The sequence below is a fragment of the Priestia sp. P1_B12_1 genome (genome assembly GCF_056406695.1).
On the sequence record NZ_JBFTZR010000003.1, the window covers coordinates 230,686 to 288,356 of the forward strand.

Here is a 57,671-nt window from a genome sequence, read left to right on the forward strand (position 1 = left end):
CGCCTCCAAAGGCGTTTCCGCTTATATAAATCCCCATCGCTTTTCCTAAACTCCCTGGTTCAATTTCTTCTCCTAAGTAAGCCATGGCTACAGAAGGAAGCCCTGCTAACACGATTCCTTGAATAACGCGAAAAACTAGCAGCGTTTCAAAGTTAGAGCTAAATGCTGTCATGATGCATAGCAATGACGCAAAAATTAACGATAGGCCCATCAGTTTCTTTCGTCCCCACACTTCGGATAAAGAACCTAAAAAAAGCATGCTAACGGCTAGAGTGATGGTTGTTAACGAAAGAGATAAGCTGGCAAACGCCGGAGATATCCCGAATTCTCTAGAAAATTCGGGTAAAATGGCCTGTGTACAATATAAAATCGAAAATGTGTTAAAGCCTGCTGCAAAAAGCGCAACATTTGTTTTGCGAAAAGCTGATGTTCCAATTACGGTATAACTCACAGTTGGTCACTTCCTTTTTTCTCTAAAAAAAGCATATCACGGTTTTTTTATTCTGTATAATTCATTATGTAAATCGTTTTCATACATTTCAGTAATGAGTGAAATTAAAATAGGAATGGACAACAGCCGGAGTATTTTCAACCGACTGTATGCAAGACTGTTATGCTTTCTCGTTTTACGTACACATAAAAAAAGTCGAGCCAGTTTTTCATGGCTCAACTTTTTTAATCTAATACATAAGATGCTAATACTTTTTGCACGTCGTAAATGCTTTTATCTTTACGAAATTCTTTTGAAATCGGCGCGCTAGAACCCGATACCCAAATATTTAATTCCGCATCTAAATCGAACGTTCCAGCCGTTTCTACGCTAAAATGGGTAATCGTCTTATAAGGAATGGAATGATAATCTGTTTTCTTTCCCGTCACTCCTTGCTTATCAACGATAATTAAGCGTTTCGTCGTAAACACCATTAAATCGCGAATGACTTTATATGCTTGTTCCACTCGCTCGTTGGCAATTAAAATATTTTGTAAGTCTTTTTCAGTTCCTCTTATATCTGCTTCTGATGCATTTCCTAATAGTCCATCTAATATACCCATACTGATCACTCCTTTATATCTACACTACCGCATTTTGTTCTGTCTGGAAACCCAAAACGTTTTTTTAATGAATTAATTTACTTTCACGCGCTTTTTTTGTTAATTTTGCGCTCGTTTTACTAAGAGGTTTATGAAGAAAAATACCAACCAGCAGCACGCCAAGCCAAATGCAAAGTAGAACGGTAACGTCTTTTCTTACAATATCCGCTAACATGCCTCCTACAACTTCTCTCATCATGCTTATTGCATACGTAAATGGCAAAAACGGATTGAGTGCTTGGAAAAAAGCAGGCACAACTTGAATCGGAAATGTACCGCCTGCAGCGGAAAGCTGAAGCACAAGTAAAACAATCGCCATCGCTTTTCCTGCATTGCCAAATATCGCAACAAGCGTATAAACAATCGTCATAAATACGAAGCTGCACAGCAAGCCTAAAAAGATAAAAGGCACTTTATCTACGACATACGTGTTAATTAAAAATAAATCCCCTAGCGTCACAATAAAAGCTTGCACAAGAGCAATAGACAAAAATGTTAAAAGTCTTCCAAGATAGACTTCATAGCTTTTAAACCGCTCTTCATCCGCTACTTCTACGCTTAAAATCGAAACTAACAGCAAAGCTCCGACCCACAAGCAAAGCGTTGTATAAAACGGCGACATAGCCGAACCGTAGTTCGGAATCGGGTAAAGTCTTTCTTCTTTTAAAAGAACCGGCTTAGCAAAAAAGTCGCTTTCTTTTTGTACGTCGTTTTTTAGCAAATTAATAATATCTTCAATATTTTCTTTTTGCTGAAATTCTCGTATTTTATCCGCTATATTGTGCACATTTTGTTCAATTCGCGGAAAGTCTTTTGCTATTTTCCCAAGCTCCTGCTGTCCAAGCAAGATGCCACTCGCTGTTTTAGACAGGACGTTAGAAACATCCGGTATGCTTTTGTTAGCTTCATCAAGCAGTGAGTTTGCGCTTGCCGTTTTATCTTTCGCTTCTTTAATTGCTTGTTCAACAGCAGGCACAATCGTAGAAGAATATGAATTCGTTAACGCATTTAATCTAGAAACGGCTTGATCGGTGCGGGAGCTGAACTTATCAAGTACGCTTTGATTTGGAACATCTCCATTCTTTGTTTGCTGCTGAAGACTGTTTACATCCGAAAGCTGCTGCTGTAAAAGCGTATTTACATCTTTTACGTCATTAATAACCGGTGAAAGAACTTTTTGTTGAGATAACGCATTTAAATCTGTAAGAAGTGTAAGAAACTCTCCTGTGTCAGCAATTTGTTTTGTTAACTGCCCTTTTAGCTGTTCTGCTGCTGCGCTGACTTCAGCCGGTGCTATATCTTTTTCCATCAGCTGATTCTTCAATTCTTGAACTCGGAGAGCTCGTTGCTGAACTCGATGCAGCGTTTCGTTGATTGTTGGTTCAGCGTTTTTTAAAACTTCATCGCTTTTAGTTAAAAAAGTGTTTAGCTGCTGAGTCATCTGTGCGCCGTCAGCTGTTAGTCTCTCTACTTCAGGAAGAGCAGCCTGAGCTTTTGATACAATTGCTCCAGCTTTTTGAGTGGTGTCATTCGCTTCATTAATTACTTTTTTAATTTCAGGAAGACGATTTTCAAGTTCAAAAATCCGTTGTTCAACTTGTTGAATGGTCGGCAAATCCCGCTGCAGTGTAATACCTAGTTCGTTAAACACTGAAAAAATAGCTCCATTCGCTGTTTTGACGAATTTTTCACTGATCTGTTGTGTTAAGCTGCTGGCTCCTTTACTTGTAATTTTAGGCGCCACTGCGTTTATTTTTTCGTTCACTTTATAAATAATGACCGGTTTTTCCAAACGATCTTGAAGAACGGTACCAAGCTTTTGTGAAAAATCTTTTGGAATAACAATACTTGCATAATAGTCACCGTGCTTTACTCCGTGATCAGCTTTTTCTTTGGAGACAAACGTCCATCCAAGCGTTTTATTTTTCTTTAACGTTGCAATAATATCTTTACCCACATTTACGTGCTGACCTCTTATCGTAGAACCTTCATCTTCGCTTGTTACTGCAATGGCAATACCTTCAGTCCGACCGTATGGATCCCAAGATGCTTTTATATTAAACCATGCGTAAAAAGACGGCAGAATCATAAGCGTCAGTACAATGATAATCATCGCCCAATTGGTGAAAATTCTTTTTAAATCCCTCGTATAAATATAAACAGTATTTTTCATATGTCCCACCCAGTTTTATTGTTACAAGTTAGCTTATCCATGTTCGAAGAAACATATTTCTGATACTATAGAAAAAGTTAGATATGGTTTTACTAGAAAGGATGATGAATATGACAGAAAGACTTTATTATAGCAATCCCTACACAAAAACATGGGAAACTGAAGTGATAGAGACGCGTGCTCTTTCAAATGGCTACGCATTAACGTTGAAACAAACCGCTTTTTATCCAGAAGGAGGCGGACAGCCTTCTGACTACGGTAATATTGCCGGAATGGACGTGAAAGATGTGTATGAAGAAAATGGAGAAGTATATCATATCGTCGATACACTCCCTGAACAAACGAACGTCACGTGTGAAATTGACTGGCAACGCCGCTTTGATCATATGCAGCAGCACAGCGGACAGCACTTACTTTCAGCTCTATTAATCGATACATATGATATTCACACCGTTAGCTTTCACTTAGGAAGCGAAGCAGTCTCTATCGATCTGAATGTACCTCAGTTATCTCATGAGCAGTTATTACACATTGAAAAAGTTGTAAATGACGCTATTTACAGCAACCGTCACATTAAAACGCACGAAGTGAAAAAAGAAGATTTACATACTCTTGCGCTTCGCAAAGTGCCAGAGTTAGAAGACGAAATTGTACGCATTGTGGAAATTGACGGCATTGATGTTTCTGCCTGCTGCGGTACGCATGTGAACCAAATTGGAGAGCTTGGCCTTATTAAACTTACGAAAACAGAAAAGCAGCGCGGCAATACACGCCTCTTTTTCAAATGTGGCATGCGTGCATTAGCTGATTATCAGCAGTCTCAAGAAATCGTAGCAGAAATTAGCAATAAATTCAGTACAAGCCGTGAATTAGTTGTAGAACGCATTAAAAAATTGGAGACTGAACAAAAAGAGCTGCAAAAACAACTAGAAGAATTAAAAAATGAAAATGCAGCTTATTTAGCAAGTGAATTAGAAGCCAAAAAAGAAGGTTCATTTCTGTACCATCACTTTGAAAACCGCACATTAAAAGATGTGCAAGCTTTGACAAAGCAGCTGCTTCAAACACCTGATACGACGCTTCTTTTTGCTTTTTCAAGTGATCAAAAAGTCTTACTGGCTCACAGCGGAAGTGAAGTAAAATGCGGAGAACTTTATAAAGAGCTGCTCCCGCTTTACGATGGAAAAGGCGGCGGCGGACCAAAACAAGCTCAAGCCAGCTTTTCATCTTCTGAAAATATGAACGCATTTATTAGCGCGGTAACAGAAAAAATAACTGGAGCATAACAAAAAGCCTGTCTTTAAAAAGACAGGCTTTTTCCACTCAATCAGCTTACTAAATAGCCAATTAATAATCCAATTGATAAAGTAAACCCAAAAAACGTATTGGTTTGCGCAGTTGCTTTCATTGCAATAAGCTCTCCGCGTACAAATGCCTGTACGGCTTGAATTGGCTTAGGTGCACTAAGAAACACTAAGAAAATCCAAGGGCTAATATCGAAGAATACAACTAATGCAACTGTCCAAATATACGCAATGCCAAACAAAGCAGCTAAAAATCTAATCGCATTTTTAGAACCTAATAAAATGGCTAGCGTACGACGTCCGCCTTTTGTATCTTCTTCTATATCACGAATGTTGTTAGACAAATTAATCGCACCTACTAAAATCGCAATCGGAAGTGATACAAAGATGCTTTCAGACGTTACGGTATTCGTCTGAATAAAAAATGAAATCAACACGAACATCGCGCCCATACAAAGACCTGAAAATAATTCTCCAAACGGCGTATACGCAATCGGAAGCGGTCCGCCTGTATACAGATAACCGATCGCCATACCTACTAATCCAACTAAAGCAAGCCACCAGCTGCTGTTTGCACATATATATACACCTAAAATAAGAGCAATTCCATAAGAAATCAGTGCTAAATTTAATACCGTTTTCGGTTTCATGCCGTGTCTGACGATGGCTCCTCCGATACCTACGGAGTCTTCTGTGTCTAACCCGCGTTTAAAATCATAGTACTCGTTAAATAAGTTCGTCGCAATTTGAATCCACAAACATGAAAAAAGCATCGCAAGAAACATCCAAACATTCACATGGCCATAAAACATGGCTAGAACTGTTCCAATTAAAACCGGTACAAACGATGCTGTTAGCGTATGAGGACGGGTTAATTGCCACAAAATCTTCCCTTTACTGTACTGCTCGACTGCAGCTTTGTTTTCTTTGTTATGACTTGTCATCATCCTCTTCCCTTCTATTACGAACCGTATCTCTATTTAAAAGTGCTGCTTTTAACATAACGAATGATAGCAAACTTACTCTAATACAATACACGTCCGCCCAACAAAAAAATCACGGAACTCTTTAAAATATAAGTTCCACTCTATATCATAATAATTTATTGCTCTTTTTACAAGATGACCGCTTATACATTTCCGATTTTTTCTACAAAAATCTGCTTTGACGCAGAAATTCATAGGAAAAAGATAAAAAACCTTTATGAAAAATCAGATTGAGACATAACTACATCAATCCCATCTAAAGAAGCACAAATGGAATACACGAGCTGAACTACTTGTTACACCGCAGTTGATTTCCGTGCAAGGCTTCGCTTTCCGCGGGCGGCCGGTGAGTCTTCGCCTTGCTCTCCAATCAACAGCTGGAAGCAACGAAACACATGAAACCTATGTTCACCATCAGAATAAAAAGATCCGAACGCTTTATCATTCGGATCTTTCTTCAACTAACATAATTTTGTACAAGCCTCTTTTTTATCACTACATCTTAGTAATTAAAATCGTCGTCTCCGTGTCTTCTGCGGAATCTTTTATGAAAACACGAATCGCATATGGCGTGATCATGATTCCAAGGAAGGTCTTTAGAACACGCACTGCACGTTCTTTTAAATTTTTTCATATCTTTTCTTAATACGTTATGGATTTTATCTGTAAGCTCTTCTCGGACACGCTCCCAGTAAATAGCCTCTGGCCTTCTGTCCATTCGATATAAAAATAAAAGATGCAGGCCAATCGCTTTATAAGACAGCTCTAATTTTTCCAGTGAGCCTTCTATCATCCGTGGTTCAGGTAACTCTTCTCTATTAACAATCGCATTCATGCTGGCAACCCACTGCTTTTTCAAAGAGCTTTCTTTTGCTGAAAAAGGCAGCTGCAAGTAGCCGTATAAATCAACAATGGGCATTTTCGCTTCAATCAGCGTGTCTTTTACTTCCTCATAAAGCTCACGTTCTTGTGCCAAATTTGATTTTTGTGTACCCTTTGGATTTTGAAATTTAGCCCACATGTCAAAAAAAGTTCCGAGGTCATGATGATATTCTTTAAATCTTCTTAGCATATCTGAAGTAGGAGCAATTGAAAATTTGCTGATTTGCTCGTCTGTTGAAAATAACAGTTCTCTCATTTGCTTTGCATCTTTAGCGAATGCAACTTCTCCAACATTGTAGAGGCCCTTCCTTCCAGCACGGCCTGCAATCTGCTTTAACTCTTGAGAAGTCAGCAATCTCCTCTTTTGCCCGTCAAATTTCATGTTTTCTAAAAGGACAATTCGTCTAATTGGAAGATTTAATCCCATTCCAATCGCATCTGTAGACACAATGACAGTTGTTTCTCTATTAATGAACTGCTCAATTTGTTTTCTTCTCGTTTCAGGCGGCATACTTCCATAAATCACGCTCACTTTGTGACCATCTTTTTCTAGCTTAGCCGCTGTCTGCAGCACTTTCTTACGCGAGAAAACAATTAAAGCATCTGCGGGTTTCACTTGTTCAATTTTGAACTTTCGAAGATCTACTTTTAAAGGTATATCTCTTTCGTACTCATGAATTTCTGAGATCACACCGTCTAACATCTCTTCTAACATACTTCGAATGCTTAAACTCCCGATCACATGAACTTGTTTGGCATTAGCTCGAGTGATGGCTTTATACCATGAAAACCCCCGATCTCGGTCTTGAATCATCTGTGCTTCATCAATTACGGTTACATCGCCATGTTCTAATTCGCTAAACATTTCTACGGTGCCGGCCATATGCTGAGCGTCTTCAACAATCTTTTCTTCTTCACCTGTTTTTAACGAACAAGCAACTCCGTCTTTGTTCAGCTTTTCAAAAACTTCTAAAGCTAACAAGCGAAGCGGCGCTAAATAACTACCCGAAGCAGCTTTTTTTAATGACTTTAATGCCGTATACGTTTTTCCTGTGTTTGTATCACCGAGATGAAGAATATATTCCGTTTCTTTTCTTGGGTCCATTTCGTATTCTGCACCAAAAATATAATTTAACTGTCGCTGTTCTTCTTCAATCAGCTTTTTCTTTTCTTCACGTTCACGTTCTTGTTGTAATCGTCTTTCTTCCAGCTGCTGTGCATATCGCTCTTTATGCTCTTCAATCATTAAGTTGTGATCTGAAACTTCTAGTACATCAGAAAGCTTTTCTTCTACGAGCATTTTTTTATATTCATAGACCAAATCCGATAAATCACTTCTAAGTGCCTTTATAATATCCATTCTTGTTACTGAAGCATTTGTATAAGATTTATATTCTTCTTTAAATGAAGCAGGAAGATTATCCATGATCATAGTCGGAATGATTTCATAAATCTTATCGGTGATAAATACCTCGTATACATCTTCATACGTTTCAAACAAGATAATCGTTGAATATCTGTCTAATTCTGAGCTTACGCCGCCGGTGAGCTCTTGAAAAAAGTCATGAACCGTTTCATAATCATGACGTGTTAAATCACCGTTTGTTATTAATTCATCTTCAAGTTCAGTATGGGGCGCATAATTTTCAATATACTTTGAGTTTGTTTTAATGTCTTTTGACAGCTGATGGGAAAGCTGTTCTCTTATATGTAGGTAATACAGCTCTTTGTTTACTTCCAAAATAGGAGCTGCTTCTAAATTTAACTGTAATTGATATCTGGCTTTTCGATCATTAATACTTTGCTGTCTTTCTTTCTCTTTTCTTTCTTCTTCTTTTTCGGCAAATTCAGCCCTTGCTTCTCCGTATAGTGATAGCCATTCCGCTTTATTGCCCTCTCCGTAGTGCTTTTCTAACCAAGAAAAAGCATCAAACTCTATACCTTTTCTCGTTTCTTTAGCAAATAACTTATCTATAGCTTGGGGTTTATACCCTTTCACCTCAAAGCCTTTCTCTGTTAAATATGACTTTCTGCTTTTTTTAGATACAGAAGAAACAACTGCTTTTCTCCACGTAGTTCCCCATGCCTTTTTAATAAAAGAGTGCCTGTCTGTTAAATAAGTCTCAAAATCCGGACATTCGTCTTGTTCGCCTAATACGCTTTTTATATCCTGTAGTAATGTATGTTTAGTTTTTTCAATGGCTCTGCTTTGAATAGCCTCTAATTCGAGCATAAAATTCTCCTTTGGAAAGTTTTCCTACATTTATTATAGGAAAGACCCTGGAGAGAATCAAATACATGTTATTACTTTATTTGAGGCTGGATTAATAAGCTCTCTTCTTCCTGCTTTTACTTATTTCTCGTCTATTTTATCTGCTTGCTTTTTTACCCTCTATTCAACACAAAAAGCTCCTATTTAAAGGAGCTTTCCGACACTTATTTTTTAGATAATTCAGTCTATTTTAAGTATACGTCAAGCATTTTTGTCGATTCCCTTTGAATAAGGGATTGAAAGCTGTGAAAGTTTAGTTAGCGATACATGCAAAACACCTGTAAATAAAAAAGCTAAGATCGTTGCGCCTGTGGCTAGCGGGTGAACGTACGTAAAATAGTAGGCAAATACAGCCCCCACTATGTAAGAGACATACACATGAAGGTTAAAGCCTTTTGTATACCAGTACAGTTTATTTTGTTTTTCTAAAATAGCTGAAACGTCATAGTGTTTTCGGCGAATGATATAATAATCAACAAGAACAATCGCAATAATAGGAATAAATAAGACACCGATCATAAGCAAAAAGCTTTGAAAATTTGTCATCAGCCACTCTTTTAATAAAGAACCTAGGACTGTGACAACTCCCATGGTTAGTGCCGGTATCCAGAACCTCTGCTTTGAAAAAATAGATAAATAAGACATTGTCGCGCTATACAATACCATTACGTTGGTTGACAGGACCGATAAAAAAATTACGATGGCAGCTACTAACCCTAACAGCGGGCTATATGCGCCAATTAAATTTACTGGGTCATACGTTTGCGTCATATTTCCGAGAATTGAAAAACCAGAAACCGTTGCGCCTAATCCCATCGCAATCAAAGTCGCAACGTTATAGCCTAAATAAGTTCCCGCAATTCCCGTTTTTTCAGATTTACAGTTTCGGTTATAGTCGCAAACAATAGGAATCCACGTAAAAGCTGTAGCTACTACAATATCAAAAGCTAACATTCCTGTAATACCAGGATTTTCGCTTGCTTTCATTTGAATTAATTTTGCTGCATCAAATTCGATAAACAAATAGCTAAACACAACGGTTGCTAAAATAACCATAAGCGTAGCTACTAATTTTTCCGTTGCTTCAATACCTTTATGCCCGTATATAGAAATAGCTACTACCAACACTTGAGTAAGAATTGTAAATAGATTGATATTGCTGTAACCGGTCAAAAAAGTAACGGCATGATTTAAACTTAGCCCTGCCATGTAGGCTTGAATCCATGCCCAGCCGATTAACGTAATAAGATTAACAGCAGCAGGAAGCATAGCACCTCTTTGTCCAAAAGCTGGTCTCATCAAAACCATGGTTGGAAGACCGGTGCAAGTTCCGATATTCCCCATCAACACGAGCGGTATGGCGCCAACTAAAGAGCCAAGCACAATAATAAATAATGCCTTTAAAAAGGTCATATCGGGTACAAACAGCATTCCGGTAAAAACGGTCGTTACCACCACATTGGCTCCTATCCACATGGAAAATGTAGAGAAGAAGCCCATACTTCTTTTATTCATTGCAATCGGCTGCACATCATCATGGGCGAGACCACTTTTTGTTGTCATTCCTATTCCACCTTTCACTTTTATTGATACCAATTGGCTCGAGCTAGCTTGGAATTTGTATTTACATGTTTTGTTTCAGTAAAAGCAGCTAATCCTGATGGACCTAACTCCCGGCCAATGCCGCTTTCTTTAAAACCGCCCCACGCCGTTTCAATATGAGGCGTATGGTAGCCGTTGATCCAAATCGTTCCCGCTTGAAGATGTTCAGCAACTCGCTCTGCTTTCATTACATCATTCGTTAAAATTCCTGCAGCTAAACCAAATCTCGTGCCGTTGGCAAGTGCTATGGCTTCTTCTTCACTTGAAAAAGATTGAACGGTAATAACGGGAGCAAATATTTCTTCTTGTACAACTTTCATATGCTGCTCCACATCGACGAGCACAGCTGGCTTTATATAGTTTCCACCTTCGCAGTCAATTAACGTTCCTCCTGTTAATAAATTCGCGCCTTCTTCTTGACCTAGCTTGATAAAACCCTGTATTTTGTTCAGATGCTCCTTGCTAATAACCGGACCCATTTCCGTTTCTTCTCTTAAGGGGTTGCCAATTTTTATAGCAGCAACAGTCTCCGTAAGAGCAGAAAGAAACGCCTTATAAATAGATTCATGTACGAGTATACGCGATGAAGCTACACACACTTGTCCTTGGTTAAAAAATGAACCAAACATTGTCCAGTCTACTGCAATATCAATTTCACTGTCTTCAAAAATAAGAAGCGGAGATTTCCCTCCCAGTTCAAGCGAAACTCTTTTCATCTCTTTTGCGCACTGCTGATAAATACGTTTGCCTGTTTCTGATCCTCCTGTAAAAGAGACTTTGGCTACATCTTTGTGTTCAACAAGGGCACTTCCCACTTTACCGTCTCCCGTAAGTAAATTAAACACGCCTTTTGGTATACCAGCTTTTTCACATAGTGAAGCTAACTTTAAAAAAGAAAGCGGCGTTAATTCTGACGGCTTAAACACTACCGTATTTCCAGCTGCTAAGGCAGGAGCCAGCTTCCACATACCAAGTAACAAAGGGAAATTCCAAGGAACAATCAGCGCGCATACGCCGATAGGTTCTTGAATGATTTTACTGTTTGTATCGTCGAACATGTTCTTTGTCCACGGCTGATTTTCTTCTATTAAATTTGCGTAATATCTTAAACAATTAATCGTATCTTCAATATCTAACTGCGCTTCTTTTATCGGTTTGCCAGTATTTAATGTTTCTGTTTCAGCGAATATACTCGCTTCATTTTCTAATAAATTTGCTAGTTTCTTAAGTACCTCTACACGCAGTGATTTATTTTTTTTCCATTCACTCTGTTCAAAAGCCTGCTTTGCTTTACCTACCGCTTCCTCTACTTGTTGAAGCGACGAATCAAATACTTTCGCTATGATCTTATTGGTCGCTGGGTTGAGTATTTCTCTTTTATATGGTTTTGCTTGCTTCTTATCTACTGTTACATTTACTTGCTCGTTCATAGTCCAACACTCCCTATAGAGAACTCTTATATAAAAGTGGGAAGATAACAGTACCTTCCCACTTTTTCCGTCTTGCTTATATTCAGTCGCGTGCTTTCACTAACAGCGCTTCTTCTTCTTTTGCTTTTTTTCTTAACGCGATAAGCGTGATAAATTCATAAACAATGTTCGAGGCCGCTGCTGCTGTAATTTGGCCATGGTCATAAGCTGGCAGTACTTCTACTAAATCAAAACCGACAAAATCAATATTTGTTAAGCCACGAACGAATTGAAGCGCATCGTCAATACTTGCACCCGATACTTCAGGCGTTCCTGTTCCCGGCGCGTATACTGGATCTAAAAAGTCAATGTCAAACGATAAAAACACAGGTCCTTCTCCTACACGCTCATGAATAATGTCTAGCATTCTTTCAACGCCCAGTTTTTTATATTCATTTGTCGTATACAGAGCTAGACCTAAGTTCTTTGCATCTTCTAAATCTTCAATACCGTACAGACCGCCTCGCATACCAATTTGAATCGAACGCGACACGTCGATTAACCCTTCTTCAATTGCTCGTCTGAACACGGTACCGTGATTGTATTTTTGCTCAAAATAGCTATCCCACGTATCAGAATGAGCATCAAACTGTAAAAGCGCTACCGGTCCGTGTTTTTTCGCGATGGCACGAAGTTCACCGAGCGTCATCGAATGATCACCGCCTAGTGAAATCGGAATAATTCCTTCATTCACAACCGGTGTTAACCCTTCTTCAATTTTTTTATATGTTTCTAAAATATATCCCGGAACCACTGCCAAATCGCCGTAGTCCACGCCTGAAATGTAGTCAAAAATATTAATCTTTTGTTCTGGGTTATACGGGCGAAGCAAAATGGAGAAATCTCGAATAGCTTCCGGCCCAAAACGTGCTCCTGTGCGAAAAGATTGCCCTGAATCAAATGGAATACCCGTCACAATAAAATCCATATCTGCATTTACTTGTTCTACATACGGAAGTCTCATAAACGTTCGAGGTCCGCAAAAACGCGGAGATTCAAATGAATTTTTCGGCTGATATTTTGGCATGATTTATTCCTCCTAATGGGTTTCATTCATTAGCGCCGTGTCATCATTTTAGAGACTGACGCCTTTTATTTAGATACTTTTTATTAATGCAAAATGCATGCCAATTTTTATCACCCTATTTCGTGCAATTATGGACGATTTTTAATTCATAATAGAATCAAAACAAAAAAACTGATTCAGTACTGAATCAGTTAATTCATTTTGAATTAAATTCTTCTTATTTAATATTGTACTTTCGTAAACGTCTTACAACCGTAGGCTGGCTGATTCCTAATGCATTTGCCATTTCATACGTTGTTTGACACTGACGATAAGCACGGATCAGCCAGTTTTTCTCCACTTCTACAAGTGCTTGCTGAAGCGTCATTCCCTGAGAGGTTAACGTATCAAGAGTCTCCCATTCTTCTTTTTCACTTCTGATTTTTTCTGCATGAAACGGCAGGTCTTGAGGCGAGATGCTGTTTTCATCCGTTGTTAACACGAGGCGTTCAATTGTATTTTCAAGCTCGCGCACATTTCCGGGCCAATGATATTCAACTAATTGATTTAGTGCTTCTGCATGAAAAAATTTCTTCATTTTATATTTTTCATTTTGTTTATGCAACACGTGATAAAGCAGTGCCGCGATGTCTTCTTTTCGCTCGCGAAGCGGAGGAATTGTAATCGGAATAACGTGTAACCGATAAAATAAATCTTCGCGAAATGTTCCTTTTTCGACCATTTCCTCAAGCGGCTGATTTGTTGCTACAATCAGCCTGAAGTTTACGTGGTTGGCTCGTTCACTTCCAATTTTAGTGACTGTTTTTTCTTGCAGCACTTTTAAAAGCTTCACTTGCATATCAAGAGGCAGCTCTCCTATTTCATCTAAAAAAAGCGTACCGTTATGAGCTAATTCAAACTTTCCTATTTTTCCTTTTGTACTTGCACCTGTAAAAGAGCCTGCTTCGTATCCAAACATTTCAGATTCAAACAAACTAGACGGAATGGCTCCGCAGTTGATTTCAATAAACGGCTCTTCTTTTCGTTCACTTCCATAGTGTAAAGCACGAGCAAAAGCCGTTTTACCAACACCCGATTCACCTAGCAGCACAACCGTTGCATCGCTGTCTGCCACGCGATTAATAATGGACCATACCTTTTTCATCGATTCACTTCGTATGACCATATCATTTGACTGCTGTTCCCGAAGCTCTTCCACTTCTAGCTGATATGTTTTCATTTTCACTTCGAGCTGCTGATAATCTTCTTTTAAGCGCTGAAGCTCTGTTAAATCATGTGAAAAGCTGATTACTCTTTTCATACACCGATGTTCATCATACACGGGAATACCGGTTGCCATTACAACTTTGCCCGTTTCTGTTTTTTGCATCAGCTGTACTTCTTTCTTTTTCTTTAACACTTCAATCGTAACGGAAGGTGAAAAGATCCCGCGGTCTTGCAATTCGTATACGGTTTGTCCGACTAAATCTGACACGTCATATCCGTATATATCACGGCAGTTTTGACTAGCTCGTAAAATACACCCTTTTTCATCAGTGATGACGATATTGTCGTTAGAAGCATGCAAAATAGCTTCAAGCTCTCGTTCAATCATCTCAGTGCAGTACTCCTTTTTATTTAATCTGATTTTTCAAATATTTATACCTTCTATTTTATCAGTAAACTCGCTTATTCAACACAAAAAGCTCCTTTAATAGGAGCTTTTTGTTTAAGATAGCTGCTTCATTTTTTGTTTGAATAACGCTACTTTAATCATAAAATAAGTAATGTTTTCAGGTAATTCTTCTTTGATTGGTTTTAACTTTTCATCGCCTACTGAGGAAGCAGCTTCTAAAATAAGCTGTTCGTCCTCCTCTGAAAGAAAAGGTGACCAGTCAATTTCTTTTTCTTCTTCTGCGCATTTAAACAAATGATTTTCAATGGTAATGCGGCTCAATTCACGTTCAGCAGCAATTTCATCTAACGATTTTCCTTGTTTAAATAGCTCATACGTCATTAAGTGAGAACCTTCTTTTGATGAAGCTCTTGCTTTTTTCGGAGCAGGTGCTGAAACTTCTCGCTTTCGGTCTGGATTTTCTTCACAAAACTGTTTGATTTCAGTCGTGAATCGTTCTCCGTATCGCTCTTGTTTTTGTTCTCCGACTCCTTTTACAGTGGTGAACTGTTCAAGGGTTACCGGAAGTTTTGAACACATATCATGAAGAGTATCGTCTGAAAAAATAACAAAAGGAGGCACGCCCGCTTCGTCTGCCAACTGCTTTCGAACGGAACGCAAATGAGCAAACAGCTCGTCGTCTTGGACAATTTGCTTCACTTCCATTTGTTCTTTTCTCATCACTTTTTCCGTCCCAAGAAGCACGCCTTTTCCTTTGGCCGCTACGGATAAAGTAGGAAATGACCCTTGTCCTACTAAAATAAACTGCTCTGAAATCAAATACTCAATAAAATCGCTCACTTCTTTAGCCGACCGGTCACTCATGACGCCGTACGTTTTCAGTTTATCAAAACCAAAATCAACTACTTTTTTATTTCGAGAACCCGTTAATACTTGAGCAATCATCATTTTACCGAAACGTTCGCCCATACGAATCATACAAGATAATACTTTTTGCGTATCGACCGTTACGTCTATTTCCACACGATCATCCGTACAGTTGCTGCAGCGACCGCACTCATGCGCTTCACTTTCTCCAAAATAATGAAGAATATACGCTTGCAAGCAGCCTTCTGTATGACAGTAGTTCACCATACTTTGCAGCTTTTCAAGATCTTGAATCTGCTTTTTAGGATTCGACGTTGACTGTTCAATTAAAAAGCGCTGCACGCGAATATCTTGAGGTGAATAAAGCACGATACACTCACTTGGCAGTCCGTCACGACCAGCACGTCCCGCTTCTTGATAATAGCTTTCCATATTTTTCGGAAGCTGATAGTGAAGAACAAAGCGAATATTCGATTTATCGATCCCCATTCCGAAGGCAGAGGTAGCCACCATCACCTGCACATCATCTTGCAGAAAGCGGTTTTGCTCTTCATCACGACTGTTCCCATTCATACCCGCATGGTATTTTGATACGTTAACTCCTGACTTTTGCAATCTAGCATGAAGCTCTTCAACATCTTTACGCGTAGCGGCATAGATGATTCCTGCTTCTTGGTCATTTTTACGGATATACTGCTCGATATAGCTGATTCGATCCTGACCTTTCACGACAGCAAACGATAAATTTTCACGTTCAAACCCCGTCATCACCGTGTACTCTTCGTTAATATGAAGAGCTCGGCAAATATCTTCACGCACTTGAGGCGTCGCCGTAGCCGTCAGCCCCATCACAATCGGAGCGTTAGACAGCTTGCTGATGAGTTCATTGATGCGCAAATAACTCGGTCTAAAATCGTGGCCCCACTGTGAAATACAGTGCGCTTCATCTACCGCTACAAGCGGGATAGGAAGCATTTGAAGCTGCTCTAAAAACTGCGGAGACTCCAGTCGTTCAGGTGCCACGTAAAGCAGCTTATATTCGCCAAGCGCTACTTCTTCTAAGCGCTGCTGCACCTCCGTGTGCGTCAGCGAGCTGTTAATATACGTGGCTGGAATACCAGCTGCGTTCAGCGTGTCTACTTGGTCTTTCATCAAGGAAATCAACGGAGAAATAACCAGTGTCGTGCCTTCTAGTAATAATGAAGGAATTTGATAACAAAGCGATTTCCCTCCTCCTGTTGGCATAATACAAGCAGTATTGTGCCCTTCTAAAACATAACGAATAGATTCTTCCTGTCCTTTTCGAAACGAATCATAGCCAAAATAGGACTGTAAATGTGTTAAAGCTTGTTCAAACTGCAAAATTGCGTCCTCCTTTAAAATAAGTAGAAATAGTAGTTGAGGGATTAAGTTAGAAGAAATTGAGGCGTAGGGTTTTATTTTATCAAATCTTAAAGAAAGTTGCACAGAATTCGTTGATTTAAGGTTATAGCAAAAATGATAAGCGAAAAGCCCTCAATTTATAACTCTCTTTCCTATTACAAACAGTCTTTTTATGTATGTCAGGACTCCTTTCCTAAAAATCTTTCCCCATTCCATTCTTTTTTCCTGTATACTTAAGAATAGGAAAGAGGTGCTTATCACGAGACATCCTGTAGAAACGATTTATTATTTAGAAAATCCACAGCGTAATATTTCAACATATGCTTCCACAACTCAGCTAACGGTTGAGTCTGTTGTGAAAGATGTGTTTGGTGTTGCTTGCGTAGCAGATATTAAAATTATGCTCCAATATAATAAAGAATTCCGCAAAAGTATTAGTCAATTACACAATGCAATGGACGATGATCTTACGTTAGAAATGGTTTTTCGAGTTGCTTCAAAAGAGGATTTGCTTCGCTTTAAAAAAAGTTTACTTGAAAGTAGTTTAGATGACGCAGAAACGTCAATAGACTGTCCATTCAGCGCAACCATTCAATTACAAGATGGTCGATATACATGGAACGAGTCTACTTCTGTTTATGAAAAACAAAAAGAACGTCTTTCATCTTAAATTTCTCTATTTTTATGTATGCAAAAAGCCTGGATCTTAGCTATTTAAGATCCAGGCTTTTTGCAGTTTGTACTGTACCTTAAAAGATCAAAAAAACGATGCAGGAAAAAGGCTAACTAAAGCTTCTTCCCGCTTATCCTTCACAGGATCCTCCTCAAAAATAACAGCGCTGCTTTCCCTCCTCCTATGTTAAGCTTTTTAACCCAATTTCATGAAATAGGTTTTATCTCTTCCAATAACGTGTATACACAAAACAAGGAGATAAGTTACTTAAGCTTCTCTTCATTACTCAACGTATTCGAGAAAGTTGTCTATCATACAAGGAGGTTTTTGGAAATGGTAAATGTAAAAGTAGTTGAAAATGGCGTACAGGCAAAAGATACAATTGAACAATTTTTACGTGAAGGATTTACAAAAGACGAAGTTTATTTACTTGCACACCATCAAGATCGCTCCGAGGATTTAACAGCTGCAACAAATACAAACAACATCGGTCTTTCTGAACAAGGTGTTTTTGATGCGATTGCGAATGTATTTCGTTCTCGAGGAGACGAGCTTCGTGCCAAAATGCGTTCATTAGGATTATCACAGCCGGAAGCTGAACGCTATGAAGAAGAATTAGACCACGGTAAAGTAATTGTCGTTGCATCAAAAGTTGCTTAATAAAAAAGCCCTACAACAGGGCTTTTTTATTTTGTCTTCCTCCCTTCTTACCTTTTCATTAAAGCAGTCATTCAGACATATGATTATGAAGATAAGAGTTACTGTGAGGAGTGATATATTTGATTATAGGAATTGAGTACACAAAACGTGTAAAAAATGGATTAGTTGTTAAAAATATTCCTTACAAGATACACGATAAACCTTGTGATGAAGGCTGCTGTAAAAATGATAAAACGATAGGCATCAGAGACAAATTAAGGGTTAATTGGCTGTTGAATGTTTTTATGCCTAGCAAAAATATAACGGTATTTGATTATAAATATTGGTCAGAGGAATTAACTTCTTTATGGAGAGAGCATAGGAGAAAAACGATATAATACACCTGCTAAAAAAACTCCTTGATAAGCAAGGAGTTTTTTTCTATTTACTTCATTTTCTAGAACCAGCATATTTATTACGCATTGCCGCAATTTTTATAACTTTAAATTTGGTGATAGTAAATGTACTGTCATCATTATAAGTTACTGCGTGAGAGGCTTTTTCTTCCCCTTATTATAATCAATTTTATATGTAACATTTCTTAGCTGTGTTTATCCTTTTCTGCTGAAGGCAATAATGAAGATGCATAAACTATATAAAGGGTGAAAAGTTATGATTAACGTCATTGAGACACTACTTGATTATATAAAAAACTCTTCTACAGATGATTCGCCCCCTCCCCCACATATTGGTGAGGCTATGGGATGCTGGTTATATTTCACTGCTTTAGCGGAAGAAATACCTGCCTTAGAAACCTGTCTTAATACAACAACCAACAGCGAACTGCTTAAGCTTACTCAAGACTCAAAAAACCTGGCTGAATCTCAGATTGATACACTCAAAAAATTAATGATTAAAGAAGGAATTATGCTTCCTGAAATACCGGCTACCAAGCCGAAATCCGACCCTAACAGCATTCCATTAGGAGCAAAAGCAACGGATTCTGAAATTGCTAACTTAATATCTGTAAAAATTGCTTCTAATATCGTCATGTGCAGCACGAATATGGGACAGTCTATTAGAACCGATATTGGATTGATGTGGCTAAAATTCCACACTGAAAAGGTTATATTAGGATCAAAAGTGAAAAGTCTGATGCAGCAAAAAGGCTGGCTTAAAATTCCTCCTTACTACTATTCACCTGGAGCACCTCATAACTAATTGAAGTGTTTTAAGGTAAGCAGCATAGATAACCTTACATCTAACACATTTAACGAGGTGCTTGAATATGGATTTCCCTACAATTCATACAAATTTTTGGGACGCAGTCATTGGTGTTCCTGTCGTATTAATCGTGACACAACTGATCAAATGGCTTTTTCATCCTAAAAAGCAGTATGTTCCGACTATTGCTTTAGCTGTCGGCGTGCTTTTTTCAGTATTTATCAGTCACCCTCATCATATTATTGCCGGATTGTTTATGGGATATTTTTATGGATACGCCGCAATTGGCAGCTACGCCGGTCTTAAAACAACGTGGAGAACGATTAGAAAAGATACGTCACCTTATTCATCAGACTAAAAAACCAGCGACATATTCGCTGGTTTTTTAGTCTTCACTACTTATTTCTTCTGCTCCTAGCTCTTTGGCTAAGTGAACAACCGATTGATTGATTTTCCATACGTAATAAATGTTATGCAGCAGCTGAAGATGCTGTAAATTTCTTGATTGAACGGACGTGTCAAAATAATCTAAAGATTGTTCAATCTTTTGTCTTACATCTTCAAGCGTGTATACATACGTTCCTCGCTCTCCTCGCAACGCTTTTTCAAGCTGAGTGAAGTTGCTTGCTACTTTCTCTTCCACTTCCTTTACTACACCATGAAATTCTGCTTCCTTGTAAAAAGCCTCGTTTCTAGTAGAAGAAGCTACTAAATGCTTGGCGTAATAATTAATGGCGGTAAAAACGGTCAAAAATTGCTGAAGACGTGAACGGCCAACGAAACCTTTGATAATAGGATCTGAATCTACATGAAGCTGTTTTAGCTTTTTTTCTAATTCCATTCCTTTATCAGCTAAATTGGCAAACACATACTGCTTCGTAAAACGATGCAAATAAGTGTGAACAAATTCTTTTAAAGCCGCTACGTATTCTACTGAGGTGTCGGTTATTTTATCTCTTGTTCTTTTAGGGAACACAAGAGCAGATACGGCTAAACCAATTCCAACTCCTACAACTGTATCTAATACGCGAGCTAGTAACAAACTCTCTGAAATCCCCCCAAGAAGCATGTCATACATAAAGGCTAGCATCATCGTAATCCAAAAGCTCATAAACGAATACGTAATAGGAAAGAAATAAAAAGCCATAAACACGCAGATAAAAAGCAGCGTTATTTCAAGTATCCCGGGTGAGACAAAGCTTGCGACAACAAAGCCAACAGCTGCCCCTAAAAGCGTTCCTACGCTTCGCTGAACGGCTTTTACAAACGTACTTCCTATCGTTTCTGTACCAAGAAGCACTAAATAGCCTGCTAACAGCGCCCAATATTGATGCGATGGAGATAAAAAAGAGCCAAATATTAATGTCGCAACAGCAGTGATGACCGCTTGAATAGACTTTTTCGTAGATGGCTTTAATCCTTTTTCCTCATCATTATCCTCTTCGTCTTCTTTTTCTTCCGCTTCTTTTTGAGGCTGTTTTTCTTGTTTCACAATTGCCTGCTGCAGCTCATAGGCTTCATCAATCACGTGATTTGATATCGTTTCGATACGGCGGATTAAGTAAAGCCACTCTTTATACCTTTTATCTTGAGGTTCGAGTTCACTTAATTTTTGGCGCAGCTCTTGCAGATGCTGAGCTGCATCCGTTAAGGAATGAGTAGGATTTTCATTTAATACCTCTGCTTCGCGAATCGATTCCACTAGTTTTAACAGCAGCTGCTGAATATCAAAATGATTAAATGCCTTTAGTTCACTGAGCTTTCGAATCGCCGGGGAATATGTCTGGAGCAGCATAACTGTATCAAATACATAAAGGCGCATCTGTTCAGCTGTTACGCCAGGCCAAATGTCGTGGGGATCTGTATTTCCAAGCTCTTCTGATGCTACACGGGCATACTCCGCTAGTTTTTTAATATTACGGTTATATTGTTTGATTTGAGCCGGTTCAATTTGTTTCTTTTGAATTAACTCAATAATTAAATCAAGCACCAAATTCACTTGAATATGAAATGATTTCATTGAAGACCTCAGCACGTTGGCAGGCCGGTCTTTAAAGATAACAAAATTATAAATAAATGCACAGCATGCTCCTACTATAACGCCAGCTAACAGCCACGGCAGCTGAGAAAATGTGACGTGTAAAATAGAAGCAAAATAAAACGACATAAAGGCCACCATCGACAGGGAAAAATAGCGAATACCAAATCTCTGTAAATAAAAAGACAAAAACACCAACAGAACAAGAAAAATATTTTCTGCTTGTCCATATCGTGATAAAAACGAGCCAATTCCGAGAGAAACGGCGCTAGAAAGCGCTACTAAGCCTGTTGTCACTTTTTTTGCTTTTGTTGTTTCATCATTCACGACCAATATACCCATCAGGCCGATTACGCCTGCTAAAATAGCAGCGGTAATTTGTGAGCTTCCCGCTGCTTTTAATACGATCAGCATAATAACGACCGCTGTAATGACGCTAATCGTAGCTTTGGAAGCCGTTTTGAATCTTTTTCGTCCAGGGTCTGCAGCAACTAAGCGGCTGAACCAATATGAAAAAATAAACACCCTCTCCTTTCGTGCTGTAGAGTTCTTTGCAGAAAGAGTAATATTATTACTTATACCCTTTTTTATTCTTTTCTATCGTATGTAAGCACGTTTTTACACTATAACATTGCGAAGGACTAAAGTGCTAAACAAATGCTTAAAAACACATCTGTTTTCTGTCAGATGTGTTTTTAAGCATTAATCAGTACTTACAATGTAAGTGAAGAAATTTCCCACCCGTTTGTTAACGGATTTCTCTTTAAAGTAAAAACCATCGTGGTCTTTTGAGCCCCTTTACCTTCGTAATAAATAAGGCAATCTACGGCGATTTTCTCTTTTGTTTTATACTTTTTTGCATGAAATACGTCCGTTTTATAATAAATAGTGGAGATACTATGCAGTTTTGCCCATAGCTTATGCTCTTGCTTCACGCGCAAAATCGGCTGCATCAAAGCATCATCATCTTGCTTTAATCCTGTTAAAAACATATTTACGACTTCTGCCGGCTCAGCTTTTAATGCATATTCATCAAGCTTTCCTCCTGCTTTTAATACCATTAACTGATGACCTGGATCCACATTTTGAGACTTGTGAGTCGTACTTCCTGCAAAATGAATGCAAAAATGACCGGGGAATCCATTGTCAAGCGCACCGGCTCCGTGAGGCATTCCGTTCATGGAAGCGGCAAGCATTTGACCTTTAGACGGAATGAGAACAGCTCTTCGGTTCCAGCTCCATTTCCCATTATATAAGTGCTTCATTACTTTCGTATCTTGGCGTGTAAGCGGCTGAGCATCTGCATGGTGTGAGCCTGCTCTTCGCTGCACGTAAAAGTAAAAGCCGGTTTCTACATCGATCACTTTAAACTTTTTCCCCTTCGGCAGTAAGCTTTCTACACGTTTCCACTTTAATACTTTTCCTGTGTCACTTACCGGAAAGTACGTAAGGTTTTCTTCTGCTTTCATCTTTTGGGGATGCACAAAAAAACTAATAAGCATAAAGACTAAAATCATTAATTTTGTCATTGTCTACCCTCATTACCTTGTAGTTTCTCTATGTAATATGCGAAAGTACACATACAATTATAAATAGAAATTTTTACACGCTCGCCTCATGGAAAATAATACAAAAAAGAGCTTGTGAATCCTATACATTAAACGGTTCATTTTATTCATACTAACAGGTGAAAGCGAGGTATATGATATGAATTTCACTTGGATGGTTGGACTTTTAATGCTCATTCAACCTCTTTCTACACAAGACCACCTATCTATTACTCATGACGGTAAACCAATTGAACGGATTGAACGGGACAAAGTGGCCGTGCCTCTTCTTCCTGTCCCTATGGTTGATCATGACGGATACAATCTTCTTCTAAAAGAATTGGATAAAAAAACATATAGAGAGCCCATAAATGCCCGCATTGATAAAAGCGGACAAATTGTTCCTGAGCAAGCGGGTGTCAAACTATATCATAAAGATTTTGCGGAGAAATTTTATACTTATTTTTTTAGCGGCGGTACGTCAACATTAGAAATCCCGACGCTTCCTGTTCCGCCTCGCGTAGATAAAGAGCTGCTTGCAACGATTCGAATTAAGCAAATCGGTCATTATCATACGGTATTTAACCCTCATAATAAAAATCGTTCTCACAATATTTCTCTTGCAGCTGAATCACTAGACAGCAGCGTTATATTTCCTGGGGAAGTTTTCTCTTTTAATCAAACCGTCGGAAAAAGAACGGCAGCAAAAGGGTATATGCGTGCGCCAATCATTGTAAAAGGAGAGTATTCTGAAGGAGTTGGAGGAGGAATTTGCCAAGTTTCTTCTACTTTATTTAACGCCGTCGATAACGCTGGCGTAACGATTACACAGCGTTACTCACACAGTCGCAGTGTTTCCTACGTACCTCCTGGACGAGACGCTACCGTCAGCTGGTATGGACCTGACTTTCATTTTAAAAATACGTATAGTGATCCTTTGTTGATTCGAGCGCAGGTACAAGGGGGAGTCATAAGTGTGGCCGTGTATTCTACTGATGCGATTGAATATAAGCCTCGCCGAGTCCCTTGGGCTTCTGATGACCGATTGTTGAAAGAGAAAAAAATTGAATCACATGTTGATACTGAGCCTACCGATTAATCATCTTTTCCAGCATTTTATTTTTCCAGCATTTTATAATGAACACAAAAAAAGCCTAAAGGGTATCCTTTAGGCTATTCAGTGATATAATTAGCAGCCGTAGCCGCCACCGTAACCACCGCTATAACAACTACATCCGATAATTACTAATAGAATAAATAATACAACTAATAAAGCGAAACCAGAACCAAATCCACATCCAGCATTAGACATACAAGCACTCCCTTTCAACGTAATTTTCTGTTGCTAAAACAAAGAAGGTTCAAACATGGGGTGTTTCTCATGGATAGCTTATTGTATGTCTGCCTAGACGTTTTGGTTTGCTTTTCTGCTCATTTTTTAAAAATTGGGCTTGTTTTCGTCTTTACAACTCGGAAAACGTAATTCCGCAAAAGTAAAGCTCATTTCCACTCTTCCTTTAAAATTGCATAATAATATTCATCCCACCATCCTTTTTCAGTTGGAATACATTTTTTAAAATACCCTTCTCTTCTCATCCCGATCTTCTCCATAACACGATAAGAAGACGTATTCTCAGGTTGACAAGTAGCAATAATCCGATGCAGGTTCATTGTATTAAAGGCGTAGTCCACGATTGCTTTTGCCGCTTCTGACGCATATCCTTTCTGATGATAGAGAGAATTAAATACCCAGCCAATTTCATAAGTATGGTCCCCAAAATAGTTAAAAAAGACGATATGACCAATTAGGATTTTTTCGTTTTTTAATACAACTGGAAAATTTTTAACGTTTTCTTTCATATTTTCATTTACAAATTTCTTCGCATCATCCTTACTAAAAACACCTTCTGGTATGTATTTCATGACATCAGCATCAGATGTATATGCGTAGACATCTTGCCAATCTTCATATGTGAATTTGCGTATTAGTAATCTGTCAGTCTCAATGTTCATGTCATTCTCCCCTATCTCAAAGCTACCTTCTATACGCTTGTTTCGATAGCGAAGAGATAAAAACCTCTTTGCAACAAATTACTGTTGTTTTTGCTGACGCTTCTTTAAAACAAGATAAAGTGACTCTGCAAAAAAGAAAAATAGAAGAGAAAAAAGGACAAATAATTCGGCTACTTCCATTACACGAAACGGGCTTAACGCATTGTATAGTGCCTGCAGTATGTTCGTTCCTTGAAAAAGATCAATTCCTACAGAAAGAGCGACCACAGATCCAAATAGCAGCAGGCTAACTCCAATAATTTTCATATGTCTACTCCTCACCTAATCATTACTTACCTCATAGGTTCGTCATTTTCATTTACCATCATGCAAAAGATATTTTGTTAAAAATTACATAATTATACGGTTTTTGGTCAAATTAATAAAAACTACAGTAAGGGTGCTTTCATTTATGCCTTCGTTCTTTAAAAATCAAAAATCTAAAAATAAGCTTCAACCTCAGGCAAATCAAACAAGCAGCGAACAAGCAGCTTCTTCTCTTAAGAATCTGCTGTCTGAGAACCTTACCCTCATTAAAGAGAAAACTGGAAACAGCTCAGATATTGTGATTCGTCATTTTAAACTAGGCGTCAATAACAGCTTGGCTGCTGCTATCGTCTATATAGAAGGGATTGTAGATAATCAGGCTATTCAAGATTACTTACTGCAGTCTCTTATGAAAGATAATCAAAAAAATGACCTAAACGATCAAAATGCATTAGAGTTAATCTCCGAAGACATCGTCACAATCGGCAACGTATCGTTTGCAGACAACTGGGATGATTTACTGTCTTCTTTGATGTCAGGAGACAGCCTTCTTATTTTCGATGGCATAAACCGCGTACTCAGCGTGAGTACACAAGGCGGTGAAAAGCGTGCCATTGCAGAATCTACTACAGAAATGGTAGTTCGGGGACCAAAAGGTGCCTTTACTGAGTCTATCGGCACAAACTTAGCCATGGTGCGCCGAATTATTAAAACACCTGACTTATGGCTAGAGTCGATGAAGATTGGCCGAGTAACTAAAACGGATGTCACTGTTATGTATATTCATGGCATCGCAAACGATAAAGTTGTAAAAGAAATTCGAAAGCGATTAAAAAACATTGATATTGATAGTATTTTGGAATCAGGTTATGTTGAGCAGCTAATTGAAGATCAAACGGTCACTCCTTTTCCAACTATTTATAATACAGAAAGACCCGACGTGGTGGCAGGTAACCTTTTGGAAGGAAGAATTGCTATTTTTGTGGACGGAACTCCTTTTGTCCTTATTGCTCCCGCGTTGTTCATTCAATTTTTCCAATCGGCTGAAGATTACTACGCACGCTTTGATATTGCGACGTCCATTCGTCTTTTGCGGGTGTTTATGTTTATGATTTCACTTATCGCTCCTGCTACGTATGTGGCGGTTACGACATTTCATCAAGAGATGGTACCCACAACGCTTATTGTAGCTCTTGCTGCACAGCGAGAATCCGTTCCATTTCCCGCGTTTGTGGAAGCTTTTTTTATGGAAGTCACCTTTGAAATTTTACGTGAAGCGGGGATTCGTTTACCAAAAGCTATCGGATCTGCTGTATCAATCGTTGGAGCTCTTGTTATTGGGCAAGCAGCGGTTCAAGCGGGGATCGTCTCACCAGCTATGGTTATTATTGTATCGATTACAGCCATTGCTAGCTTTGCAACGCCGTCTTTCGATATGGCTATTTCAGCGCGTTTAATTCGTTTTTTATTTATATTAGGAGCGGCTACATTCGGTTTCTATGGTATTATTCTTATTCTTTTAATGGGAGTTGGACATCTGTGCAGCTTACGTTCATTTGGTGTTCCTTATATGACGCCATTAGCACCGTTTATTCCTGCAAGCAATGAAGATACTTTGATACGGTTGCCATGGTGGACGATGAGAAGAAGACCTAAATTAATTAGTGATAACAAAGTTCGTCAAAGCAAACATCAAAAGCCTGAGCCTCCTTCTTCAAGAGGTATGATTAATCAGGAAATGGAAGAAGATGATCAAAATGAAACGTAAAAGTTTATTTTTACTGGTAATGACCATAATGATGGTATTGCTTACTAGCTGCTGGAGTAAAAAAGAGTTAACGGATCTTGCATTTGTATCGGCAATGGGCATTGATAAAACGAAAGATGGGCGGTATGAGCTTATCTTTCAAATTATTAACCCGGGAAATGTAGCTGGCTTACAAGGGGGCGGCGGTACCCAAAGTCCGCCTGTTACGATCTATGCTGCTTCCGGTGATAATTTAGTTGAAGCAAGCAGACGCGCTTCAGCTAGAATTTCCCGAAGACTTTATTATGCCCATACCAACTTAGTCGTGATCGGAGAAAAATTAGCGCGTGAAGAAGGAATTAACATTCTCATTGATTCTATTGATCGCGATCCTGAGTTTCGAATTACGACTTCCTTAGTAATCGCCAACCAGTCAAGTGCTGCTGATTTGGTAAAAGCACTAACGCCTGTCGATAAAATTCCAGCAAACAAAATTATGAAAACGCTGGAGTTCACTCAAAGAAAATGGGGAGAAAATCTAAAGGTTTCCTTTCAAGAAGTGATGAGATCTCTCGAATCTCCTGGAGGAGAAGCACTAGTCTCGGGTTTTCGTTTAGTTGGAAATCCTCAACAAGCAGAAAAATTAGATAACCTCCAGCAAAGCGCACCAGAAGCTACCCTTCGTGCTTCTGGCATTGCTGTTTTTAAAAATGGAAAGTTAATCGACTGGCTGTACAATAGTCCAGCCAGAGGCAGCGTTTGGATTCTTGATAAAATACAAGGAACCGACATTAATGTAGACTGGAAAGGAAAAAAAGAAGCGCTTGCCTATCAAACAGTTCGTCAAAAAACGGATGTATCTGTAAAAATGGTAAAAGGAAAACCTTATGCGTCCGTTCACACTCGCGTAGAAGGCGATCTTGGAGAAGTGGAGGTCCCTGTTGATACACGTCAACCTGCTGTAATCAAAAAAATGGAAAAAGCTGCAGGTAAAGAAATAAAAAAAGAATTACAAACAGCTATTAAACAAGCTCAGACAGACAAAGTTGACATCTTTGGATTTGGAGAAGCACTAGCACGCACGCGGCCTAATCAGTGGGAAAAACTCAAATCAGAATGGGATGACGTTTATTTTCCAAAATTAGATGTAGACGTTAAAGTAGAAGCTTACATTCGCCGAACAGGTCTGCGCAATAAATCGTTTCTCTCTAGCGTAAAAGAAAAACAACAATGAGGTAAGGAGGTTCTGGCTATATGGAAAAAGCAAAAATTAGCGCCACTCAGTTATTTATTCTCATGGTTTTATTCGAGCTGGGAAGTGCTTTATTAGTTCCTCTTGCAATGAGAGCAAAGCAAGATGCATGGCTAGCTATTTTAATTGGAATGCTGTGCAGTTTTTTCTTCTTTTTAGTTTATCACAAGCTCTATTCCTACTATCCGGACCTCCTGCCCACAGAATATATGCAGAAAATTTTAGGTAAGGCACTGGGAACGCTTCTTGCATTCGTATATATCGTTTATTTTTTATACGATGCATCACGAGTTCTAAGAGATTTCGGAGAGATGCTTCTTACTTTTGCTTATCCCGATACGCCTTTATTTATTGCCAATGCCTTATTAATGCTGGTCATTATCTATATTACCCGAAAAGGAATTGAAGCGATAGCCCGGTCAGGAGAGCTTCTGTTTATTTTTATGTACTTTCTGGCTGTGGCAGGCTTCATCTTAATTATTAGCTCAGGACTAATTGATTTTAAGAACTTACAGCCGGTATTAAAAGAAGGAGTACTGCCCGTTGCAAAAGTTGCTTTAACCGAAACGCTGTATTTTCCTTTCACGGAAGCTATTGTATTTACCATGCTTCTTCCTTATTTGAGCAATCCCAAAAAAGCGAGTGTCACCATGATATGCGCAACGGGATTAAGCGGAATTAACCTAATTATTACGATGATCATTAACATTAGCGTGCTTGGAGTTGATTTGACGACAAGATCACAGTTCCCTCTTCTGAGTACTGTCCAAACGATCCAAGTAGCTGATTTTTTAGAGCGTCTAGATGTATTTTTTATGTTCGCTATGGTTATTGGGATTTATTTTAAAGTTAGCATCTTGTTTTATGCTTCTATAATAAGTACAGCTACTTTATTTAAAATTAAATCGCCTTCCCGTCTAGCGTATCCTTTAGGCATCATTGTGTTATTTCTGTCGATTACAATCGCTAGTAATTTTCAAGAACACCTTTATGAAGGGCTGCACGTAGCGAGATTTCTTTTACATATGCCGCTATTTTCTATCATACCTATACTGCTTTTGATTATCGCCTTTTTGAAAAATAGGAAGAAGCAGCACAGATAGTATATATCTCTAATAATATAGAAAAATGGCATTAAAATTATCGAGGTGATGTTCGTGTATATATGGTTTTATGATCATTTTGTTAATACAATCTTATTTCCGCTTACTTGTATCATGCTAGTGTGCCTATCACTAGGGCTGTATGCATACGTTAAGCTAAAAAAAATGAAAAGTGAAGAATAGATAGCTACTCCCTCATTTAAAACAAGAAAGATACAACAAGATAGAAAGCAACTGTTATTCCCGCTGCAATTAAAGCTGGCTTTAATTTATATTTGGCATATTCAATAACAGATAAATCTAATATTTTGGCGATGGTATTCGTATCGTCGCTTAAAGGTGAAGAAAATGCTCCAAAGGAACCGCTCGCAAACACCGCACCGATAATTAATGGCAAAGAAAGATCTGCAGAACTTGCAAGCGATACGCCAAGCGGCATTAAAATCCCCCATGTCCCCCAAGCAGACCCGATAAAGTAAGAAATAGCAGCTCCAAACACAAACATAAAAGGAGTGACAAACATTTGAGGAATCCACTTAGAATGTGCCGTCACAAAATTTGAAAAACCTAAGTCTTCTGTAACAGCGGATAATCCCCATACTACCGATAACAGCAGAATAACGGACATTAAGTCATTGCCTCCTGTGATAAAACCATTAAGCAAATTCTGTAATGTAAAGCGCTGAAACAAGAAAAAAATGAGGGTAATTAACGTAGTGATAATTAAAGCTACTACCATCGCTTCTAGCACGTCTGCTTTAATAAATGCTTCAAAAAAGCTGTGGCTCTTATGATGCCCGCTCCACCATGTTAAAAGTAAAGTAAGTGAAATCACAACAAGTAAAGGTACTAACAGATTCCAAGGCTTAGAAGGCAAATCCTTCGACACGCAAGGATGACAATCATGCCAATCTTTTTCGTCTTCTTCCTCTAGCTTCATAGGAGCCGTAGATGTTGAATGATGAAAAAAACTGAAATAAATCCCTACTAGAATAATCACAATCGAAAAGAAGTTATAAGGAATGCTTTGAATGAACAAAGAATAAGCGTCTTGTTTTATGCCTTGATGATCAATTGCCATTTGAATGATTGAGACCATATACCCTACAAATGCCGTTGCCACAGGAATTAAGACGATAACAGGAGTAGCAGTTGTTTCAATAACAAACCCTAGCTCTGCTGTCGTCATTTTCACTTTTTTCAGCAGCGCTCTCATGATGGGTGCGATCGTCACAAAACGAAATGTGGGAGCACTGAATGTTCCAATGGTTGAAACATAGGTTAAAATAAGGGCTTTTTTTCTTGTATCAATTCTTTCTGCAGCTGTTTCCACAAACCCCTTAACTCCTCCAGCCATCTTAATCATTCCGATAAGCCCTGAAAACGCGTATAAAAAGACGACGATTTCTATATTACTTTTATTTCTAAGAGCTTGTACAACATAGTGAAGTAGCTTTTCAACACCTCCGATAATCGAATGATCAATTAAATAAGCACCTACTAATAAGCCTAAAAACAACCCTGGCAGCACTTGTTTCGTGAAAATAGCTATGGGAATAACAATTAAAAACGGTATAATCGAAAACCAACTAGATTCCATAGGACTCTCCCCTATCTTAAAAACCATATTAGATGTCTTCACGTATCGTTCATTAGCTTTTAATGTAACCCCAATATTATGTGTATATTCACGAAAGCAACACGTATAAGCAGTACTGCTTTAATAAAATATTTCTGATTACAAACAGCATAATAAAACTCTTTATTTCTACAACAAAAAAGCAGTTTGCACATGCAAACTGCTTTTGAAAAGAAGCGGAAGACGAGGTTCGAACTCGCGACCCCCACCTTGGCAAGGTGGTGTTCTACCACTGAACTACTTCCGCGCGTATATGAAAGTAAAGATGCGGGTGAAGGGACTTGAACCCCCACGTCATAAGACACTAGATCCTAAGTCTAGCGCGTCTGCCAATTCCGCCACACCCGCGTGTGAATTAAAAGATAACTCCAAAATGGCAGGGGCAGTAGGAATTGAACCCACACTGACGGTTTTGGAGACCGTAGTTCTACCTTTAAACTATGCCCCTAGAAATGACCTCTTCAAAAGAACCTCGTTTATTAACGACGCTACATCATAATAAAACATATATGGAATTTCGTCAATAGATCTTTTGATGAATCATAACTAGTACTAGCGGTTTTCAAAAAACTGTGAGGCATATCACAGCTTTTTACACATTCCCTTCACCAGCTGCAGTCCTCTTTAATCTCCGCTATTTGTTTTTAGAGACTCTGCTGTAACAAAGTACTATACAAAATGTCTCCAAAATCGTGTAAAGACCGAAAGAATATGTAGGAGTGCAGATTTTACAGGAGGCACGTTTTTTTGAGAATCCGTATTAACATCCACAGGTTCTCCCTCATCTCCCACAAGCATACTGTGAGAAATTTTAGCTTCAATAGCTCCTGTTAACTGGGCTGCAAATTCTTCACTATCTATCATAACCATGGATTCAGTATTTAAAAATGCAGAGCGCGAATCTAAGTTAAAAGAACCAACTGCACTTAAACGCTGATCGTAAACAACAGATTTCCCGTGAATTGAATAAGGCTTTTGATATTCATAAAGCTTCGAACCAGCTTTTATGACGCGATTCTTTACTCCCAAGTATGCAGAAAAAGCCATAGCATTTGGAGTGGATGTAATAGAATTAGTTAAAATAATTCTTTGCACTTTTGGTTTTACTCGCTTATCTATATACTGTTCCATCTCTTTTGTTGGTACGATATAAGGGCTTTGAACAACAATGGATTTTTCAGCTTGCTGGGAAAGCTTAATAAACGTTTTCCATATAAAAGGGCTTTTATTTATTCGTTGAATAGGATTTGTAATAAAAGAAATCTTTCTTGTAGGGATCGTTGCTTCTCTCCATACAATATAAGGATGGACAAAAGGTTCGTTTGCTTTTTTGGCCTCTTCGTATTGATCTATCAACAATTTCTTTCCTGAAAGACCGCGAAATTGTTTAGTTTTCTTGAGCTTTGGAAAAGCTTTTCGTGTATACGGATGATTCCATAATTTCTCTACATACTTCTCCATTGAGAGAATGACACTATGACTTTCTTGCTTTGTGTTATAAATCAGCACATCACGGTCATAGACAAAATTTTTATTTGGTTGACTGGCCAAGTATTTATCTCCAATGTTTCGTCCTCCAATAATACCTAATTGACCATCGACTACTATTATTTTATCGTGAAGACGATTATGCCATGTCCAAGGTTTAAAAATAGTGAAGGGCTCATAGTACTTTAATTCTATATTATTGTGGAAAGCTAGAGCATAAAGAACATTTTTCCTCTTGCCTTTTAGCCCATGAGAGATCCCGTCTAACAGCACGCGAATACGTATACCTCGATCCGCAGCTTCGAATAAAGCGCCCATAAGTAAATCCGAAGAACGACCTTTACCGATGGAAAAGTACGCAATATCAATTGTATGCCTCGCTTCTTGAATCATCTGCATTCGAACAAGCCCTGAAAAATAACCGTTTTCCAAAAGCATAACTCGGTCTGTAGATTCTTTCTTCCCGTAAAAATTCTCAGTATTCATTACTTTTAAGTCTTTTCCCTTGTGTAAAGGGACATAAAACAGTACCACTGCAGTTACGAATACATATATGAAGTACAATACGACAATCATTATTAGTATGTTTATTAGCATATTTCCTGTCACAATCCCTTTCCATTCTTATCGTTCTGTTTTTATTAGGATTCTTACTTTTTTAACTTCTATACCTTTTAAAATAAGAATGGAATGATGGATTATTTGTTACACCACTGTTGATTTCCGTGCCAGTCTTCGCCTTTCCCTCCAAACAACAGCTAGAAGCAATTATATACACGAAACCTACGTTTACACTACCAATAAAAAAAGCAGAAGTTCATTATCTTCTGCTTTTACAATTTATACTCTCTATTGTGAACCTGCCTAAGTAAAACAGCGGCTCTTTTACTGATTAAGGTCGTTCTCCATATCTTCTATATCTTGCTGAAACTCTGCTAAACGCTGACGCTGTGTTTCAGAAGCATTTTCAAGCGCATTCTCAATTTGCTGAGAGGCTTCATTCACTTCACCTATCGCTTGCTTCGCTTCATGTCCGTACGATGCATCATTTTTAGCTTCATTTGCCTGTTCATATGCATCTACTGCTTCTTTATGCCCCTGCTGTGCTGCTTGAAACGATTGTTGTTTATCTTTATTGTATGGGAATTTTTTCATCATAGTGCTCCTTTCCATTTGTTCACTCTTTAGTGTGGCATTTTTCTACTTATTCATACGACGCTTCAATAGGTTAAAGCTAAGTGAATATTCCTCATAACAAATCCCTCAATCATTTAAGAGCCCTAGAAAATATCTTCTATCTCCTGAAATGCTTTCTATATTTTACAAAAATGTATAATCACTTTCTTTAGCGGACATCATACGAATAGCTTATCTGAACGAAAAAATGTATTGGGGTTGACTGCATGCACTTGTTTCTTTCCTTTTTGATCATTTGTGCAGGGATTATATGGATGGAAATAAAAAGATTACCTCAACACTCTCATAAAAAGGAACGGAACATTTTTATTGTGTTCATGACAATCAGCATCATAATCGCTCTTGCAAAAATCTTTCGGCTGCCTCTACCCAACCCTTCTGATTGGGTAGAAGTAATGTTTCAACCTTTAAGTCACTTATTATTCCGTTGGATCACTTAATTAGTGTATATGGCAAAAGGATGTGCTCATTTTGCTTAATGAAATCAATATTTCAGCTGCGCAGTTTCGCAAATTAGTAACTTTGTATAGCATCGGAAGCACAATTATTGTTGTACCTGCCGCTATTACAGCTGATGCTCATCAAGATGCCTGGATTGCCGCACTCTTTGGTGTAGCATTAGGAATTGGCTTAGTTTTGCTTTTTACCTCACTAGGAAAAATGTTTCCAACGCTTACGCTGATGGAAATGAACGAAAAAATTTTAGGCAAACTATTTGGAAAGATCGTTTCTGCTGTTTTTGTGTTATCCAATTTATTTATCAGCAGTCAAGTTCTTTACTATGTAGGAAATTTTCTCACTACACAAATTCTTCCCTACACGCCGCTTACAGCCATCCACATTGCATTTATGGGTGTGGTCATCGTAGGAGTACGCCTAGGAATAGAAGTTATTGCACGAAGTGCCGAGATTTTATTCCCTTGGTTTGTCGGATTATTCGGACTTCTTATTTTGTCTATGATCCCTCAAATTAAAATAGAGCATATTCAGCCGGTGTTCGAAATCCATCCAAAAGCTTTTATTCGTGCTGTTTTAACGTTTTTAAGCATGAGTTCTTTGACTTATACCATTCTGCTTATGATTTTTCCTTCTCATACACCAGACACAAAAAAGGCAACTCAATCCTTTTATATAGGTAATATAGCCGGTGGACTAGTGATGGTTACGTTAATCTTACTCGGAATTCTAGTACTTGGACCTTATTACTCCCAAATCACCATGTTTCCAAGCTATGAATTAGGAAGAAGAATTGATGTAGGAAACTTTCTTCAAGGAATTGAAGTAGTCATTGCTATTTTGTGGTTTATTACTCTCTTTTTTAAACTTTGCATTTACTTTTACGCTACTCTTTTGGGGTTTGCCAATGTATTTCATATAAAGGACTACAAACTATTTTCTTTTCCAGTCGCACTCATCATGATTACCCTTTCCCTTATTGTGTATCCAAGCGTTTCTTATCAAAAGGATTGGGATACAAAAACGTGGATTCCCTACAGCTTACTTGTAGGCATCTTATATCCACTTTTCCTTTTAATTGCAGGGTTTATTCAAAACAAAAAGCGGCGTTCTAGCAATGGATAGAAACTGACAAACCTTTAGTAAAGAATGCACCTTCAGTATAAGTAATTATTTTTCAGGAAAATATAACACTAATTATTCATGTATAGGAGCTAGTGTATGCTAGGGGTATTGGGGTTACTTATTGTTTGCACGCTCGTCATTTGGTTTGAAGTACCTAAACTACGGCAAAAAAAGGCGAAGAAAGAACTTTGGCTATTCTATACAGTTCTTGCAATCGGAATGGTCGTAAGCATCTGTAAAGCACTTGGTTTAAATGTTCCAAATCCTTCTGATTTATCAGCTGCTATCTTCAAGCCAATCAGCATATTTTTACTTCATTTATTATCTTAAGACGTTAAGACGAGGAAGTGAATACAGTGAAACCTGTAGTTAAAATTTCAACGATTCAATTTCGCATGCTCGTTATGCTTTATACAATTGGAAGCACAATTGTTATTGCTCCAGCAGCTATGACTGTAGATTCTAAACAAACCGCTTGGATTCCAGCTATCCTTGGAGTAGTATGCGGATTTGTATTAGTGAAAGTATATATAGCTCTCGGACTGTTATTTAAAGATAAAAATCTGATAGAAATCAATGAAGCAGTGTTTGGAAAATATCTAGGAAAAGGTGTATCTTGTTTATTTGTCACGTCTACTGTCATAACATGCAGCCGCATTGTATACTACGTGGGGAGTTTTTTAAATACACATATTATGATGGAAACTCCGCTGATTGCTATTCACATTATTTTTATGCTTGTGGTTGTGTTCGGAGCAAGACTCGGACTAGAAACCATCGCACGCTGCTGTGAAATATTTTTCCCTTGGTTTATTAGCCTTCTCGGAATTTTCATCTTCTCACTGACTCCTCAAATGAAAGTCGAAAACCTTATGCCTTTATTAGATATTCACTTAAAGCCGCTTACTCATTCGGTTTTTACCTTTCTTAGCATCACTTATTTTACTTTTGCTCCTTTAATGATGGTATTTCCTATTCATTTAAGAAAACCTGAAAAAGGTGCTAAAGCTTTAATGAGCGGAAGTCTGTTAGGTGGATTTATTATGGTAGCGATCATTCTCTTTTGTATAATGGTGATTGGCTCTTATCATTCTTCAACTACCATGTTTCCTGTATAAGAAATGGCTAAGCGAATTGAGCTGGGAAATTTTCTGCAAGGAATTGAAGTAATTATTGCTATTATATGGTTTCTTACTCTTTTCTTTAAAGTTTCTCTTTATTTTCATGCTTCTATCGCTGGGCTTTGCCACATTTTTAACGTCAATGAAACTCGATTTCTAACGCTACCGATCGGGTTAATCGTTACAACTTTTTCTATTATCGTTTATCCAACCATTATCTATCAAAAAACATGGTTAGCCGAAACGTGGATTCCCTATAGTTTTTTCGTAGGGGCTTTTTATCCTTTTATTCTTCTTGTTATAGGCTGGATCCGCTTTAAACCTGCTAAAATAAAAAAGATAATAAAATCTACATAAAAAAAAGCAGGTAGTCACCTGCTTTTTTATGCTTGAAGCGCTTGAAGTCCTGCTTGGTTTAAGAAATGCCAAGGCTTATTAAAGTGCGGTTGAAAGAAAAAGTCCATAAAGCCAAGCTCATCGATCGTCATTTCCTGCTGTACACAGACAGACAATGTATTGATTGCTTGAGTAGCATCAATTTTAGAAATAACCTGTGCGCCTACAATTCGTCTTGTTTCTTCTTCATATACTACTTTCAACGTAATATTTTCGTACGTTGGCATGAATTCAGGTCGGTTATTCTCTGATATTGTGATACTTTTCACATTCATATCAAAAAGAGAAGCTGCTGTTTCAGTTATGCCGGTAGATGCAACATTGTAATCATAAATATGCAAGCCTGATGTTCCTTGTGTTCCCATATACTTAATCGTTGGCTTAACAAGGTTTTGAGCTACTAATGTTCCCATTCTAACTGCATTGGTAGCAAGCGGAATATAGGCATGTTTCTTAATTGGATTGTAATAAATGGCACAGCTATCTCCGGCTGCAAATACATCTTTTTTGCTTGTTTGCATATATTCATCAACTACAATTGCGCCGTTTGGAAGCATGTCTACTTGTCCTTTTACTAAGTCTGTATTTGGACGGAAGCCAACACACAGAATAACAAGATCCGCTTCGTATTCGCCTTCAGTTGTCACTACTTTTTCAACAGATCCCTCCCTGCCTACAAATTTAGTAACCGCTTGGTTTAATGCTAACTTAACTCCTCGATTTTCAAACTCAGTTTCCATTAGATTCGTAAATTCTGGATCAAGATATTTATTTAAAATGCGATCAGCACTATCAATAAACGTCACTTCTTTTCCATACACTTCGAATGCTTCTACTAATTCCGCACCAATATAGCCCGCACCAATTACGGCGATTTTCTTCGCTTGCTTCGCTTTTTCAATAATGTGATTAGCATGCTGATAGTTTTTACAAAGCACAACATTATTTAAGTCGATGCCTTCAAGGTTTGGAATAATCGGCCATGATCCAGTTGTCATCACTAGTTTATCAAATGTATCTTCAAATTCTTCGTTAGTTTCTAAATTTCGTACAGCTATTTTTTTACCATCTGTATCAATATTCGTAACTTCATGTCTCATTTTCATATTTACACCCATCTCTTGCAATTCAGACGGTGAAGAGTAAAATAAGCCATTTGCATCTTTTACGACCCCGCCTACATAGAGCGCAATTCCACAAGACAAAAATGAAACATTATCATTTCGCTCATAAACTGTAATTTTAGCTTCTGGATAAAGTTCTGCCATATTTTTTACTGCTGCCGTTCCTGCATGTGTACACCCTACTACTGCAATTTTCATAGATGATATCCCCCTTAGGATTATAGAAAATATGATATTGTGAAGTTTTTCACATATATTGTGAAATGTTTCACATATCTTTTACAATTCTTATTATACAAACATGTTTGTCCTTTTTCAAGAGATATGTGAAAAAAATCACATACTTTTTAAAAAAAATATGTTACAGGGTTCTTTAAAGCTTGATATGATACGCTTTTCTTGCCGATGCGCTGCTGATGAAAAACTTCATCAGCTTGGTTTTTTACGTAGAAACTCACTATCCAGCGCACTCTCCATCAAAAAAACAAGACCGATAAAAGAGTCATCGCTAAAATGATTAGTACCATCACTCCTACTATAAAGAACGAGATTAAACGATCATTCCCCTGCTTTTTCTTTTCATTGTTCCACTCCACCTTGCTTACTCATCACTTAATCCATATTAAAGGAAAAAAGTGCGATACCGTGGTATCGCACTTTTCTACATTATTTATCTTTTTTATCTTGAAGAGCTTGTTTTAAAGCATCACCCAAGCTTGAACCAAATGCTCCATCATCATTGTATTTGTTAAGAAGCTTTCGTTCTTCTCGTTTTGAAATCTTTTTCTTTTTGTCCTCAGCTTTCTCCACTACTTGACATGAACGGCATTGGAAGTACGTACCCGCTTTTCCTGAGTGAATTTCCATTCGCTTGTGACACTGCGGACAGCGTCGATTCGATAGTTTAGGGTCTTTTGCGCGTCTATAGCTGCACTCAAGGCTTGAACAAACGAGCACTCTTCCTTGCTTTGTTTTCTTTTCTTTCAAGAAAGAACCGCATTCCGGACATTTAGAGCCCGTTAAATTATGAGGTTTGTACGTTTGATTACTCGTTTTTACTTGCTTAACTAGTTTTTCTGTTTGTTCGCGAATATTTGTTAAGAACTCTTTTGCATTTCCTTTTCCTTTAGCAATTGCTTCTAAGTCACGTTCCCACTTAGCCGTAAGCTCAGGCGACTTTAACTCATCTGCTACTAGGTCAATCAGCTGCTTCCCTTTTTTGGTTGCGTGCAGACGATTATTTTGGCGATCAATGGATTCATTTTGCAGAAGTTTTTCAATAATATCTGCACGTGTTGCCGGGGTACCTAAATTATGCTTTTCCATTTGTCCAAGAAGATCCGCTTCTGTATAGCGCTGCGGCGGCTCTGTAAATGCACTTTTCATCGTTACATCTTGAATGGACAGCTTGCTGCCTTCTTCCATATCAGGCAGCTTCACCGTTGCTTCTAAGTCTCCACCAGAAACTTTTTTGAAGCCTGCATTCACGACTTGCTTTCCGCTTGCTACTAACTGTTCCCCATTTACTTCAAGCTCTGCTTTAACCACTTCATACTCATATGCAGGATAAAATAATGAAATAAATCGCTTTGCAATTAAGTCATACAGCTTTCGTTCATCAGCTGATAAGTCCTGGAGAAATACAGGCTGATCCGTTACGATAATAGCGTGGTGATCACTTACTTTTTCGTTATTAACCACTCGCTTTGGCAACTGTGCATTTCTTAAAATTGGACGAACTTCTTCTTTATATACAGTAGAGATGCTTTCCAAGCGCTCTTTCATAGTAGAAACCATATCTGTTGTTAAATAACGAGAATCTGTACGTGGATACGTGACTAACTTATGCTGTTCATATAACTTTTGAAGTACATTCAATGTCTTCTTAGCAGAGAAGTTAAAGCGTTTGTTAGCATCTCGCTGCAGTTCGTTTAAGTCATAAGGAAGCGGCTGCGCTTCTTTATGCATTTTGCGTTTAATTGTTTTTACAACTGCCTCACCTGATAATTTTGAGTGCAGCTCTTTTGCGCGTTTTTCATCAAAAATACGCTTTTCATTGCCCTTTTGCCAAGCGGCTTCAAAAGATGAAAACTGAGCTGTAAGCGTCCAATATTCACTAGGTTTAAATGTATTGATTACTTGTTCACGCTCAATTATCATCGCAAGCGTCGGTGTTTGTACCCTTCCTGCCGACAATGGTTCTTCGTATTTAGTCGTTAACGCTCTCGTTACGTTTAAACCGATAAGCCAATCGGCTTCTGAACGGCAAACGGCTGAATCATACAAGCGATTAAACTCTTTTCCTGGTTTTAACTGTTTAAATCCGTCACGAATTGCTTTATCCGTTTGAGACGAAATCCAAAGGCGTTTAAACGGCTTGTTCCAGCGTACCTTTTCCATAATCCAGCGTGCTACAAGCTCTCCTTCGCGCCCTGCATCAGTCGCAATAATTAACTCACCAATATCCTTTCTTTTTGCTAGATCGGATACTGTACGAAACTGCGAGCTCACTTTACGAATTACTTTTAATTTCATTTTCTCAGGCATGATTGGCAGATCTTCTAAGCGCCATGTTTTATATTGGTTATCATAATCCTCTGGTGTTTGTAATTCAACTAAATGACCGAGTGCCCATGTTACGACATACTTTGGTCCTTCAATATACCCTTTTTTTGTTTGTGTGCTGCCAAGTACGCGCGCAAGATCACGTGCTACACTTGGCTTTTCTGCTAATACAAGTGATTTCATTTTATGTATACCTCCAATTCACTTGTTCCATTATACATGATTGTATACCTTTTGTACGACTTCAAGATCAAGTTTACATAATCATATTATAATAAATAAAGCTGAAGAATTTCTCTTCAGCTTCGAGCTACTTCTTTTTATAAAATAGTCGCGAGATAATTAAACCGATAGCTCCTAAGACGATAAATAACAAGGCCCGTATAGCCATTGGGATAAAAGGTAAATCGTATAAAATGAGTTTAAAAAGTGTTAAGAACAAAATGCCCACGCCGATATACGTTGCTGTTTTAAACGTTTTAAGTGATCCTATTACAAATGCTGCAATGGACATCCCTAACCAAACGGCCGTCATAATAAGCGTTTGCGGATTAGTGGAAAGATGATTGGTGCCAGCGACCGTCACTTCTGTAGCAAAAATTAAAGAAAGAATAGAAAAAACAATACTTCCTCCAATTTTGAATATATCGTGCTCATCCCGTTCTGTTTTTTGAATGCTGATCCATATAAATACTGGAATAGAAGCTAACACAACAATCCAATTTAATGTCGGAAGAGACAGCACTCGTTCGATTGGTGTAACTAAGATATACGTTGCACTCAGTATATAAATCGTATAAGAAAATAGTTGATGAAGTAGATTTTTATACGTCATGGCGATATAGTAAACAGCAAGTCCTTGAATCACATATAAAATAACTCCTTCTCTTAAATCGACGAGCTGATGAATAAAAAACGCTACTGCAACAATTAAATAGGTAATAAAAAATTCAAATTTCTCTTTAGAACTTCTTACTGCGTAAACACCTAATGCGTAAATAATAACTAGCGCAAGCAGCACCATTGTGGTCGTGCCATCGTCAAAAACGGCGAGCAGCCAGCCGTACGTAACTGCTAAATTCGATAAAAGGGTAAACGCATATACTTGGAGTACGGATTGTGATAGAAAAAAACTTGAAATTAAGCATAAATGCTGAATAAGAATCGCCATACCTAATAACTCTTTTACACCATTATCACCGACAAACGAGTAATAAATGAGTAGCGTAAGATTTAATAGTACCGCGGAAAGAACATATAAAATTGAATATTTTTGTTTGATTGCCACATATAAAAAGGCAATATACAGAAGCGTTTCATAGCCAATGAAAACGAGCGCATTAGGCGAATTACTTTCAATAAGAAAAGGAACTAGTACGCCTCCAACCGCGCTAATAATACCTAATGCCTGTGAACGATAAAAGACTGTCGCGATAATCCCTAGGATAATCCAGCTCGCATTTAGTATAAAAGCAAGCATTGGTCCCGCTAAATGATACAGACTATGCATCGCAAACGTCGTTAACATGAGGATAGGAATAGCTCCTCCTACAAGTACTTGCCCGAGCACCAACCTGCCCTTTTTAATTTGGAAATGACCTGTCACAGCAAAACCTATTGAAACAGCGAAACCGAGAACAACTTTTGCTTTTTCATTCATTAACCCATAGTCAGAGGCTGCTTTAAATCCCCATAGTACGCCAATAATAAATACAAAAATAAAAATTCTCGGCAGCCATGTTTGAAAAAGGACTTTTTCCCAATCAACGGGTTCTTCTATTGCCTGTGAGCTTTTAGCTGCTGTTTGAGCAGGACGTTTAGTCGTCTCCTCACGCTGCTTGGGAGGAGCGTGAACTGTTTTTGGTCTTGGAGAATTTGTTTTATATACGAGCGACTTTAGCCTGGCTACGTCTTCTTCTAAACTGCTTATTTTTCGTTCAAGTTCTTCTATTCTTTCTTTTTCCATATTTCCTCACCCTTTCTCTTTAAAGTATTTGTGATTTTTATATGTATACCTTACAACACTTAACTATTATACCATTAAAAGGAATATCCCTTAGAAACATTCCATTTTAAGCAAAAAAAAATACAGCGCCCTTTTCAAAAGAAAAGTTCGTTGTATAGGATGTGCTGCATTTTTTATGTCACTTTCTCGCTGTATGTACTATGAAATCCCGCTTCGATGTGGGCTACTTGAAAGCTATGGTGACCAATTAAATATTTAACAATATCCACACGGTCAATTTTACCGGGCTTATTATTCATTGCTTCTCGCACCATAGATTGAAATGTTTCTTTGCAAAACTTCTTTTCATGAAGCAGAATCGTTTCACAATACTCTTCATGGTCTCCCTCTGAAATACGATAATAATGCATTTCTTTCACCCCTTTTTAATGTTATACCTATTACATACCCCAAATATTGCTATTTTAACAAATTAATTTTATTATTCTTTCTTTTTCCATATATATGGTTTATAGGGCAACGTTTCGAAACTCGTCGTTATAAATGCTAATTTGAAGCCGCTGAGAAAAACGTTCTTGTTCGATATATGTTTCAGGCATTAATCCAACAGGATATACCTTAGGGTTTTCGCCACTTCCTAATATGTATACATACATCTTTCCTTCGCTTGTATATCGAACTTTCGTCGAAATACCCCCTTGCCCTTGAAGAGGCGCATAAACAGCTCTTACATTATCTCTTATTTCTTGTACAAACCCATGCAGTTCAACATCAGAATCATAATAATGGTTTGCTTCATACAAGCCGTAAATACGAGACTTATCGATATCACATAATATATTCCAAAATTCAGATAAATCTTCTTGGAACAACACTTGAATAAAATTCCGTGCAGCTTCTTGCTGTTCGTTTGTTAATTCTTTTGTTAGCGCAAACTCTTCATTTTTTAACATCTCAGTCACCTCCCTTTTGTATGTAATACGACAACAGATAAAAATAACCTCTTTTTTTCAACTTATTAGCAAGCAATTTATTTTTTTACATTAAAAATTGAAAAGTTATTTTGACTAAGGCGTCAGAATAACTTTTCAATTACTGTAGAATAATTACGTAAAATATTCGATTTTTGCATTCGGAAAATACTGATCAATGTAATACTCTAATGTTTCTCTTAATTCTTGTTCTTCATCTTTTGCGTATACATACTTTCCAATTCCGTAACGCCCCCATTTGTAGCGGCGCTCCTCTTCATTCATCTCAAGCTTTGTTTTCGGATAATTTTTCTCGATTACCCGTTTGGCCGGCTTGGTAAAACGATGCTGAATCATTTCAAACGTAATATCATCTCTTGACTCCTCAGGTATAGAGGCGTCAAGCTTTTCAAACAGCTGACGGTATCCCTCTTGCCAACCTTCATGAATGTAAATAGGCGCCACAATAAAGCCAAGTGGATATCCGGCTTTTGCAACTTTATTAGCAGCTTCAATCCGGTAATCAAGAGGAGATGTACCAGGTTCAAAGTTTTTTATAACATAATCTGCATTTATGCTAAAGCGGAAGCGCGTGCGACCATTATGTTTAGCATCCAATAAATGATCCACGTGATGAAATTTAGTCACAAAGCGCAGTTGACCTAGTTCACTTTCCCCAAAATATTCAATCGCGCGCTTTAATGAATGTGTTAAATGGTCAATTCCTACGATATCAGATGTACAAGCCGCTTCAAATCGCGTTATTTGAGGGGCTCTTTCCTGCATATATTGCTCTGCTTGACCTAATATTTCTTCAACATTCACGTACGTGCGAATATATGGTTTGCTTCCCATTGTTGTCTGCAAATAACAATAGTGACAGTGCCCCATACACCCTGTTGCAAATGGTATTGCATATTCAGCTGACGGTTTAGATGTATCAAATTTCAATGTTTTACGCACGCCAACTACTAAAGTCGACTTGGCATTGCGGTATTTTTGCAAATCATTTTTTCCCGGTATATTACGCACTTGATTATGGGAAGTTGTTTGACGAATCTCAATTCCCATCTTCTCAAATTTTTCTTTTAATTGAACACCAAGCGGGTACTCCATTGCTCCTGGCTCAATATATACTAATTGAGGTACAAAAGGTTTTATCATCATGCACACTTCCTTTTTTCTAATACTAATAGCGTTTGAAAAATAAAAAGACTCTATCCTTGGTAATTAATTATTTTTCACACAAAAAGAGATGGAAACATAATGAAATGAATCCAATCTAAAAACGAACAATAGGGATAAATGAGCCGAACTGCTTGTTCCACCGCTATTGATTTCCGTGCAAGGCTTCGCTTTCCGCGGGCGGCTGATGAGCCTCCTCGTCGCTTACGCTCCTGCGGGGTCTCATCTATCCCGCTTATCCCGCAGGAGTCTCCGCCTTGCTCTCCAATCAACTACTAGAAACACCTACATACATGAAATTTGCGTTCACCATGATCATAAAAAAACACGAACTATTCATCCATTTTTGATAGATAGTTCGTGTTTACCTTTAACTACACTATTTTTGTCTTAGCCTCTGCATCAGTCATATTGTTCATAATCAAATATCTTATTATACATTTTTTCAGCTTCTTCATACGTTGAATACACAGCATCATCTTCAGCTAACAAATGGTAAGACTCATGTAAAAACAGCGCCTTTTCACCTTTGTTTTCCGGATGTTCAACAATTTCAGCTTGATTAATATTCGCAACGTTTGCCGTATGAGGATTTCGGTAAATAACAAATACTTGATCTCCCACTTGATATTCTTTTTTCTCCACGATCATCATCCTTTTCTTCTTTCTTTACTCGTATGATGTCCGCTTTTGCTCATTTTATCCGGTAAAAACACCTCATGGCATCATCAAAAATTCATACGCTTTTACGCTCAATAAACCGAAAAGGGAGCTCAATTTTCTGAGGAGTCTTACTTCCAACTAATGTAAAAAGCGTTTCTCCCATTTCCTTAAGAGGAAGTTCGATCGTTGTTATTTGTAAATAAGAAGAAAGCGGATGATTATCAAAACCAATGATAGCTAACTCACCAGGAACTGAAATACCCGCTTGTTCGCACTGAGCTTTTATTCCGATAGCTACTTGATCGTTTGTTACTAAAAGCGCCTGAGGCCGATTTTTCATCTGCACTAATTTTCCCACCACTTTTTCACCATCTGTCACGTTCAAACAGCCTTGAAAAACCCATTCCGGATGATAAGGCTGATTTATTCTTTTTACATATTCTTTGTATGCTTGTTGCCGCTGTTGACTATTCGTACCCGTCATTCTTCCAATACAGTAGCCAATATCCGTATATCCTTTTTCTTTTAAATACATAAGCGCCTGTTTAAAAGCTGCATAATGATCAACGTATACGGAGCGAATAGAACGATTCTGTACGTTTTCGCACACGGCTATCGGTCCGTACTGCTGATAATATTCAATCGTGCTCCAGCTGCTTGCTCTAGAACAAATAATCACTCCATCAACTTGCTTTGTTTTCAGCATATGAAGCGCTTCTTCTTCTTTTTTTACATCATAGTTCGTTTGACAAATAACAAGCTGATACTGCTTTTCTAACGCTTGAGATGCCACTCCTTCTAAAAGCAGACTAAAATACGGATGATTAATAAAAGGCAAGACGACGGCAATCATATTTGTTTTCCCTTTTGATAAGTGAACGGCATTAATGTTTTGTTCATAATTAAGTTCGTGAATAACCTGCTCTACCAGCCGGCGTTTTTCTTCTTTTACATACGGATGATGATTTAGCACCCGGGATACAGTCGAAACAGATACACCAGCTTTTTTTGCGATATCTCGGATATTTGTCATGTTTTCACCTTTTTCTCTTGCGCTGAAACGCGTTTCATACTTTATTCTCATTATAAAGTGAAACAGCAAGAAGCTAAACCCGTTACCATCGTGTTTTTATTCATTTACGTAAGGAGGTCATTTCATGGGTATTTTATTATTCATTTTATTATGCGGGATTGAAATTGGAGGAGCGGCTTATGCACTTAAACAGAACGAGACGCTTTGGAAGGAGTTAGATGATGAAAAGCCGACTGATTTTTTTAAACAGTAAAAAACCCTTAAAAAGAACATTCTTTTTAAGGGTTTGATATTACGCAGCTTCTTTAGATGACTTTGACTTTTTATTTAAACGAGGAAATCCAATTACAATTGCAATGACCCCGCAAACCGCTGTTAACATTGGGTAGAATGTAAATGGAATAATCTCAATCGGTGAAACTTTAGCAAATCCTGCTGCGAGAAGCATTTGTGCGCCGTAAGGGATAAGCCCTTGAACGCTGCAGGAAAACAAGTCAAGTAGACTGGCTGATTTACGATTATCAATTGAATATTTATCAGAGATTTCTTTTGCTAACGGACCTGCTGTAATAATTGAAATCGTGTTATTAGCCGTCGCTAAATTAGTTAAACTTACTAGTCCAGCGATGCTGAATTCGCCGCCTTTTTTTGTTTGAATACGTCGTGTTAATAAATTCAATAAGAACTGAATACCGCCGTTATAGCGAATAAGCTCAACCATTCCGCCGATTAGCAGAGATAAAATAATTAACTCTGACATTCCGCCAATACCTTCTGTCACAGTTTTAGCAAGAGAAGAAAGCGTGTAGCTTCCGTCAGCTAATCCAATCACGCCGGCTAGCACAATTCCTCCGGTTAAAATACTTAATACGTTTGCACCAAATATGGCAGCAACCAGTACGCCGACATAAGGCAAGATTTTAAACCAGCTAAAATCTTTAATTTCTACTGATGACGTATTGCCTAGCGTCATTACAAGCAATAAAATTACCGTAACAATCGCTGCAGGAAGGACAATAAAAAAGTTTACTTTTAATTTATCTGACATATTTGTTTTTTGCGTACGAACTGCTGCAATGGTCGTATCAGAGATTACGGATAAATTATCTCCAAACATTGCACCACCAACAACGGCAGCAATTGCTAATGTAATGGATACATGCGCTTGCTCACTGATTCCTACAGCGATAGGCCCTAGCGCAGCGATTGTTCCCATTGACGTTCCCATCGAAATTGAAATGAATGCGCCAATAACAAAGATTCCGACTACCACTAAGCTTTGCGGAAGCACAGACAGAGCTAAGTTTACCGTTGAATCAACAGCTCCCATGCCTTTAGCAACTTGAGAAAAAGCACCTGCTAAAATAAAAATAAGCACCATAATAATGATATCAGGATGCCCTGCTCCTTTAGCAAAACGCTCCACTTTTACATTAAGTGAATCTTTACGATTCATAGCCAGCGCCACAATGGCTGCAATAATAATGGCTACTAATACAGGAAGCTTATAAAAATCTCCCGTTATAATTCCTGATCCGACAAACAGGACTAAAAAGACGCCCAGCGGTAACAGCGCCCAGCCGTTTCCTTTTTGTTGTTCCATTCTTAACACCTCTTGTTTACGTAATAAAAAAAGACCTCTTCTTATTGATAAGAAGAGGTCTCTTATTTGTATCATAAGATTACCCTTCTCATCTTCCAAACGAAACATCGTCTGCTGGATTTGGCACCGCACTGCGTACAGCCAGTTGCCGAGACATCATAGGGCCAGTCCCTCCGTCTCTCTTGATAAGAAGTTTATAGTTGTTTTAAAAATAGTCTTTCACTACTGTAATCTCTTTTTATTTAATTGTCAAATGCTATTTTAGAAAAATATATAGTGCAAAAATTCTCACATCAATTAGCTACGTCTCGTTTTAAAAACGCTGCCCAAGCTACGCCCATAAAGAAGACAAAATGGGCAACTAAGATGAAAATGGAAAATGGAATCGTCATGCCGTCAAACAGCGGCTTCATTCCGTCCATATACTGCACAAAGTTCGTGTTGGCAAATAATAAAAATTTCCCCCACCATAAACCTAGCTCTGATACCAGTCCTGTTACAGCTTTCGCGCCGATACTTACGACAATAGCTAGACTGGAAGCAAGCGCGCTGTTTCTAAATAAAGACGACAGCATGAATGCGAACGTCATCATCATAAACGTTTCCATATACGCACTGTCATACGTAAGCGTAATGTTTTTAAGCAGCTGTGCATCTCCTTCTAGACTGGTAAAGCCAAAGAACAATGCTCCCCATACAAATGAAAAAAGCAAATAGCTCAGTAAATAATATAAGCTAATTAAAACGAGAGTTAGGTACTTGGATGCTAAAATCGTTGAACGTCTAGCAGGGCGAATTAAAAGAAGTTTAATGGTACCTGCTTCAAACTCTTTTGCAACCATTGACCCTCCAACAGCAAGCGCGAAAAATTGAACGAGAATCAGCATACCTGAACTAAATGACAGGAAGTTCAAAATATTGTCTTCTGTTCCTGCACTGTTTGCTACTTTCTTCATTAAAAGAGCCATACAAAGAGTTAAAATGCCGATTGTAATAAACGTGATTTTTGTACTTCTTTTGTGAAACCATTTCATGTGTTCATTTTGAATTAGCTTAAGCATGGTGCTCTCCTTCCGTAACGGACATAAACGAATCTTCAAGCGTCTCATACACAGGGGTAATTTGGTAGACTAAAATATCGCTGTCCACTAATTTTTTATTTACAGCTGGAATTTGCTCTTTTACAATCGCCACGTCGATACTATGTGATCTCACCGTTACTTCAAATTGTTGTGATAAAAGATCCGCTGCTTTTTGCGCATCAGACACTTCAAATTCTACGTACATTCCTTGATCTTGACGATTTGGAGATAAATCTTGAACGGCTTTTAACTCACCGTCTTGAATAATGCCAACGCGATCACATAATGCTTCTACTTCTTTTAATAAGTGGCTCGCGATTAAAATTGAAATTCCTTCTTCCCTGCAAAGCGTTTGTAAATATGTACGAAATTCTCTCATTCCCGCTGGATCTAGACCATTGGTTGGCTCGTCTAGTAAAAGCAATGCAGGCTTATGTAAAATAGCTTGAGCTACTCCTAAACGCTGTCTCATCCCAAGAGAATACGTCTTCACTTTTGCATGAATGCTGTTTTCAAGCTTTACTAAAGCAATCACTTCATCCAAGCGTTCTGATGTAATCCCTTCATGCATATTCGCAAAGTGTTTTAAATTTTGATAGCCCGTCAGATAATCATAAAACTCAGGGTTCTCAATAATTGCGCCAATTGATTTCATAGCTGATGTAAACTGTTCCTTTAAAGGAAAGCCGTTAACGGTAATCGTTCCCTCTGTTTCTTTAATGAGTCCTACGACGGTACGAATTAGCGTTGTCTTTCCAGAACCGTTTGGACCAAGCAACCCGAAAATCTCACCGCGCTCAACCGATAAGGATACATCATGCAAAATGGTTTTCTTCCCAATTACTTTACTGACATGATCTACTTGTAGCACTGTTTCTGTCATCATGTACATCCTTTCTTTAATTAGCAATACGCCTTCTATTGTTTCTCTTTTTTAACTATTTGTCTACTATAACCTTATTTTTGGAAAAGCAGCCCATTCAAATCATTCGTATTATCCGCTTACATTTGATAAAATAAAACAAATCTTAGTTAGAGGAGGACTTCTACATAATGAACTTAACCGTATACCTTGCCGGGCAAATTCACGATAACTGGCGAGACGAAATTAAAAACCAAGCAGAACAATTAAACCTTCCCCTTACCTTTGTCGGTCCCATGACAGACCATGACCGGTCCGACAACATTGGAGAAGAAATTTTAGGAAAACAGCCTAACGCTGTCTTAAAAGATGAAGCTGCTTCTCAAATTAATAATTTACGTACGCAAGTACTCCTTAAAAAATCTGATGTGGTTATTGCTTTATTTGGCGAAAAATACAAGCAGTGGAACAGCGCAATGGATGCGGCGACAGCCATTGCATTAGATAAACCGCTAATTTTGGTTCGCCCTGAAAAACTGCACCATCCGCTTAAAGAACTGTCAAACAAAGCCCAAGTTGTAGTCGAAACGCCAGAACAGGCTCTTCAAGCATTAGCTTATATTTTTGAATAGCAAATAAGAGCTGTCGGTTCTGGACAGCTCTTATTCTTCATTTATCCCTCAGGCTCCTTACTGGGGGGAATATTTTTTAGCAAGCTCTAAGGCTATTCCTTTTAGTTTCTTTCATTTCCAACATCAAAACAAGCCAAATTGTACTTAGCTGCTCACTTTTTTGATCCTGACGTTCCATAATCTTTAATCATTAATTTTACATCATAGTTAATTGGAACTTCACTAAATGTTTGATCCCAATTGTCTTTAACCCTCATCCATACTCCGGGCCTTTTAATTCTCAATTGATTTCCGAACCCGGCCACATCGACTTTATATTCTTTTTGCATTTTTTCTACCGTGTTTTTTACGAGGTGCTCCACTTTTTTTTCTGAGTTTTTTTGCACCTTCTGTAAAAATTGATTTTTTAAAGGATTTCCTGAGACCACCCAATTTTCAGATAGCCTCCCCTCGGATTCAATATGCACATCGAAGGAGATGCTATTTCCTTTAACATGAGGTTCAATATGACTTTTCATGGATTCTATTTCGTATACAATCAGCTGACCGGTCTTTTTATCAAAGCTTTTCACTAGCCCGCCTTTCCCTTTTCCTGTGATCCAAGTCAGACCATCTAGTTCTTCTTCATTCAAAAAACCGATCATTTTGTTTGTTTTCCCTTTAATTATGGCAGCACCAGCAAATTTGATTTCCCCATTTGCCGATAATACATTTTGCAATAGAAAACTAGTCCCTGATTCAATATTGCTCTCTAATTTAATGAGCGACGTGGGAGGTAAAATTCTCGTTGTTCGATATGCATTTTCCACCATTCCAGCCAAACGAAATGCCGGGATTTCTCCTGCTGTCTTCGATTCTAGCCCGTCCCTAGCTCTCCCTTTACTAATAAGTACAAGACAGCTTGGTCTAATCTCATTATCACGAAGAAACTCATTCACTAATTTTCCTAAACTATACGTTCTCGCAAGAGCCTCGCCAATAATAATTACTTTTAGATGTTGGCTGGCAATCGAAGTCTCTCTTCGCAATGATAATTCACGGGTCATTTGATGAATAGAATCTCCCGTTTCAGCCATATTCACGTAAGCCTTCTGCTGAGGTCCTCCTTGGACAGTTGTTGAACTTGCCACTTGCGGGGTGATCAGTTGGTAGGTTGACGTAATTAAGTTCCTTTTGGGATACTCTTCTTGTTCATCAAATTCTTTTTCGGTCATGGACTTGTTAGCTTTATCAAGAGCCATACCTACTCCTAAACTTCGTTCTTCAATTTCATGACTACTCCAGCAGCCCGCCAGAGGAAAAAGCAAAAAAACAGAAAGCAAAACCGATAAGAAGATCCGTACGTGATTAGAGACTTGTCTCATACTTTCTCCCCTTTATTTTTGAAATGATAAGAAGCAGTACGGGTAAAAAGCCAAATAAAATCAGGGCAGCATTACCAACCATATCTCCTAATTTAAATACATCATTGATATTTCTAGGGATCATGGAAATGAGATAAATAACCGGAAGCACACCATACATAAATGGATGGATATTTTTTTTAAAAAGCTGAGACAGTCCTAATGAAGCAGCGTAATGGTTAACATTAAAAGAAGTAAACATTTGCATAATCCATACCACCAGCAACAAGGAATCAAAGCGTTCAAATATTAACCCAGTTAATTCATAACTTCTTATTAAATCAAGCGTAGGCCACGTTCTCGTAACCACTCCATCCACTGAGAACGCTCCGACAACCATCACGACGGTAATAACATAAAGAAGCAAAGGAATCGCAGTACCAACTAGTACAGCTTTTACTGCTTTGTTTGGTTCTTTCATGAATGCCAATATTAAAAGCATGAATTCAGGCCCAGTAAACGCAAGAGCTGTTGTCCTTATCCCTTTTAGCACCGGCGTAATACCTGAACCTAGTACCGGGCGCAGATTATCCACTTCAAATATTTTGATACTCATAAAGGCAACAAGTAAAAAAAGAATAACGGTAATAGGTAATATAATTTCAAATATACGGGCAATTGGATTTATTCCCCCTCTTATCAGATAGAGACTTGCCCACATAAATGGCATGATTATAGCCCATTTTGGGGTTCCTTCCAACAATAGATATCCAGTTACCTCTGCCAATGAACGAGCATGAAACCCACCAAGTGCCAAAAAATAACCTATCATGAGGAAACTAAATAACTTGCCTATCCATTTCCCTACAATTTCTTGGCTGTATTGATAAAAGGTTTTTTCAGGGAAGCGTTGACTTAGTTTCACCATGATTACCCCTGCTATCATGGTGATTATCCCCCCTAAAATAACAGTTAGCCAAACATCTGGTGTTTTCACTTTTTCCGCAGCTGCCCGGGGCAAGGTAAGAATACCTGTTCCAAGAATAAAGTTGGTAATAATAATAGTTGTTTGAGGCGTCGTAATACGATCTTTTGAATTTATCATTTCTAACAGCCCATTTCCTTTCATCATAAGCTACCCTTTTCGCAGAGGATCTTTGGTGTGCATCATCTTTGGACGTCGTTTCATCATCATCAGAGGCATACGGACTACCAAGTCTTTCCATTCACTTAAACGATAAGGAACAGCTGGACTCATATAAGGTACGCCGAAACTTTTTAGTTTCACTAAATGGCTCATCATAAAAAGGAAAAATAAGATGACGCCATATAATCCAAGTATGGCAGCACAAAGCATGGCTACAAACCGAAGAATACGCAATGTGATTCCTACACTATATTGCGGAATAGAAAACGATGAAATGGCAGTTAACGCCACTACAATCACCAAAATAGGGCTAACGATTCCTGCCTGCACCGCAGCTTCTCCAATGATTAACCCACCGACAATGCCCATTGCTGGACCAATTGGTTTCGGCAACCGGAGTCCGGCTTCTCTCAAAATTTCGATCGATAGTTCCATAAATAAGGCTTCGATAAGGGCGGGAAACGGAACCCCAGACCTTGATCCTATAATAGAAATAGCTAACTTAGTCGGAATTAATCCTGGATGAAATGAAATAAACGCAATATACAAAGCCGGGGTAAAAAGGGAAAGAACCACTGCAATATAACGAAGAAAACGAATGAATGTACCGGGAATCCACCTTTCATAATAATCTTCCGGCGACTGTAACATCATGCTAAACGTAACAGGCGCGATTAAAGCAAAAGGCGTCCCGTCTAATAAAATGGCTACTCTCCCTTCCATCAAAGCAGCAATTACACGATCGGGACGCTCCGTATTCTGCACCTGAGGAAAGGGACTAAGGTAATTATCTTCAATGAGTTGTTCAACATATCCTGACTCCGGTACATTATCGAGGTCAATTTTTTTAATTCGTTTTTCTACTTCTTCAACTAGCTCTGGATTAACAACCTCCTTTATGTAAGCAACAACTAAATCTTTTTTGGAACGCTTTCCTACTTGAAATTTCACCAGCGATAAATTTTCAATGTCTCCGCTTCCTCTTAATAAAGAAGTATTATCACTTAACGATTCAGTGAAGCCTACTCTTGGCCCTCTCACCAATGCTTCTGATACGGGCTCTTCAATCGTCCTTGTTTTTACTTTGCTTGTACCAAGAATTAAGGCAAGTGATAACCCGTCAATTAAAAGAGCCGTAGATCCTGTTAAGACTTTTGATATTACTTCTTTAATAGGATGGACCTCTTCTACATCACTAATTGATAATACTTGGCTTTTAATAAACTGTTTTGAAAGGCTTCCCTTTACGTAAAGCTGATCCTGTTGATATTCTTTTGAAAAATCAGCCATCAATGATGACAAAATATGTTTTTCAATAAGATCTTTATCTGATAGCCCCTCTACAAAAATAATAGCTGCCTGAATGCCGGTGCGTCCTATAATAAACTCTCGAAAATGAACGTCGGAGTTATGACCAATTTCATTTTTAACTACTTTTAGTGTTAAAGCTAAATGATCCGTAATATGATTAGGTGAATCTTGATGTATAGATTCCTGTTTGCTTTCCTTCTCGTGCGCATGGTTGCCTATTTTTTTTACTGCTGATTTCCATTTTTTCACTTTCATCACTCTTCCTCTGAATTACGAATCCCGCTTAATAATTTGTAGATTATATACGGGATGAAAAAAACCAGAAATGCTTGTATAAAAACTGGCCATTCTGGAAGATAGGAAACAACTAATTTCCACATAATAATCACCCTATTTATGTCTATATCAAACCAATTTTAGAAATAAGCACCCCTAAAATATCAGTGTTCACTTCATATAAATTCTTTTATTTACCAGGTAGTATTATTCTTCTTTTTGTTTCTTATACAAAGGATTACAACATCCATCTTAAAAATGAAAAAGAGCTGATTACTGAAGGATTAAACATGCTGGTTTGCTGTTCAAAGTTTTGGTGAATGCTAGAATAATCAAGTTTCACCGCTCAAAAAACCCCTTAAATGGTTGACGAGTGCTTGAAGTGTCGGTTACACTTTATGTTTGAAATATTGTATTCATATCGCTCTTATCTCAAAAGAATGGTATAATTTTATAGATATTGAATTTGGAGGACTGCTCATACATGATTACAGTTAGTAATGTAAGTTTACGATTTGGCGACCGAAAGTTATTTGAAGATGTGAATATTAAATTCACGCCTGGTAACTGTTATGGATTAATCGGCGCAAACGGTGCTGGAAAATCAACGTTTTTAAAAATTTTATCTGGTGAAATTGAATCTCAAACTGGTGATGTACATATGGGCCCTGGCGAACGCCTTGCTGTCTTAAAACAGAACCACTTCGAATATGAAGATCAAGAAGTTATGAAAACCGTTATTATGGGGCACGCTCGCCTTTATGAAGTAATGCAAGAAAAAGATGCTATTTATATGAAAGCAGACTTCACAGATGAAGACGGAATGAAAGCAGCTGAGCTTGAAGGTGAATTTGCTGAATTAAACGGTTGGGAAGCAGAATCAGAAGCGGCTATTCTTTTAAAAGGATTAGGCATTTCTGAAGATCTTCACGCAAAAAAAATGGCTGAACTAACGGGTAGTGAAAAAGTAAAAGTGCTTCTTGCACAAGCTTTATTCGGAAAACCTGATGTATTACTTTTAGATGAGCCTACGAATAACTTGGATATTCAAGCAATTCAATGGTTAGAAGAGTTCTTAATTAACTTTGAAAACACAGTCATTGTTGTATCTCATGACCGTCACTTCTTAAACAAAGTATGTACGCACATTGCTGACCTTGACTTCAGTAAAATCCAAGTCTACGTTGGTAACTATGACTTCTGGTATGAATCAAGTCAATTAGCACAAAAAATGGCGTCAGATGCGAACAAGAAAAAAGAAGAAAAAATTAAAGAGCTTCAAGCCTTTATCGCTCGCTTTAGCGCAAATGCATCGAAATCAAAACAAGCAACGTCTCGTAAAAAATTGCTTGATAAAATTTCATTAGATGACATCCGCCCTTCTTCTCGTCGCTATCCGTACGTGAACTTCACGCCGGAACGTGAGATTGGAAATGACGTACTTCGCGTTGAAGGTCTAACAAAAACAATTGACGGCGTAAAAGTGCTTGATAACGTAAGCTTTATTATGAATAAAGATGACAAAATCGCTCTTGTAGGCCGCAACGAACTTGCAAATTCAACATTAATGAAGATTTTAATGGGTGAAATGGAAGCAGACAGCGGTACGTACAAATGGGGTGTGACAACGTCTCAAGCCTTTTTCCCTAAAGACAACTCCGAGTACTTTGAAAACGGAGACTTAAACTTAGTAGACTGGCTGCGTCAGTATTCACCTAATGACCAAAGCGAAAGCTTCTTACGCGGTTTCTTAGGCAGAATGCTATTCTCTGGTGAAGAAGTGTTGAAAAAAGCCAACGTTCTTTCCGGAGGAGAAAAAGTTCGCTGTATGCTTTCTAAAATGATGCTAAGCGGTTCAAACGTTCTTTTACTAGACGATCCTACGAATCACCTTGACTTAGAATCAATCACAGCACTCAACAATGGACTTATCAGCTACAAAGGTTCAATGATTTTCACATCTCATGACCATCAGTTCGTTGAAACGATTGCAAATCGTGTAATTGAAATTACGCCAAACGGAGTAATTGACAAGCAAATGACATACGATGAGTATTTAGAAGACAGCAACCTGCAAAAACAAGTAGCTAGCATGTACGCTTAATAAGAAGTCCCCTTTCTCTGCAGAAAGGGGATTTCTTTATATACGCACCTCTTGATTTAGCGATGATTTCGGAGAATACGTTAAAAACGCTAAGCTAGCAAATACTAGTGCTGCTCCGCATATGTTCACCAAAGTTAGAGATTCTCCTAAGAAAAAGACGCCCAATAAAAAAGCGGTAACGGGCTCTGCTAATGATAACGTCACAGCGGTAGACGCATGCACCGACTTAAGCGCTGTAGAAAATAATACATAAGCAAGAGCCGTCGTAAGTATTCCTAAGTGAAGAGCAATGCCTATTCCATTTAAAGAAACTAGCCAGCTCATATCGTATATAAACCAGCATGGGATTAGTAGAACAGCAGCTGTTGTGAACACAAGAGAAGCGCCTACTTGCGGATCAACATGCTGAACAATTTTTTTATTAACAGTCGTATAGCAGGCAAAAGATGCCCCTGCTCCTATCGCCATACCCAAACCTATCACGTCGATTTGAGTATCTTTTTTTAACAACAAGCAGCTGCACCCTATAATACCAGTAACCGTAGCAAGCAACCATTTTTTTGCAGGTTTCTTGCGGTACACTATGTAATCTAATACTCCTGATAAAACAGGCGCACTGCCGATTGCTACCATTGTCCCTACTGCAACACCCGTTTTGATAACGGCTGAAAAAAACAGCGGCTGATAAGCGGCCATACTTGCTGCAGCAACCGTAAGAGGCAGAATAGGAAGGTTTCTTACGTCCACTTTCTTTTTTTGAATAAGACAAGCTGCAAGAAGTGACAGCCCCCCTACAGCTAAACGCACGGCTCCAATCGCCATGGAATGTGCTTCAGCAGATGCTAAAGCTTGGGCAGTCCCTGTTGTTCCCCATAGTACAGCTGCACATAAAATAAGTATTTTTGATAATGAAGTATTCATATTTCCATCTCCTTTCTTTTATCATAGCTAAAAGAAAGAAAAAAGTTTTTCCGCTTTTATGATATTATTTGTCTGTTTTTAAGATACTTCGATATTGCGTGGGTGAGACTCCTTCTTGTTTTGCAAACCATTTAGTGAATGAAGACAAGCTGTAATAGCCGACTTCGTGCGCAATATACGTTATCGAATAGCTGCTCTCTTTTAACAATTCTTTTGCTTTCTTTAAACGTATACGCGCTACATAGCT

At 38.2% G+C, this 57,671-nt stretch carries 50 protein-coding genes, 3 tRNA genes, 1 pseudogene and 1 riboswitch (2 of these 55 only partly in view); of the genes and pseudogenes, 16 read left to right on the forward strand and 38 right to left on the reverse strand.

Annotation, left to right across the window (positions count from 1 at the left end; translation table 11 throughout):
• The 3 genes from AC1D0Y_RS12170 to AC1D0Y_RS12180 form a co-directional block, all read right to left on the reverse strand.
• Positions 1-451: the 5' end (the start) of an MFS transporter gene (locus AC1D0Y_RS12170; protein WP_060745691.1), read on the reverse strand. The gene continues 749 nt to the left of window position 1, outside the view; the window shows 451 of its 1,200 coding nt (coding positions 1-451); the start codon lies at positions 449-451; the stop codon falls past the left edge of the window.
• Positions 452-675: 224 nt separating this feature from the next.
• Positions 676-1,053, reverse strand: a complete 378-nt coding sequence (locus AC1D0Y_RS12175; protein ID WP_014460184.1) for a PH domain-containing protein — start codon at positions 1,051-1,053, stop codon at positions 676-678.
• A gap of 64 nt (positions 1,054-1,117) precedes the next feature.
• Positions 1,118-3,265 (reverse strand): YhgE/Pip domain-containing protein, encoded by a 2,148-nt coding sequence (locus AC1D0Y_RS12180; protein WP_060745692.1) that lies wholly within the window; start codon positions 3,263-3,265, stop codon positions 1,118-1,120.
• Positions 3,266-3,375: 110 nt separating this feature from the next.
• Between AC1D0Y_RS12180 and AC1D0Y_RS12185 the strand changes: the two genes are divergently transcribed.
• Entirely contained in the window at positions 3,376-4,551 is a 1,176-nt protein-coding gene (locus tag AC1D0Y_RS12185) for a DHHA1 domain-containing protein (protein WP_060745693.1), read from the forward strand.
• Between the two features lie 41 nt (positions 4,552-4,592).
• On the opposite strand, the gene AC1D0Y_RS12190 is transcribed toward AC1D0Y_RS12185, so the two are convergent.
• The 7 genes from AC1D0Y_RS12190 to recQ form a co-directional block, all read right to left on the reverse strand.
• Positions 4,593-5,513 (reverse strand): 1,4-dihydroxy-2-naphthoate polyprenyltransferase, encoded by a 921-nt coding sequence (locus AC1D0Y_RS12190; RefSeq protein ID WP_025752322.1) that lies wholly within the window; start codon positions 5,511-5,513, stop codon positions 4,593-4,595.
• Between the two features lie 544 nt (positions 5,514-6,057).
• The gene (locus AC1D0Y_RS12195; RefSeq protein WP_477707602.1) at positions 6,058-8,670 is read right to left on the reverse strand and encodes a helicase-related protein; all 2,613 of its coding nucleotides are present in this window, start codon (positions 8,668-8,670) and stop codon (positions 6,058-6,060) included.
• A 240-nt stretch (positions 8,671-8,910) separates the two neighbouring features.
• Positions 8,911-10,272, reverse strand: a complete 1,362-nt coding sequence (locus AC1D0Y_RS12200) for a purine-cytosine permease family protein (RefSeq protein ID WP_477707603.1) — start codon at positions 10,270-10,272, stop codon at positions 8,911-8,913.
• Between the two features lie 20 nt (positions 10,273-10,292).
• Complete coding sequence (locus tag AC1D0Y_RS12205; protein WP_477707604.1) at positions 10,293-11,741, reverse strand: aldehyde dehydrogenase family protein; 1,449 nt, start codon at positions 11,739-11,741, stop codon at positions 10,293-10,295.
• 82 nt (positions 11,742-11,823) lie between these two features.
• Positions 11,824-12,807 carry an agmatinase gene (gene speB / locus AC1D0Y_RS12210; protein ID WP_060745697.1) on the reverse strand — a complete coding sequence of 328 codons (984 nt, stop codon included), beginning with the start codon at positions 12,805-12,807 and terminating at the stop codon, positions 11,824-11,826.
• Positions 12,808-13,024: 217 nt separating this feature from the next.
• Positions 13,025-14,401: a sigma-54 interaction domain-containing protein gene (locus AC1D0Y_RS12215; RefSeq protein ID WP_477707605.1), complete on the reverse strand. Its 1,377-nt coding sequence runs from the start codon at positions 14,399-14,401 to the stop codon at positions 13,025-13,027.
• Between the two features lie 114 nt (positions 14,402-14,515).
• Positions 14,516-16,651, reverse strand: coding sequence for a DNA helicase RecQ (gene recQ, locus AC1D0Y_RS12220; RefSeq protein WP_477707606.1), 2,136 nt, complete (start codon positions 16,649-16,651; stop codon positions 14,516-14,518).
• 271 nt (positions 16,652-16,922) lie between these two features.
• On the opposite strand from recQ, the gene AC1D0Y_RS12225 reads away from it, so the two are divergent.
• From AC1D0Y_RS12225 to AC1D0Y_RS12245, 5 genes are all read left to right on the forward strand, one after another.
• The gene (locus AC1D0Y_RS12225) at positions 16,923-17,342 is read left to right on the forward strand and encodes a hypothetical protein (protein WP_013056956.1); all 420 of its coding nucleotides are present in this window, start codon (positions 16,923-16,925) and stop codon (positions 17,340-17,342) included.
• Positions 17,343-17,678: 336 nt separating this feature from the next.
• Positions 17,679-18,005, forward strand: coding sequence for a YflT domain-containing protein (locus AC1D0Y_RS12230; protein WP_013056955.1), 327 nt, complete (start codon positions 17,679-17,681; stop codon positions 18,003-18,005).
• Positions 18,006-18,115: 110 nt separating this feature from the next.
• Positions 18,116-18,382, forward strand: a complete 267-nt coding sequence (locus tag AC1D0Y_RS12235) for a hypothetical protein (RefSeq protein ID WP_235593569.1) — start codon at positions 18,116-18,118, stop codon at positions 18,380-18,382.
• A 274-nt stretch (positions 18,383-18,656) separates the two neighbouring features.
• Positions 18,657-19,205 carry a DUF3231 family protein gene (locus AC1D0Y_RS12240; protein ID WP_060745701.1) on the forward strand — a complete coding sequence of 183 codons (549 nt, stop codon included), beginning with the start codon at positions 18,657-18,659 and terminating at the stop codon, positions 19,203-19,205.
• A gap of 67 nt (positions 19,206-19,272) precedes the next feature.
• Entirely contained in the window at positions 19,273-19,566 is a 294-nt protein-coding gene (locus AC1D0Y_RS12245; RefSeq protein ID WP_025752303.1) for a hypothetical protein, read from the forward strand.
• Between the two features lie 27 nt (positions 19,567-19,593).
• Here AC1D0Y_RS12245 and AC1D0Y_RS12250 read toward each other — a convergent pair whose 3' ends face one another.
• The gene (locus AC1D0Y_RS12250) at positions 19,594-21,771 is read right to left on the reverse strand and encodes an FUSC family protein (RefSeq protein WP_060745702.1); all 2,178 of its coding nucleotides are present in this window, start codon (positions 21,769-21,771) and stop codon (positions 19,594-19,596) included.
• A gap of 188 nt (positions 21,772-21,959) precedes the next feature.
• A complete protein-coding gene (locus tag AC1D0Y_RS12255; protein WP_477707607.1) occupies positions 21,960-22,775 on the reverse strand; it encodes a hypothetical protein in 816 nt (271 codons plus the stop codon).
• A 178-nt stretch (positions 22,776-22,953) separates the two neighbouring features.
• On the opposite strand from AC1D0Y_RS12255, the gene AC1D0Y_RS12260 reads away from it, so the two are divergent.
• Positions 22,954-23,892, forward strand: a complete 939-nt coding sequence (locus tag AC1D0Y_RS12260; protein ID WP_060745704.1) for a VanW family protein — start codon at positions 22,954-22,956, stop codon at positions 23,890-23,892.
• Between the two features lie 90 nt (positions 23,893-23,982).
• Here the strand turns inward: AC1D0Y_RS12260 and AC1D0Y_RS12265 are convergent, their stop codons facing one another.
• From AC1D0Y_RS12265 to AC1D0Y_RS12275, 3 genes are all read right to left on the reverse strand, one after another.
• The gene (locus AC1D0Y_RS12265; protein WP_013056948.1) at positions 23,983-24,105 is read right to left on the reverse strand and encodes a YjcZ family sporulation protein; all 123 of its coding nucleotides are present in this window, start codon (positions 24,103-24,105) and stop codon (positions 23,983-23,985) included.
• A gap of 188 nt (positions 24,106-24,293) precedes the next feature.
• On the reverse strand, positions 24,294-24,806 hold the full coding sequence (locus AC1D0Y_RS12270) for a GNAT family N-acetyltransferase (RefSeq protein WP_060745705.1): 513 nt from the start codon (positions 24,804-24,806) through the stop codon (positions 24,294-24,296).
• Positions 24,807-24,884: 78 nt separating this feature from the next.
• Entirely contained in the window at positions 24,885-25,112 is a 228-nt protein-coding gene (locus AC1D0Y_RS12275; RefSeq protein WP_060745706.1) for a YczF family membrane protein, read from the reverse strand.
• A 145-nt stretch (positions 25,113-25,257) separates the two neighbouring features.
• Here AC1D0Y_RS12275 and AC1D0Y_RS12280 point away from each other — a divergent pair, with 145 nt between their 5' ends.
• Genes AC1D0Y_RS12280 through AC1D0Y_RS12290 form a run of 3 tightly spaced genes read left to right on the forward strand, consistent with a single transcriptional unit; the run spans position 25,258 to position 29,214 of the window.
• On the forward strand, positions 25,258-26,880 hold the full coding sequence (locus tag AC1D0Y_RS12280; protein WP_477707608.1) for a spore germination protein: 1,623 nt from the start codon (positions 25,258-25,260) through the stop codon (positions 26,878-26,880).
• Positions 26,870-28,093, forward strand: a complete 1,224-nt coding sequence (locus tag AC1D0Y_RS12285) for a Ger(x)C family spore germination protein (protein WP_477707609.1) — start codon at positions 26,870-26,872, stop codon at positions 28,091-28,093. Before AC1D0Y_RS12280 ends, AC1D0Y_RS12285 begins: the two co-directional genes overlap by 11 nt.
• A 20-nt stretch (positions 28,094-28,113) precedes the next feature.
• A complete protein-coding gene (locus AC1D0Y_RS12290; RefSeq protein ID WP_060745708.1) occupies positions 28,114-29,214 on the forward strand; it encodes a GerAB/ArcD/ProY family transporter in 1,101 nt (366 codons plus the stop codon).
• 199 nt (positions 29,215-29,413) lie between these two features.
• Here the strand turns inward: AC1D0Y_RS12290 and AC1D0Y_RS12295 are convergent, their stop codons facing one another.
• The 6 genes from AC1D0Y_RS12295 to AC1D0Y_RS12320 form a co-directional block, all read right to left on the reverse strand.
• Positions 29,414-30,814, reverse strand: coding sequence for a Na+/H+ antiporter NhaC family protein (locus AC1D0Y_RS12295; RefSeq protein WP_028408623.1), 1,401 nt, complete (start codon positions 30,812-30,814; stop codon positions 29,414-29,416).
• A gap of 214 nt (positions 30,815-31,028) precedes the next feature.
• Positions 31,029-31,100: transfer RNA gene (locus AC1D0Y_RS12300), tRNA-Gly, on the reverse strand.
• A 19-nt stretch (positions 31,101-31,119) separates the two neighbouring features.
• Positions 31,120-31,201 (reverse strand) — tRNA-Leu (locus AC1D0Y_RS12305).
• A 26-nt stretch (positions 31,202-31,227) separates the two neighbouring features.
• Positions 31,228-31,301 (reverse strand) — tRNA-Trp (locus AC1D0Y_RS12310).
• A 221-nt stretch (positions 31,302-31,522) separates the two neighbouring features.
• Positions 31,523-32,917: a phospholipase D-like domain-containing protein gene (locus tag AC1D0Y_RS12315; protein WP_372497658.1), complete on the reverse strand. Its 1,395-nt coding sequence runs from the start codon at positions 32,915-32,917 to the stop codon at positions 31,523-31,525.
• 309 nt (positions 32,918-33,226) lie between these two features.
• The gene (locus AC1D0Y_RS12320; RefSeq protein ID WP_477707610.1) at positions 33,227-33,496 is read right to left on the reverse strand and encodes a hypothetical protein; all 270 of its coding nucleotides are present in this window, start codon (positions 33,494-33,496) and stop codon (positions 33,227-33,229) included.
• Between the two features lie 504 nt (positions 33,497-34,000).
• Between AC1D0Y_RS12320 and AC1D0Y_RS12325 the strand changes: the two genes are divergently transcribed.
• From AC1D0Y_RS12325 to AC1D0Y_RS12335, 3 genes and pseudogenes are all read left to right on the forward strand, one after another.
• Entirely contained in the window at positions 34,001-35,119 is a 1,119-nt protein-coding gene (locus AC1D0Y_RS12325; protein WP_231504497.1) for a GerAB/ArcD/ProY family transporter, read from the forward strand.
• 96 nt (positions 35,120-35,215) lie between these two features.
• Positions 35,216-35,449 (forward strand): hypothetical protein, encoded by a 234-nt coding sequence (locus AC1D0Y_RS12330; RefSeq protein WP_028408627.1) that lies wholly within the window; start codon positions 35,216-35,218, stop codon positions 35,447-35,449.
• 26 nt (positions 35,450-35,475) lie between these two features.
• Positions 35,476-36,597 (forward strand): annotated as a pseudogene (locus AC1D0Y_RS12335) (GerAB/ArcD/ProY family transporter).
• A 26-nt stretch (positions 36,598-36,623) separates the two neighbouring features.
• Here the strand turns inward: AC1D0Y_RS12335 and AC1D0Y_RS12340 are convergent.
• From AC1D0Y_RS12340 to AC1D0Y_RS12380, 9 genes are all read right to left on the reverse strand, one after another.
• On the reverse strand, positions 36,624-37,958 hold the full coding sequence (locus tag AC1D0Y_RS12340) for an FAD-dependent oxidoreductase (protein WP_477707611.1): 1,335 nt from the start codon (positions 37,956-37,958) through the stop codon (positions 36,624-36,626).
• A 468-nt stretch (positions 37,959-38,426) separates the two neighbouring features.
• On the reverse strand, positions 38,427-40,508 hold the full coding sequence (locus AC1D0Y_RS12345) for a DNA topoisomerase III (RefSeq protein WP_477707612.1): 2,082 nt from the start codon (positions 40,506-40,508) through the stop codon (positions 38,427-38,429).
• 127 nt (positions 40,509-40,635) lie between these two features.
• Positions 40,636-42,291 (reverse strand): DUF2339 domain-containing protein, encoded by a 1,656-nt coding sequence (locus tag AC1D0Y_RS12350; protein WP_477707613.1) that lies wholly within the window; start codon positions 42,289-42,291, stop codon positions 40,636-40,638.
• Positions 42,292-42,464: 173 nt separating this feature from the next.
• A complete protein-coding gene (locus AC1D0Y_RS12355) occupies positions 42,465-42,701 on the reverse strand; it encodes a hypothetical protein (RefSeq protein ID WP_013056931.1) in 237 nt (78 codons plus the stop codon).
• Positions 42,702-42,800: 99 nt separating this feature from the next.
• On the reverse strand, positions 42,801-43,244 hold the full coding sequence (locus tag AC1D0Y_RS12360) for a hypothetical protein (RefSeq protein WP_025752277.1): 444 nt from the start codon (positions 43,242-43,244) through the stop codon (positions 42,801-42,803).
• A gap of 153 nt (positions 43,245-43,397) precedes the next feature.
• On the reverse strand, positions 43,398-44,426 hold the full coding sequence (gene splB, locus AC1D0Y_RS12365; RefSeq protein WP_025752275.1) for a spore photoproduct lyase: 1,029 nt from the start codon (positions 44,424-44,426) through the stop codon (positions 43,398-43,400).
• 77 nt (positions 44,427-44,503) lie between these two features.
• Positions 44,504-44,719 (reverse strand): hypothetical protein, encoded by a 216-nt coding sequence (locus tag AC1D0Y_RS12370; protein ID WP_060745713.1) that lies wholly within the window; start codon positions 44,717-44,719, stop codon positions 44,504-44,506.
• 130 nt (positions 44,720-44,849) lie between these two features.
• On the reverse strand, positions 44,850-45,098 hold the full coding sequence (locus AC1D0Y_RS12375) for a transcriptional regulator SplA domain-containing protein (protein WP_016764006.1): 249 nt from the start codon (positions 45,096-45,098) through the stop codon (positions 44,850-44,852).
• Between the two features lie 85 nt (positions 45,099-45,183).
• Positions 45,184-46,143 carry a LacI family DNA-binding transcriptional regulator gene (locus tag AC1D0Y_RS12380; RefSeq protein ID WP_477707614.1) on the reverse strand — a complete coding sequence of 320 codons (960 nt, stop codon included), beginning with the start codon at positions 46,141-46,143 and terminating at the stop codon, positions 45,184-45,186.
• 124 nt (positions 46,144-46,267) lie between these two features.
• Between AC1D0Y_RS12380 and AC1D0Y_RS12385 the strand changes: the two genes are divergently transcribed.
• Positions 46,268-46,396 carry a hypothetical protein gene (locus AC1D0Y_RS12385; protein WP_013083044.1) on the forward strand — a complete coding sequence of 43 codons (129 nt, stop codon included), beginning with the start codon at positions 46,268-46,270 and terminating at the stop codon, positions 46,394-46,396.
• Positions 46,397-46,435: 39 nt separating this feature from the next.
• Here AC1D0Y_RS12385 and AC1D0Y_RS12390 read toward each other — a convergent pair whose 3' ends face one another.
• From AC1D0Y_RS12390 to AC1D0Y_RS12400, 3 genes are all read right to left on the reverse strand, one after another.
• A complete protein-coding gene (locus tag AC1D0Y_RS12390; RefSeq protein WP_098333237.1) occupies positions 46,436-47,746 on the reverse strand; it encodes a Na+/H+ antiporter NhaC family protein in 1,311 nt (436 codons plus the stop codon).
• A gap of 85 nt (positions 47,747-47,831) precedes the next feature.
• Positions 47,832-47,938, reverse strand: a riboswitch (SAM riboswitch).
• 101 nt (positions 47,939-48,039) lie between these two features.
• Positions 48,040-48,807, reverse strand: coding sequence for an ABC transporter permease (locus AC1D0Y_RS12395; protein ID WP_028408634.1), 768 nt, complete (start codon positions 48,805-48,807; stop codon positions 48,040-48,042).
• Positions 48,800-49,711 (reverse strand): ABC transporter ATP-binding protein, encoded by a 912-nt coding sequence (locus tag AC1D0Y_RS12400; RefSeq protein ID WP_025752265.1) that lies wholly within the window; start codon positions 49,709-49,711, stop codon positions 48,800-48,802. Before AC1D0Y_RS12400 ends, AC1D0Y_RS12395 begins: the two co-directional genes overlap by 8 nt.
• 170 nt (positions 49,712-49,881) lie before the next feature.
• Between AC1D0Y_RS12400 and AC1D0Y_RS12405 the strand changes: the two genes are divergently transcribed.
• Positions 49,882-50,322 (forward strand): YtoQ family protein, encoded by a 441-nt coding sequence (locus tag AC1D0Y_RS12405; protein ID WP_025752263.1) that lies wholly within the window; start codon positions 49,882-49,884, stop codon positions 50,320-50,322.
• Positions 50,323-50,474: 152 nt separating this feature from the next.
• Here AC1D0Y_RS12405 and AC1D0Y_RS12410 read toward each other — a convergent pair whose 3' ends face one another.
• The 3 genes from AC1D0Y_RS12410 to AC1D0Y_RS12420 are packed head-to-tail and all read right to left on the reverse strand — an operon-like array spanning position 50,475 to position 54,378.
• A complete protein-coding gene (locus AC1D0Y_RS12410) occupies positions 50,475-51,686 on the reverse strand; it encodes a Ger(x)C family spore germination protein (RefSeq protein ID WP_477707615.1) in 1,212 nt (403 codons plus the stop codon).
• A complete protein-coding gene (locus tag AC1D0Y_RS12415; protein WP_477707616.1) occupies positions 51,670-52,797 on the reverse strand; it encodes a spore germination protein in 1,128 nt (375 codons plus the stop codon). Before AC1D0Y_RS12415 ends, AC1D0Y_RS12410 begins: the two co-directional genes overlap by 17 nt.
• 3 nt (positions 52,798-52,800) lie before the next feature.
• Positions 52,801-54,378, reverse strand: a complete 1,578-nt coding sequence (locus tag AC1D0Y_RS12420; RefSeq protein WP_477707617.1) for a spore germination protein — start codon at positions 54,376-54,378, stop codon at positions 52,801-52,803.
• Between the two features lie 505 nt (positions 54,379-54,883).
• Here AC1D0Y_RS12420 and AC1D0Y_RS12425 point away from each other — a divergent pair.
• Positions 54,884-56,503, forward strand: a complete 1,620-nt coding sequence (locus tag AC1D0Y_RS12425) for an ABC-F family ATP-binding cassette domain-containing protein (protein WP_013083037.1) — start codon at positions 54,884-54,886, stop codon at positions 56,501-56,503.
• A gap of 36 nt (positions 56,504-56,539) precedes the next feature.
• On the opposite strand, the gene AC1D0Y_RS12430 is transcribed toward AC1D0Y_RS12425, so the two are convergent.
• Positions 56,540-57,424: a DMT family transporter gene (locus tag AC1D0Y_RS12430; RefSeq protein ID WP_477707618.1), complete on the reverse strand. Its 885-nt coding sequence runs from the start codon at positions 57,422-57,424 to the stop codon at positions 56,540-56,542.
• A 64-nt stretch (positions 57,425-57,488) separates the two neighbouring features.
• On the reverse strand, positions 57,489-57,671 hold the 3' end of the coding sequence (locus tag AC1D0Y_RS12435) for a helix-turn-helix domain-containing protein (protein ID WP_098525099.1). It continues 534 nt past the right edge of the window; only the last 183 of its 717 coding nucleotides appear in the window; its start codon lies beyond the right edge, outside the window; the stop codon is at positions 57,489-57,491.

Bases quoted from the DNA above. Each gene is read 5' to 3' on its own strand.
- AC1D0Y_RS12175 (WP_014460184.1), bottom strand. From the start codon at position 1,053: ATGGGTATATTAGATGGACTATTAGGAAATGCATCAGAAGCAGATATA.
- AC1D0Y_RS12180 (WP_060745692.1), bottom strand. From the start codon at position 3,265: ATGAAAAATACTGTTTATATTTATACGAGGGATTTAAAAAGAATTTTC.
- AC1D0Y_RS12185 (WP_060745693.1), top strand. From the start codon at position 3,376: ATGACAGAAAGACTTTATTATAGCAATCCCTACACAAAAACATGGGAA.
- AC1D0Y_RS12190 (WP_025752322.1), bottom strand. From the start codon at position 5,513: ATGACAAGTCATAACAAAGAAAACAAAGCTGCAGTCGAGCAGTACAGT.
- AC1D0Y_RS12195 (WP_477707602.1), bottom strand. From the start codon at position 8,670: ATGCTCGAATTAGAGGCTATTCAAAGCAGAGCCATTGAAAAAACTAAA.
- AC1D0Y_RS12200 (WP_477707603.1), bottom strand. From the start codon at position 10,272: ATGACAACAAAAAGTGGTCTCGCCCATGATGATGTGCAGCCGATTGCA.
- AC1D0Y_RS12205 (WP_477707604.1), bottom strand. From the start codon at position 11,741: ATGAACGAGCAAGTAAATGTAACAGTAGATAAGAAGCAAGCAAAACCA.
- speB (WP_060745697.1), bottom strand. From the start codon at position 12,807: ATGCCAAAATATCAGCCGAAAAATTCATTTGAATCTCCGCGTTTTTGC.
- AC1D0Y_RS12215 (WP_477707605.1), bottom strand. From the start codon at position 14,401: ATGATTGAACGAGAGCTTGAAGCTATTTTGCATGCTTCTAACGACAAT.
- AC1D0Y_RS12230 (WP_013056955.1), top strand. From the start codon at position 17,679: ATGGTAAATGTAAAAGTAGTTGAAAATGGCGTACAGGCAAAAGATACA.
- AC1D0Y_RS12240 (WP_060745701.1), top strand. From the start codon at position 18,657: ATGATTAACGTCATTGAGACACTACTTGATTATATAAAAAACTCTTCT.
- AC1D0Y_RS12245 (WP_025752303.1), top strand. From the start codon at position 19,273: ATGGATTTCCCTACAATTCATACAAATTTTTGGGACGCAGTCATTGGT.
- AC1D0Y_RS12255 (WP_477707607.1), bottom strand. From the start codon at position 22,775: ATGACAAAATTAATGATTTTAGTCTTTATGCTTATTAGTTTTTTTGTG.
- AC1D0Y_RS12260 (WP_060745704.1), top strand. From the start codon at position 22,954: ATGAATTTCACTTGGATGGTTGGACTTTTAATGCTCATTCAACCTCTT.
- AC1D0Y_RS12265 (WP_013056948.1), bottom strand. From the start codon at position 24,105: ATGTCTAATGCTGGATGTGGATTTGGTTCTGGTTTCGCTTTATTAGTT.
- AC1D0Y_RS12270 (WP_060745705.1), bottom strand. From the start codon at position 24,806: ATGAACATTGAGACTGACAGATTACTAATACGCAAATTCACATATGAA.
- AC1D0Y_RS12275 (WP_060745706.1), bottom strand. From the start codon at position 25,112: ATGAAAATTATTGGAGTTAGCCTGCTGCTATTTGGATCTGTGGTCGCT.
- AC1D0Y_RS12280 (WP_477707608.1), top strand. From the start codon at position 25,258: ATGCCTTCGTTCTTTAAAAATCAAAAATCTAAAAATAAGCTTCAACCT.
- AC1D0Y_RS12285 (WP_477707609.1), top strand. From the start codon at position 26,870: ATGAAACGTAAAAGTTTATTTTTACTGGTAATGACCATAATGATGGTA.
- AC1D0Y_RS12290 (WP_060745708.1), top strand. From the start codon at position 28,114: ATGGAAAAAGCAAAAATTAGCGCCACTCAGTTATTTATTCTCATGGTT.
- AC1D0Y_RS12295 (WP_028408623.1), bottom strand. From the start codon at position 30,814: ATGGAATCTAGTTGGTTTTCGATTATACCGTTTTTAATTGTTATTCCC.
- AC1D0Y_RS12315 (WP_372497658.1), bottom strand. From the start codon at position 32,917: ATGATTGTCGTATTGTACTTCATATATGTATTCGTAACTGCAGTGGTA.
- AC1D0Y_RS12320 (WP_477707610.1), bottom strand. From the start codon at position 33,496: ATGAAAAAATTCCCATACAATAAAGATAAACAACAATCGTTTCAAGCA.
- AC1D0Y_RS12330 (WP_028408627.1), top strand. From the start codon at position 35,216: ATGCTAGGGGTATTGGGGTTACTTATTGTTTGCACGCTCGTCATTTGG.
- AC1D0Y_RS12340 (WP_477707611.1), bottom strand. From the start codon at position 37,958: ATGAAAATTGCAGTAGTAGGGTGTACACATGCAGGAACGGCAGCAGTA.
- AC1D0Y_RS12345 (WP_477707612.1), bottom strand. From the start codon at position 40,508: ATGAAATCACTTGTATTAGCAGAAAAGCCAAGTGTAGCACGTGATCTT.
- AC1D0Y_RS12350 (WP_477707613.1), bottom strand. From the start codon at position 42,291: ATGGAAAAAGAAAGAATAGAAGAACTTGAACGAAAAATAAGCAGTTTA.
- AC1D0Y_RS12355 (WP_013056931.1), bottom strand. From the start codon at position 42,701: ATGCATTATTATCGTATTTCAGAGGGAGACCATGAAGAGTATTGTGAA.
- AC1D0Y_RS12360 (WP_025752277.1), bottom strand. From the start codon at position 43,244: ATGTTAAAAAATGAAGAGTTTGCGCTAACAAAAGAATTAACAAACGAA.
- splB (WP_025752275.1), bottom strand. From the start codon at position 44,426: ATGATAAAACCTTTTGTACCTCAATTAGTATATATTGAGCCAGGAGCA.
- AC1D0Y_RS12375 (WP_016764006.1), bottom strand. From the start codon at position 45,098: ATGATCGTGGAGAAAAAAGAATATCAAGTGGGAGATCAAGTATTTGTT.
- AC1D0Y_RS12380 (WP_477707614.1), bottom strand. From the start codon at position 46,143: ATGACAAATATCCGAGATATCGCAAAAAAAGCTGGTGTATCTGTTTCG.
- AC1D0Y_RS12385 (WP_013083044.1), top strand. From the start codon at position 46,268: ATGGGTATTTTATTATTCATTTTATTATGCGGGATTGAAATTGGAGGA.
- AC1D0Y_RS12390 (WP_098333237.1), bottom strand. From the start codon at position 47,746: ATGGAACAACAAAAAGGAAACGGCTGGGCGCTGTTACCGCTGGGCGTC.
- AC1D0Y_RS12395 (WP_028408634.1), bottom strand. From the start codon at position 48,807: ATGCTTAAGCTAATTCAAAATGAACACATGAAATGGTTTCACAAAAGA.
- AC1D0Y_RS12400 (WP_025752265.1), bottom strand. From the start codon at position 49,711: ATGACAGAAACAGTGCTACAAGTAGATCATGTCAGTAAAGTAATTGGG.
- AC1D0Y_RS12405 (WP_025752263.1), top strand. From the start codon at position 49,882: ATGAACTTAACCGTATACCTTGCCGGGCAAATTCACGATAACTGGCGA.
- AC1D0Y_RS12410 (WP_477707615.1), bottom strand. From the start codon at position 51,686: ATGAGACAAGTCTCTAATCACGTACGGATCTTCTTATCGGTTTTGCTT.
- AC1D0Y_RS12415 (WP_477707616.1), bottom strand. From the start codon at position 52,797: ATGATGAAAGGAAATGGGCTGTTAGAAATGATAAATTCAAAAGATCGT.
- AC1D0Y_RS12420 (WP_477707617.1), bottom strand. From the start codon at position 54,378: ATGAAAGTGAAAAAATGGAAATCAGCAGTAAAAAAAATAGGCAACCAT.
- AC1D0Y_RS12425 (WP_013083037.1), top strand. From the start codon at position 54,884: ATGATTACAGTTAGTAATGTAAGTTTACGATTTGGCGACCGAAAGTTA.
- AC1D0Y_RS12430 (WP_477707618.1), bottom strand. From the start codon at position 57,424: ATGAATACTTCATTATCAAAAATACTTATTTTATGTGCAGCTGTACTA.